The organism is Shinella sp. (genome assembly GCF_035998705.1).
Lineage (GTDB): Bacteria > Pseudomonadota > Alphaproteobacteria > Rhizobiales > Rhizobiaceae > Shinella.
In genome coordinates, this window is record NZ_DASYHH010000027.1 from 686,804 (window position 1) to 743,070 (window position 56,267).

General features: G+C 63.3%; 56 protein-coding genes and 4 pseudogenes (2 of these 60 running past the window's edge). 32 read left to right on the forward strand and 28 right to left on the reverse strand.

Annotation, left to right across the window (positions count from 1 at the left end):
* The 7 genes from VGN93_RS26360 to VGN93_RS26390 form a co-directional block, all read left to right on the forward strand.
* Positions 1-489 carry the 3' portion of a transporter substrate-binding domain-containing protein gene (locus VGN93_RS26360; protein WP_327509926.1) on the forward strand. It extends 336 nt beyond the left edge of the window, so the window shows 489 of its 825 coding nt (coding positions 337-825); its start codon lies off the left edge, out of view; the stop codon is at positions 487-489.
* 45 nt (positions 490-534) lie between these two features.
* Complete coding sequence (locus tag VGN93_RS26365) at positions 535-1,269, forward strand: amino acid ABC transporter ATP-binding protein (RefSeq protein ID WP_327510038.1); 735 nt, start codon at positions 535-537, stop codon at positions 1,267-1,269.
* A 23-nt stretch (positions 1,270-1,292) separates the two neighbouring features.
* The gene (locus VGN93_RS26370; protein ID WP_327509927.1) at positions 1,293-2,147 is read left to right on the forward strand and encodes a shikimate dehydrogenase; all 855 of its coding nucleotides are present in this window, start codon (positions 1,293-1,295) and stop codon (positions 2,145-2,147) included.
* Positions 2,148-2,160: 13 nt separating this feature from the next.
* Positions 2,161-2,529, forward strand: a complete 369-nt coding sequence (locus VGN93_RS26375; RefSeq protein ID WP_327509928.1) for a 5-carboxymethyl-2-hydroxymuconate isomerase — start codon at positions 2,161-2,163, stop codon at positions 2,527-2,529.
* Positions 2,530-2,560: 31 nt separating this feature from the next.
* Positions 2,561-3,010 carry a type II 3-dehydroquinate dehydratase gene (gene aroQ / locus VGN93_RS26380; protein ID WP_327509929.1) on the forward strand — a complete coding sequence of 150 codons (450 nt, stop codon included), beginning with the start codon at positions 2,561-2,563 and terminating at the stop codon, positions 3,008-3,010.
* Between the two features lie 7 nt (positions 3,011-3,017).
* Positions 3,018-4,055 carry a Gfo/Idh/MocA family oxidoreductase gene (locus VGN93_RS26385; RefSeq protein WP_327509930.1) on the forward strand — a complete coding sequence of 346 codons (1,038 nt, stop codon included), beginning with the start codon at positions 3,018-3,020 and terminating at the stop codon, positions 4,053-4,055.
* A gap of 633 nt (positions 4,056-4,688) precedes the next feature.
* Entirely contained in the window at positions 4,689-5,087 is a 399-nt protein-coding gene (locus VGN93_RS26390) for a hypothetical protein (RefSeq protein WP_327509931.1), read from the forward strand.
* A 218-nt stretch (positions 5,088-5,305) separates the two neighbouring features.
* Here the strand turns inward: VGN93_RS26390 and VGN93_RS26395 are convergent, their stop codons facing one another.
* From VGN93_RS26395 to napE, 6 genes are read right to left on the reverse strand one after another with little or no spacing between them, the layout of a single operon-like run.
* On the reverse strand, positions 5,306-6,010 hold the full coding sequence (locus VGN93_RS26395; protein WP_327510039.1) for a cytochrome c3 family protein: 705 nt from the start codon (positions 6,008-6,010) through the stop codon (positions 5,306-5,308).
* 2 nt (positions 6,011-6,012) lie between these two features.
* Complete coding sequence (locus tag VGN93_RS26400) at positions 6,013-6,504, reverse strand: nitrate reductase cytochrome c-type subunit (protein WP_327509932.1); 492 nt, start codon at positions 6,502-6,504, stop codon at positions 6,013-6,015.
* A complete protein-coding gene (gene napA / locus VGN93_RS26405) occupies positions 6,474-8,978 on the reverse strand; it encodes a periplasmic nitrate reductase subunit alpha (RefSeq protein ID WP_327509933.1) in 2,505 nt (834 codons plus the stop codon). Before napA ends, VGN93_RS26400 begins: the two co-directional genes overlap by 31 nt.
* Positions 8,953-9,237 carry a chaperone NapD gene (locus VGN93_RS26410; protein WP_327509934.1) on the reverse strand — a complete coding sequence of 95 codons (285 nt, stop codon included), beginning with the start codon at positions 9,235-9,237 and terminating at the stop codon, positions 8,953-8,955. Before VGN93_RS26410 ends, napA begins: the two co-directional genes overlap by 26 nt.
* Positions 9,230-9,730, reverse strand: a complete 501-nt coding sequence (locus VGN93_RS26415; RefSeq protein ID WP_327509935.1) for a ferredoxin-type protein NapF — start codon at positions 9,728-9,730, stop codon at positions 9,230-9,232. The genes VGN93_RS26410 and VGN93_RS26415 overlap by 8 nt, the downstream gene beginning before the upstream one ends.
* 10 nt (positions 9,731-9,740) lie before the next feature.
* Positions 9,741-9,908: a periplasmic nitrate reductase, NapE protein gene (gene napE / locus VGN93_RS26420; RefSeq protein ID WP_414714182.1), complete on the reverse strand. Its 168-nt coding sequence runs from the start codon at positions 9,906-9,908 to the stop codon at positions 9,741-9,743.
* Positions 9,909-10,168: 260 nt separating this feature from the next.
* On the opposite strand from napE, the pseudogene VGN93_RS26425 reads away from it, so the two are divergent.
* Positions 10,169-10,496, forward strand: a pseudogene (locus VGN93_RS26425) (integrase); the annotation flags it as partial.
* 161 nt (positions 10,497-10,657) lie between these two features.
* Here VGN93_RS26425 and VGN93_RS26430 read toward each other — a convergent pair.
* The 7 genes from VGN93_RS26430 to VGN93_RS26460 all read right to left on the reverse strand — a co-directional run bounded on the left by VGN93_RS26430 (position 10,658) and on the right by VGN93_RS26460 (position 18,349).
* Positions 10,658-11,773: a TRAP transporter substrate-binding protein gene (locus VGN93_RS26430; RefSeq protein ID WP_327509937.1), complete on the reverse strand. Its 1,116-nt coding sequence runs from the start codon at positions 11,771-11,773 to the stop codon at positions 10,658-10,660.
* A 67-nt stretch (positions 11,774-11,840) separates the two neighbouring features.
* On the reverse strand, positions 11,841-13,412 hold the full coding sequence (locus tag VGN93_RS26435; protein WP_327509939.1) for a TRAP transporter large permease subunit: 1,572 nt from the start codon (positions 13,410-13,412) through the stop codon (positions 11,841-11,843).
* 18 nt (positions 13,413-13,430) lie between these two features.
* Positions 13,431-13,979 carry a TRAP transporter small permease subunit gene (locus tag VGN93_RS26440; RefSeq protein WP_327509940.1) on the reverse strand — a complete coding sequence of 183 codons (549 nt, stop codon included), beginning with the start codon at positions 13,977-13,979 and terminating at the stop codon, positions 13,431-13,433.
* A 130-nt stretch (positions 13,980-14,109) separates the two neighbouring features.
* A complete protein-coding gene (locus VGN93_RS26445) occupies positions 14,110-14,754 on the reverse strand; it encodes a response regulator transcription factor (RefSeq protein ID WP_327509941.1) in 645 nt (214 codons plus the stop codon).
* Positions 14,751-16,142: a cache domain-containing protein gene (locus VGN93_RS26450; RefSeq protein WP_327509942.1), complete on the reverse strand. Its 1,392-nt coding sequence runs from the start codon at positions 16,140-16,142 to the stop codon at positions 14,751-14,753. The genes VGN93_RS26445 and VGN93_RS26450 overlap by 4 nt, the downstream gene beginning before the upstream one ends.
* Positions 16,143-16,250: 108 nt before the next feature.
* Positions 16,251-17,117, reverse strand: a complete 867-nt coding sequence (locus tag VGN93_RS26455) for a PIG-L family deacetylase (protein ID WP_327509943.1) — start codon at positions 17,115-17,117, stop codon at positions 16,251-16,253.
* A gap of 50 nt (positions 17,118-17,167) precedes the next feature.
* Entirely contained in the window at positions 17,168-18,349 is a 1,182-nt protein-coding gene (locus tag VGN93_RS26460; RefSeq protein ID WP_327509944.1) for an ROK family transcriptional regulator, read from the reverse strand.
* Positions 18,350-18,691: 342 nt separating this feature from the next.
* Here VGN93_RS26460 and VGN93_RS26465 point away from each other — a divergent pair, with 342 nt between their 5' ends.
* From VGN93_RS26465 to VGN93_RS26500, 8 genes are all read left to right on the forward strand, one after another.
* A complete protein-coding gene (locus VGN93_RS26465) occupies positions 18,692-20,269 on the forward strand; it encodes an ABC transporter substrate-binding protein (protein ID WP_414714177.1) in 1,578 nt (525 codons plus the stop codon).
* Between the two features lie 73 nt (positions 20,270-20,342).
* Positions 20,343-21,332, forward strand: coding sequence for an ABC transporter permease (locus tag VGN93_RS26470; protein WP_319313566.1), 990 nt, complete (start codon positions 20,343-20,345; stop codon positions 21,330-21,332).
* Complete coding sequence (locus VGN93_RS26475; RefSeq protein ID WP_319313564.1) at positions 21,322-22,269, forward strand: ABC transporter permease; 948 nt, start codon at positions 21,322-21,324, stop codon at positions 22,267-22,269. Before VGN93_RS26470 ends, VGN93_RS26475 begins: the two co-directional genes overlap by 11 nt.
* Before the next feature lie 7 nt (positions 22,270-22,276).
* On the forward strand, positions 22,277-23,467 hold the full coding sequence (locus VGN93_RS26480) for an amidohydrolase family protein (protein ID WP_327509945.1): 1,191 nt from the start codon (positions 22,277-22,279) through the stop codon (positions 23,465-23,467).
* 35 nt (positions 23,468-23,502) lie between these two features.
* Positions 23,503-24,507, forward strand: a complete 1,005-nt coding sequence (locus VGN93_RS26485) for an ABC transporter ATP-binding protein (RefSeq protein ID WP_327509946.1) — start codon at positions 23,503-23,505, stop codon at positions 24,505-24,507.
* Entirely contained in the window at positions 24,500-25,471 is a 972-nt protein-coding gene (locus VGN93_RS26490) for an oligopeptide/dipeptide ABC transporter ATP-binding protein (protein ID WP_327509947.1), read from the forward strand. Before VGN93_RS26485 ends, VGN93_RS26490 begins: the two co-directional genes overlap by 8 nt.
* A gap of 21 nt (positions 25,472-25,492) precedes the next feature.
* On the forward strand, positions 25,493-27,016 hold the full coding sequence (locus tag VGN93_RS26495) for an amidohydrolase family protein (protein ID WP_327509948.1): 1,524 nt from the start codon (positions 25,493-25,495) through the stop codon (positions 27,014-27,016).
* Positions 27,003-27,281 (forward strand): FCD domain-containing protein, encoded by a 279-nt coding sequence (locus tag VGN93_RS26500; RefSeq protein ID WP_327509949.1) that lies wholly within the window; start codon positions 27,003-27,005, stop codon positions 27,279-27,281. Before VGN93_RS26495 ends, VGN93_RS26500 begins: the two co-directional genes overlap by 14 nt.
* A gap of 24 nt (positions 27,282-27,305) precedes the next feature.
* On the opposite strand, the gene VGN93_RS26505 is transcribed toward VGN93_RS26500, so the two are convergent.
* Positions 27,306-28,205 (reverse strand): LysR family transcriptional regulator, encoded by a 900-nt coding sequence (locus VGN93_RS26505; RefSeq protein WP_327509950.1) that lies wholly within the window; start codon positions 28,203-28,205, stop codon positions 27,306-27,308.
* Between the two features lie 145 nt (positions 28,206-28,350).
* On the opposite strand from VGN93_RS26505, the gene VGN93_RS26510 reads away from it, so the two are divergent.
* Positions 28,351-29,124, forward strand: coding sequence for an SDR family oxidoreductase (locus tag VGN93_RS26510; protein WP_327509951.1), 774 nt, complete (start codon positions 28,351-28,353; stop codon positions 29,122-29,124).
* A gap of 79 nt (positions 29,125-29,203) precedes the next feature.
* On the opposite strand, the gene VGN93_RS26515 is transcribed toward VGN93_RS26510, so the two are convergent.
* The gene (locus VGN93_RS26515) at positions 29,204-29,455 is read right to left on the reverse strand and encodes a glycine zipper domain-containing protein (RefSeq protein ID WP_319313550.1); all 252 of its coding nucleotides are present in this window, start codon (positions 29,453-29,455) and stop codon (positions 29,204-29,206) included.
* A gap of 174 nt (positions 29,456-29,629) precedes the next feature.
* Here VGN93_RS26515 and VGN93_RS26520 point away from each other — a divergent pair, with 174 nt between their 5' ends.
* From VGN93_RS26520 to VGN93_RS26530, 3 genes are all read left to right on the forward strand, one after another.
* Positions 29,630-30,085, forward strand: coding sequence for a transposase (locus VGN93_RS26520; RefSeq protein ID WP_327509952.1), 456 nt, complete (start codon positions 29,630-29,632; stop codon positions 30,083-30,085).
* A gap of 104 nt (positions 30,086-30,189) precedes the next feature.
* Entirely contained in the window at positions 30,190-30,708 is a 519-nt protein-coding gene (locus VGN93_RS26525) for a hypothetical protein (protein WP_327509953.1), read from the forward strand.
* A 114-nt stretch (positions 30,709-30,822) separates the two neighbouring features.
* Positions 30,823-31,779 carry a sugar-binding transcriptional regulator gene (locus VGN93_RS26530; protein ID WP_256119198.1) on the forward strand — a complete coding sequence of 319 codons (957 nt, stop codon included), beginning with the start codon at positions 30,823-30,825 and terminating at the stop codon, positions 31,777-31,779.
* A 67-nt stretch (positions 31,780-31,846) separates the two neighbouring features.
* On the opposite strand, the gene dhaL is transcribed toward VGN93_RS26530, so the two are convergent.
* From dhaL to VGN93_RS26550, 4 genes are all read right to left on the reverse strand, one after another.
* Positions 31,847-33,613 (reverse strand): dihydroxyacetone kinase subunit DhaL, encoded by a 1,767-nt coding sequence (gene dhaL, locus VGN93_RS26535; RefSeq protein ID WP_327509954.1) that lies wholly within the window; start codon positions 33,611-33,613, stop codon positions 31,847-31,849.
* A gap of 37 nt (positions 33,614-33,650) precedes the next feature.
* The gene (locus tag VGN93_RS26540; protein WP_327509955.1) at positions 33,651-34,628 is read right to left on the reverse strand and encodes an ABC transporter permease; all 978 of its coding nucleotides are present in this window, start codon (positions 34,626-34,628) and stop codon (positions 33,651-33,653) included.
* A complete protein-coding gene (locus VGN93_RS26545; RefSeq protein WP_327509956.1) occupies positions 34,618-36,117 on the reverse strand; it encodes a sugar ABC transporter ATP-binding protein in 1,500 nt (499 codons plus the stop codon). The genes VGN93_RS26540 and VGN93_RS26545 overlap by 11 nt, the downstream gene beginning before the upstream one ends.
* A gap of 79 nt (positions 36,118-36,196) precedes the next feature.
* Complete coding sequence (locus VGN93_RS26550; RefSeq protein ID WP_327509957.1) at positions 36,197-37,144, reverse strand: substrate-binding domain-containing protein; 948 nt, start codon at positions 37,142-37,144, stop codon at positions 36,197-36,199.
* 270 nt (positions 37,145-37,414) lie between these two features.
* On the opposite strand from VGN93_RS26550, the gene VGN93_RS26555 reads away from it, so the two are divergent.
* Complete coding sequence (locus VGN93_RS26555; RefSeq protein WP_327509958.1) at positions 37,415-38,287, forward strand: lipid kinase; 873 nt, start codon at positions 37,415-37,417, stop codon at positions 38,285-38,287.
* Between the two features lie 73 nt (positions 38,288-38,360).
* Here VGN93_RS26555 and VGN93_RS26560 read toward each other — a convergent pair.
* Both VGN93_RS26560 and VGN93_RS26565 read right to left on the reverse strand, forming a co-directional pair.
* A pseudogene (locus tag VGN93_RS26560) lies at positions 38,361-38,639 on the reverse strand (ABC transporter permease); the annotation flags it as partial.
* Positions 38,640-39,246: 607 nt separating this feature from the next.
* Positions 39,247-39,417 (reverse strand): annotated as a pseudogene (locus tag VGN93_RS26565) (ATP-binding cassette domain-containing protein); the annotation flags it as partial.
* Between the two features lie 137 nt (positions 39,418-39,554).
* Here VGN93_RS26565 and VGN93_RS31355 point away from each other — a divergent pair.
* The 11 genes and pseudogenes from VGN93_RS31355 to VGN93_RS26620 form a co-directional block, all read left to right on the forward strand.
* Positions 39,555-39,745: pseudogene (locus tag VGN93_RS31355) on the forward strand (SfnB family sulfur acquisition oxidoreductase); the annotation flags it as partial.
* A gap of 181 nt (positions 39,746-39,926) precedes the next feature.
* Positions 39,927-40,364, forward strand: a complete 438-nt coding sequence (locus VGN93_RS26575) for a PPC domain-containing DNA-binding protein (RefSeq protein ID WP_327509961.1) — start codon at positions 39,927-39,929, stop codon at positions 40,362-40,364.
* Between the two features lie 70 nt (positions 40,365-40,434).
* The gene (locus VGN93_RS26580) at positions 40,435-41,031 is read left to right on the forward strand and encodes a hypothetical protein (protein WP_327509962.1); all 597 of its coding nucleotides are present in this window, start codon (positions 40,435-40,437) and stop codon (positions 41,029-41,031) included.
* On the forward strand, positions 41,031-41,795 hold the full coding sequence (locus VGN93_RS26585; protein ID WP_327509963.1) for an energy-coupling factor transporter transmembrane component T: 765 nt from the start codon (positions 41,031-41,033) through the stop codon (positions 41,793-41,795). Before VGN93_RS26580 ends, VGN93_RS26585 begins: the two co-directional genes overlap by 1 nt.
* Positions 41,792-42,607, forward strand: a complete 816-nt coding sequence (locus tag VGN93_RS26590; protein WP_327509964.1) for an ABC transporter ATP-binding protein — start codon at positions 41,792-41,794, stop codon at positions 42,605-42,607. The genes VGN93_RS26585 and VGN93_RS26590 overlap by 4 nt, the downstream gene beginning before the upstream one ends.
* Complete coding sequence (locus tag VGN93_RS26595; protein WP_327509965.1) at positions 42,601-43,362, forward strand: ABC transporter ATP-binding protein; 762 nt, start codon at positions 42,601-42,603, stop codon at positions 43,360-43,362. Before VGN93_RS26590 ends, VGN93_RS26595 begins: the two co-directional genes overlap by 7 nt.
* A 140-nt stretch (positions 43,363-43,502) precedes the next feature.
* A complete protein-coding gene (locus VGN93_RS26600; protein WP_327509966.1) occupies positions 43,503-44,852 on the forward strand; it encodes an LLM class flavin-dependent oxidoreductase in 1,350 nt (449 codons plus the stop codon).
* A 35-nt stretch (positions 44,853-44,887) separates the two neighbouring features.
* Entirely contained in the window at positions 44,888-45,856 is a 969-nt protein-coding gene (locus VGN93_RS26605; RefSeq protein WP_327509967.1) for a glycine betaine ABC transporter substrate-binding protein, read from the forward strand.
* 3 nt (positions 45,857-45,859) lie between these two features.
* Positions 45,860-46,708, forward strand: a complete 849-nt coding sequence (locus VGN93_RS26610) for an ATP-binding cassette domain-containing protein (RefSeq protein ID WP_327509968.1) — start codon at positions 45,860-45,862, stop codon at positions 46,706-46,708.
* On the forward strand, positions 46,705-48,198 hold the full coding sequence (locus VGN93_RS26615) for an ABC transporter permease (protein WP_327509969.1): 1,494 nt from the start codon (positions 46,705-46,707) through the stop codon (positions 48,196-48,198). The genes VGN93_RS26610 and VGN93_RS26615 overlap by 4 nt, the downstream gene beginning before the upstream one ends.
* Complete coding sequence (locus VGN93_RS26620) at positions 48,195-49,439, forward strand: MFS transporter (RefSeq protein ID WP_327509970.1); 1,245 nt, start codon at positions 48,195-48,197, stop codon at positions 49,437-49,439. Before VGN93_RS26615 ends, VGN93_RS26620 begins: the two co-directional genes overlap by 4 nt.
* Before the next feature lie 15 nt (positions 49,440-49,454).
* Here the strand turns inward: VGN93_RS26620 and VGN93_RS26625 are convergent, their stop codons facing one another.
* From VGN93_RS26625 to VGN93_RS26655, 7 genes are all read right to left on the reverse strand, one after another.
* Positions 49,455-50,210: an ABC transporter ATP-binding protein gene (locus VGN93_RS26625; RefSeq protein WP_327509971.1), complete on the reverse strand. Its 756-nt coding sequence runs from the start codon at positions 50,208-50,210 to the stop codon at positions 49,455-49,457.
* Entirely contained in the window at positions 50,207-51,043 is an 837-nt protein-coding gene (gene ssuC / locus VGN93_RS26630; protein ID WP_319313510.1) for an aliphatic sulfonate ABC transporter permease SsuC, read from the reverse strand. Before ssuC ends, VGN93_RS26625 begins: the two co-directional genes overlap by 4 nt.
* Positions 51,043-51,996, reverse strand: a complete 954-nt coding sequence (locus tag VGN93_RS26635) for a sulfonate ABC transporter substrate-binding protein (RefSeq protein ID WP_327509972.1) — start codon at positions 51,994-51,996, stop codon at positions 51,043-51,045. The genes ssuC and VGN93_RS26635 overlap by 1 nt, the downstream gene beginning before the upstream one ends.
* Before the next feature lie 198 nt (positions 51,997-52,194).
* Positions 52,195-53,118 carry a homocysteine S-methyltransferase family protein gene (locus tag VGN93_RS26640; protein WP_327509973.1) on the reverse strand — a complete coding sequence of 308 codons (924 nt, stop codon included), beginning with the start codon at positions 53,116-53,118 and terminating at the stop codon, positions 52,195-52,197.
* The gene (locus tag VGN93_RS26645; protein ID WP_327509974.1) at positions 53,118-53,912 is read right to left on the reverse strand and encodes an amino acid ABC transporter permease; all 795 of its coding nucleotides are present in this window, start codon (positions 53,910-53,912) and stop codon (positions 53,118-53,120) included. The genes VGN93_RS26640 and VGN93_RS26645 overlap by 1 nt, the downstream gene beginning before the upstream one ends.
* Before the next feature lie 52 nt (positions 53,913-53,964).
* A complete protein-coding gene (locus VGN93_RS26650; protein WP_327509975.1) occupies positions 53,965-54,792 on the reverse strand; it encodes a transporter substrate-binding domain-containing protein in 828 nt (275 codons plus the stop codon).
* A 387-nt stretch (positions 54,793-55,179) separates the two neighbouring features.
* Positions 55,180-56,267: the 3' portion of an LLM class flavin-dependent oxidoreductase gene (locus VGN93_RS26655; RefSeq protein WP_327509976.1), read on the reverse strand. It continues 238 nt past the right edge of the window; the window shows 1,088 of its 1,326 coding nt (coding positions 239-1,326); its start codon lies beyond the right edge, outside the window; its stop codon occupies positions 55,180-55,182.

Below are 56,267 nucleotides of genomic sequence, written 5' to 3' on the forward strand. Positions count from 1 at the left end.
AAGTCGATCCAGTACAGCAAGCCGTATGCCGCCAATACGATCGCCCTCTATGCCGCCAAGGCGGACAAGGTTGCGACCGTCGAAGACGTGGCAGGCTGGGAAATCGGCGTGCCGAAGTCGAGCTCGCAGGACAAGGCCGTCACCGATGCCGTCGGCTCAACGGCCACGGTCCGCCGCTTCGACGATGACGCGGCCACGATCCAGGCGCTGATTTCGGGCCAGGTGAAGGCTGTCGGCGGCAACCAGTTCTACGGTCAGCGGCTCGAAGCCGCGGCTGCCGGCACTTACGAACGCAAGATCGATTTCCTGACGACCTATAACGGTGTCGGGACGCGACTGGGCGAAAAGGACTGGAACGACGCCGTCAACGCCTTTGTCGACAAGATCAAGGCAAACGGCGAACTGGCCGCCATTACCCAGAAATGGATGGGGATCGAACTTCCGCAATTCCCGGACTCCATTCCCAACATCCCCTTCACCGTGAACTGACATATCAAGGAGGGCGTCGTGATAGCTTCCGACAACACTCAATCGATGCTGATTTCCCTTGAGAAAGTGGAGAAGTGGTACGGCGCCTTTCATGCTTTGAAGGACATCAATCTGACGGTCCGCAAAGGCGAGAAGATCGTTCTTTGCGGGCCGTCCGGTTCCGGTAAATCGACGTTGATCCGCTGCATCAATGTGCTGGAGACTATCGAAAGTGGGCAGATAACCGTCGCAGGCCGCGTGCTCGACGGCAGCAGCAAGGCCGTGGATGCCATCCGCCGGGAAGTCGGCATGGTTTTCCAGAACTTCAATCTCTTCCCGCACATGACCGTCCTGCAAAATTGCTCCCTGGCGCCCATGCGCGTCCGGGGCGTGGGTCGCACCGAGGCCGAGATGCTGGCGCGAAAATATCTCGAACGCGTCCGCATCCTCGATCAGGCGGACAAATATCCGGCGCAGCTTTCCGGTGGCCAGCAGCAGCGCGTCGCTATTGCGCGTGCGCTTTGCCTTGAGCCGAAAATCATGCTGTTCGACGAGCCGACATCGGCGCTCGACCCTGAAATGGTCAAGGAAGTCCTCGACACGATGATTTCACTGGCGCGTGACGGCATGACGATGATCTGCGTCACCCACGAGATGGGTTTTGCACGCCAGGTTGCCGACCGCGTCATCTTCATGGCTTCCGGCGAGATTATCGAGGAAGCCGAACCGGACGTCTTTTTCACGTCGCCGAAACACGAGCGCACCAAGACCTTCCTCGGCGAAATTCTCGCCCATCACTGAACACACAGACAAGGACTTGAAGCATGAGCGACAGGCGTTACCTGGTCGGCCTCATCGGCGCGGATATTCAGATGTCGAAGTCGCCGGCCCTTCACGAAGCCGAAAGCCGCCATCACGGTCTGGACTATCGCTACGAGCTGCTCGACCTGACGGAGCGCGGCCTGCCCGTATCTGCCCTTCCCGGTCTTCTCGATGAGGAGGAGCAAAGGGGCTTTGCCGGCAGCAACATAACCCATCCCTGCAAGCAGACGGTGATCCCTCATCTCACGCGGCTGTCGGAAGATGCCGAAATGCTCGGTGCCGTGAATACGGTCGTGTTCCAGAACGGCGAGCGGGTCGGTCACAACACCGACTGGTATGGATTTTACAAGAATTTCGAGCGGGGTCTGCCGGACGTCGCCAAATCCCGTGCGGTGCTGCTCGGCGCAGGCGGGGCTGGCGTGGCGGTGGCGCATGCGGCGATCAAGCTGGGAATAGAGCGCCTGTCGATCTTCGACCAGGACAGCGACCGCGCCGAACGTCTGGCGTCGCAGTTGAAGGACCGGTTTGGCTGGTCGTGCGCGGGTACGACGACCGATGTCGGCACGGCGCTGGGGTCCGCCGACGGATTGATCCACGCCACGCCAACCGGAATGAAGAGCCATCCCGGCCTCCCGATCGAGCCGCAATGGCTTGAGCAGCGTCATTGGGTGGCGGACATTGTCTATATGCCGCTGGAAACCGAGCTGCTCGCTCTAGCGAAGAGCAAGGGCTGCCGTACCCTGCCGGGCAGCGGCATGACCGTCTTTCAGGCTGCGGCCGCATTCCAGCTCTTCACGGGCATCTCGCCCGATACGGACCGCATGTCCCGCCATTTCGATGATTTAAGCACGCGCTGAAAGGCCGAAATCGATGCCTCACGTCATTATCGAATACAGCCGAGGTGCCGGTGAACGCGTGGCAATCGAAGCCTTGACCACGGCGGTCCATCGCTGCATCCGCGATGGCGGCCTCGTGAAGCCCAAAGCTGTGCGCACGTTTGCCCGCGAGGCGACATTTTCCTGTGTGGCGGATGAACATCCGCAGAACCACTTCATCCAGATCATCATACGCATGGCGCCTGGCCGAACGCTGGAAACCAGGCAGCAGCTCCTGCGGGCAACGTTGCAAGCTGCCCGTGCCGCCGCAGCGCCCGCTCTCGACGAGGGCCGTCTCGGCCTTCGCGTCGACCTCTATGAATCCGACCCCGCACTCGCGGTTCAGGAAAGTACGCTTGACTGAACCGCAGCCTTTAGAATGAGAGGAGAACCTCGTGAGCCTGATCTATGTCCTGAACGGTCCAAACCTCAACCTGCTCGGCAAACGCCAGCCCCACATCTACGGTCATGAGACGCTCGCCGACGTCGAGGCGGACTGCCGCAAGCTGGCAGCAGAACTCGGCCACGATATCCGTTTCCATCAAAGCAACAGGGAATACGAGATCATCGACTGGATTCATGAAGCGCGCGAGAACGGCACCGGCATCGTCATCAATCCGGCAGCGTTCACCCATACGTCGCTCGCCATTCTTGATGCCTTGAACACGTTCGAAGGCCCGGTCATCGAAATTCACATCTCCAATGTCCACAAACGCGAGAGCTTCCGGCATCACTCCTTCGTGTCGCATCGGGCCGATGGCGTGATCTGCGGGCTCGGCACCGAAGGCTATCAACTCGGTATCCGCCGGGTTGCAACGTTGATCAAGTCCGCAGAGAAGAAGTGAGTTCGCAATGACGGCCCCTCTGAAACTGGCCGTGCTCGGAGCCGGCCTCATCGGCAAACGACACATCGAGCACGTCGCGCGCGAACCGGATGCGGTGCTCAGTGCTGTGGTGGACCCCACGCCCGCCGGTGAGGCGATAGCCAAGAATGCCGGCGTGCAATGGTTCGCCAGCTTTGCCGACATGATCGCCGTCGATCGGCCTGACGGCATCATCGTGGCGACCCCCAACCAGGTCCATGTGAAGAACGGCCTCGAAGCCATCGAGGCTCGCATTCCTGCCCTGATCGAAAAACCGATTGCCGACGACATCGCTTTCGGCGAGCGGCTGATCGCGGCGGCCGAAGCGAAGGGGGTGCCTCTGCTGACCGGCCACCATCGCCGGCACAATCCGATGATGCGGAAAGCCAAGGAAATCATTGACAGCGGCCGGCTTGGACAGGTGCTGGTCGTCAATGCGATGTTCTGGCTTTTCAAGCCGGACGACTATTTCGATATCGACTGGCGCCGTCAGGCGGGGGCGGGACCGGTCTTCCTGAACCTCATTCATGATATCGACAATCTTCGGTATCTGTTCGGCAATATCGCTGCCGTGCAGGCGCGGGAATCCAATGCAGTTCGTGGAAACGCGGTCGAGGAGACGGCCGTGATCCTGATCGAATTCGAGAACGGTGTTCTTGCAACCGCATCCGTCTCCGATGCCGTCGTGGCACCCTGGAGCTGGGAGATGACGACCGGGGAAAACCCGGTTTATCCGAAAGCGGACGAAGCCTGCTATGTCATTGGTGGCACGCACGGTTCCCTTGCCATCCCGTCGCTTGAAATCTGGCGCAATCCCGCGAAGCGCAGTTGGTGGGAGCCATTTGAGAAAGAGCAGGCCGATTACGTGCCGCAGGATCCCCTTGCCCTGCAGATCACACAGTTCTGCAGGGTCATCAGGGGTGAGGAACAGCCGCTTGTCAGTGGCTTCGAGGGCCTGCAAACGCTTAAGGTCATCGATGCTGTAAAAAGATCGGCGAGGTCTGGAGAGCGCATCCTATTGAACTGAAGCCAAATCAACCGAAATAGCCGACGGAACGGCTCTCGTTGCAACCAAAGTGTTGATGGCAGATTGTCTATGAACGAGGGAAGGCATGATGGAATGACAAGGGAGTATTGCGTTGCAAGGGAGTTGCCCCTGATGTCCATCATGTTGGCGGAGTTCTCGTAGTAGTCCGCGGCAGGGAAAGCCTGCCACATGGCGAAGGGGAACAGCTCATGTCAGCGGCGAGGAAAGTCCCCCCAACCAAGGCGCACCCGAGCGCTACCGGTCCCCGCATGCCGCCGGAAGCCTGGGAAAACGCAGGAAATTCGGCCAGAAAGCCTATCTGCCCACAGGTCTCCTGGAGTAGGTCTGGTTCAGACTGAACCAGACCTACTCCAGTGTCTTTTGTTTTGTTTGTCTTTCGGGAAAACCGGTTCCCACTTTTCCCTGACAAACTCCAGCCCGTGAAGTTGCGCTGGCGCAAAGAAGTAGGGACCAAAGTGTGACATTCCCTTAAACATGGTCATCTTGCATCCTTCGCCGAAACTCTCGATCTTAAGGCGGACGCCTGCGCTGAGAATGATAGCGTTGCCTGAAGAGGCCAAAACGCGTTGGCTTCAGTGCCGAGAGCCCTGCAATGGTTTAGGAAACAAAAAAATGAAAATCCCACATAACATCATTCTCGCCCTCATGCTTTTGGCAGCCACACCGGGCTTTGCCAACGATATCCGCCGCGAGGCCGTTCACTTCAATGCCGGCTCCTCGGGATCAACTATCAATTCCCACCTGAAGGGCTATCAGAGCGTCCAATATACACTCGCCCTGACGGCCGGTCAGAAACTGAGTGCGCAACTCGACTCCCGCAATTCCAGCCTATACTTCAACATCACCGCTCCTGGCGCTGACGCCGCTCTGTACAACAGCTCCATTGACGGCAATGGTACGAGTATAACAATTCCTTCAAGCGGAAAATACACGATCAGCGTGTATCTAATGCGGAATGCCGCTCGACGTGGAGATACTGCGGAATATACTTTGACACTCTACGCTGAATAGTGTGTCGCTTCTTAAAAATCTCGACCACGATGGATTTCGTTTATTAAATAGTCGGTCGCTTCCATCATCTGCGACCGGCTAGAGTATGTCTGGTTCAGACTGAACCAGACATACTCTAGTTTCTTTTGTTTTCGTTTGTCTTTTCGGGAAAACCGGTTCCCACTTTTCCCTGACAAACTCTAGTTGTTGCATAGGCTTCCCACCCCTTCAAGGAGATTTCAAAACGTCGTCACGCCATGGGCGCTGGCGACAGCCCTTTGCAGGTCGCCGATCGCATCGTTCGAGGCCGCGGGAAGCTCCTTGCCCTCCAGCTCGCGTGGCATCTTCCAACCGGGCTCGACGCCTTCCATGCTCGGCAGCTCATGCGCAATGCCCTTGTGGCAGTCGATACAGGTTGCCTTGCCGGGCAAGAGGTACTTCGAATGGATGTCGGCGGCGCGCTGGGTTTGTTTGGTGAAGTCCATCGCGACGGCGGAATGGCAGTTGCGGCATTCCAGGCTGTCGTTTGCCTTCAGGCGCGCCCATTCATGCTTCGCAAGCTCCAGCCGGTGGTTCAGGAATTTTTCACGCGTGTTGATCGTGCCGAAGATTTTCCCCCAGACCTCCTTGGAAGCCTGCATCTTGCGGGCGATCTTGTCGGTCCATTCGTGCGGCACATGACAATCCGGGCAGGAGGCACGCACGCCGGAGCGGTTGGTGAAATGCACCGTTCTCGTCAGCTCCTGGTAGACGTTGTCCTTCATCTCGTGACAGGAGGTGCAGAACTTCTCCGTATTGGTCAGTTCCAGCGCCGTGTTGAAGGCACCCCAGAACATCACGCCGCCGACGAAGCCGCCGAGCGTCAGGAAGGCGAGGCTGAGCGTCGCCGCTGGCGTCGTCAGAAGGGTCCAGATCCAGAGGAGGATTGCCTTGATGCGCGCCATCATCACTCACTTCCCGCACCGGTAACGCCCAGTTCGCTCATGTCCTTGAACGTATTGCCGACGAGCGGCTTCTTGTCTGCCTGCGGCACATGGCAGGCGGTGCAGAAATAGCGCCGCGGCGAGACGTCGGCGAGCATCTGCCCCTTGCGTGTCATGTAGTGGGTGACGCTGATCATCGGCGCGCCGGCATCCTGCGAGAACTCGCGTTTATGACAGGACAGGCACCGGTTGGCATTGACCGACAGCTGGTAACCGTCGATGGAATGCGGAATGATTGGCGGCTGCTCGGGATAGGCGCGCATGCGCCTGATGTCGTCGACGATCCACTTCGGCAGCGGATCGGCCGGCACTTCCTGCATCTTGTCTCCATCAGGGCCGGAGAGCTGCGGCACCATCTGCGCCATGGCGCTGGTGGCGATCACGGCGACGCTGAGCGCAGCCAGCACCCATCCTCTGGGGAGGGTTATGCGACGGGTACGATCTTGACTGCGCATTTCTTGTAATCCGTCTGTTTCGAGATGGGATCGGTGGCGTCGAGCGTGACCTTGTTGATGAGCTGGCTGGCATCGAACCACGGCACGAAGATCACGCCTGAAGGCATGCGGTTTCGGCCGCGCGTCTCGACGCGCGAACGGATTTCGCCGCGCCGCGAGATGATACGGATTTCCGAGCCCTGGTTGAGGCCGCGCTTACGCGCATCGTCGGCATTCATGAAGCAGCGCGCGCCGGGAAATGCCTTGAAAAGTTCGGGCACACGCATCGTCATCGAACCGGAATGCCAGTGCTCGAGCACGCGCCCGGTGACGAGCCAGGTATCGAACTCGGCGTCCGGCGATTCCGCTGGCGGCTCGTAGGGCACGGCGATGATCGCCGCCCTGCCGTCCGCGTTGCCGTAGAATTTCACCCCTTCGCCGGACTTCACATAGGGATCGTAGCCCTCGCGGTAGCGCCATAGCGTTTCCTTGCCGTCGACGACCGGCCAGCGCAGGCCGCGCACCTCGTGATAGGTGTCGTAGGGCGCAAGGTCATGGCCATGGCCGCGGCCGAAGGCGGCATATTCCTCGAACAGGCCCTTCTGGATGTAGAAGCCGAAATGCTGGGCCTCGTTGTTGGCGTGCTCGGGCTTGACCTCGCTGATCGGAAACTTCGCGACGTCGCTGTCGGCATAGAGTACCTGATAGAGCGTCTTTCCCTTGTAGTCGGGGTTCGCAGCCAGGATTTCCGCCGGCCAGACCTCGTCAGTCGTGAAGCGCTTGGAGAATTCCACCAGCTGCCAGAGGTCGGAGCGCGCCTCGCCCGGCGCCTGCACCAGCTGATGCCAGACATGGGTGCGCCGTTCCGCATTGCCGTAAGCACCCTCCTTCTCCACCCACATGGCGGCGGGCAGGACGAGATCGGCGCTCATCGCCGTGATCGTCGGATAGGCATCCGAGACGACGATGAAATTTTCCGGATTGCGATAGCCCTGATAGGTCTCGTTCGAGGTGTTCGGGCCGGCCTGGACGTTGTTGTTGACCTGCACCCAGTAGAAATTCAGCTTGCCGTCCTTGAGCATGCGGTCCTGCTGGACGGCATGATAGCCGGGTTTTTCCGGGATGATACCGTGCGGGATCCGCCAGATCTCTTCCGCATGTTTGCGGTGCTCAGGATTGGTCACCGTCATATCGGCCGGCAGGCGGTGAGCAAAAGTGCCAACCTCGCGCGCCGTGCCGCAGGCTGACGGCTGGCCGGTCAGCGAGAACGGGCTGTTGCCCGGTTCGGAGATTTTGCCGGTCAGAAGGTGCAGGTTGTAGACCATCTGGTTGGCCCAGACGCCGCGCACATGCTGGTTGAAGCCCATAGTCCAGAGCGACATGACCTTGCGGTTCGGATCGGCATAGAGCTCGGCGAGTTGCTTGAGGAAGCCGGCCTCGACGCCGGTCATCTCGACCGTCTTTTCCAGCGTGTATTCGGCGACGAAAGCCTTGAACGCCTCGTAGTCGATCGCCTCGGTCTTGGCCGGATCGGCGGCGTTGGCGGCATTGACCTCGACCGGATTGTCGGGCCGCAGCCCATAGCCGATATCCGTGACGCCGCGCACGAAGTTCGTGTGGTTCTTCACGAAATCCTCGTTCACCCGGCCGGTCTGGATGATGTGGTTGGCGATGTAGTTGAGGATGACGAGGTCGGTGCCCGGCTTGAACACCATCGGGATGTCGGCAAGGTCCATGCTGCGATGGGTGAAGGTGGAGAGCACCGCGACCCGCACATGGTCGTGGCCGAGTCGCCGGTCGGCGATGCGGGTCCACAGGATCGGGTGCATCTCCGCCATGTTGGAGCCCCACAGCACGAAGGCGTCGGCGTGCTCGAAATCGTCGTAGCAGCCCATCGGCTCGTCCATGCCGAAAGTTCGCATGAAGGCGTAAGCCGCGGAGGCCATGCAGTGGCGGGCGTTCGGATCGAGATTGTTGGAGCGGAAACCGGCGCGCATCAGCTTGGTCGCGGCATAGCCTTCGAAGATCGTCCATTGGCCGGAACCGAACATGCCGACGGCCGTCGGCCCCTTCTCCTTCAGCACTTTCTTGCACTGCTCGGCCATCACGTCGAAGGCCTCTTCCCAGGTGACGGGCTCGAAATCGCCATCCTTGGCGTAGACACCGTTTCGCTTGCGCAGCAGCGGCGCCGTCAGGCGGTCCGCGCCATACATGATCTTCGACAGGAAGTAGCCCTTGATGCAGTTGAGGCCGCGATTGACCTCGGCCTGCATGTCGCCATGCGTGGCGACGACCTTGCCCTCCTTGACGCCCACCATCACGCCGCAGCCGGTGCCGCAGAACCGGCAGGGCGCCTTGTCCCATTTGATCTCCAGCGCGCTCACCCCGCCCGGAACCGGCTGGGCGGCAGCAGGCAGCGCGATGCCCGCCGCCGCCGCCGCAACGCCCGCCGCCTGGGCCTTCAGGATGTCACGCCGCGTCAGTTCGCTGCCCATGCACCTCGTCCTCTTCCAATTCGACATGTTCGAAAACCATGTTCGCCGCGATCACGCCGTCGAGAACTGAGATGCGCATCAGCGTATCCCCGAGCACACCGGTGTTCGGCCCCTCGATGACGACGACGATCTTGCCCTTGTCGCAAGCGTGCACCTCGACATTGGCAAGGCCGGCAAGGACGTCGAGCACACCCTCGGCGTAGCCGGGCCTGACGGCGATCACGGCGCTTGAAATGTGATAGCGGCGCGCATCAAGCATAAGTCGCCTCCACGTTGCGTGGTGCAGTGGCAACCGCGCCGACCGGACAGACGGATATGCAGGCGCCGCAGCCGGTACAGGCCTCGGCCATGAGTTCCGGCACAAAGGGACCGCCACGCACCGGGCGAAAGCGGATCGCCTCCGCCGGACAGGCATCACGGCAGGCCTGGCAGTCGACACCCCGGAACGGCAGGCAGGACGACGCTATGGCGACGACATGATCGAAGCGGCCGGCGGCGCCATCGGCGAACACCGGCTCGGGACAGTTTTGCGCACAGGCGCCGCAGAAGGTGCACTCCGCCGCGGCAAAATCGAGCGCGGGCAGGCCATCGACAAGACCGATGACACCGGTCGGACAGTGCTCCGCACATTGCCCGCATCCCGTGCAGGCGGCAAGACCGACGCCCCCGATACCGGGCGGGCGAATACGATCGACCGCGCTGCACCTGCCGCCGCTCAGGAAACTCCGTCTGGAAAGTGCCTGCTGCGTCATGGCTTTACCCTCAATGTCCGGGCGGGCCCGGCGGGCCATAGAGGATCTGGAACATCCAGACGAGGAAACCATAGCCGCCGACGACGCTGACGGCGACGATCGGCCAGATGCCAAAAGCAAGAACGAAGAACGTGATAAGCTCCCGCCGCCGGTTCGATCCGGTCGTTTGCGGTGTCAGTTGTTCCGGGGAGACCTCAGACAAGGGATGCGTCCTCCGATACCATTCACTGCCGTGATAGTAGCACCACACCTTCGAAAATAAAGCAGAAAGACAAGATCCAAAAGAGGCCTCATGACCGAGTAACTTGCCTTATCGGACGTTTTTGCCACTATACAGACATGGCTCAAATCATCGAGCAGAACAGCGAGAATCACGTCAAGTAGATCTCAGCGCCGTCTCTCGGCACGACGACCAAGGGTGATGTTTCCACGCCGGAGATGTCGGACGAAAGCCCCCTCCCTCTCGCGTTGGCGTCGACCAGACACCACTCATCTCGCCAGCCTTGCCGATCGCTTCCGCGGTTGTGTCGAAGCGGCCAGCTCCGCAACACCTGCAAAGCCTACGCCGCAGACCGTCGGGCTTTACATGGCGGCCTGCGCTTCCGGCACTGCTGAAAGGGGCGCCAAGGCCAACTCCGTCTCAACCATCGAGCGGTGCCTCTCCTCGCTACCCTGAAATTATGCCCAGCGCGGCCTCACGCTTGATCCCAAAGACAGGCACATAGCCACAGTGATGGCCGGCACCCGCAACAGCCATGCCAGGCCACTGAGCATCACCGCCATCACCACCCGCATTCCGGAAGAGCGGGCCGCTGTGCTCCTCGACCACCCGCGCCAACGGTCAGGCCGATCGCGGATCTCATTTCAGAGCAGGGATACGTCTAGTTTGGTCGGCCGGGCGGTGAAGCCCGGCCGTCATTGTCTGGCTTACTTGCCGGCGGCCTGCGCGGCGTACATGTAGCTGTCGTAGCTGTATTCGGCGACGCGGAACCATTCGAAGGATTCGTCGCGGAACTTCTTCCAGCTCGGGTAGATCTTCGCCCAGGCCGGGTGCTTCTCGCTATATTCGGCGTAGAGCTCGAAGGTCGCCTTGTAGGCGGCGTCCATCACGTCGCGCGGCATCGGGCGCAGGTTGACGCCCTTGCCGACCAGCGAACGGATCGCCGTCGTGTTCTTCACGTCGTAGAGCGCCTGCATGTTGATGTTGGCGGCCTTGCAGGCGGTGTCGAGCGCGACCTTGTAGGCTTCCGGCAGGGCTTCGTACTGGGCCTTGTTGATGAAGAAGTGGATCGTCAGCCCGCCTTCCCAATAGGCCGGGTAATAGTAGTAGGGCGCGATCTGGTAGAAGCCGAGGCGTTCGTCGTCATAGGGGCCGACCCATTCGGCGGCATCGATGGTGCCACGTTCGAGTGCGGGATAGATGTCGCCGCCCGGAAGCTGCTGCGGCACGACGCCAAGGCGCGACATGACTTCGCCGGCAACGCCGGCAATGCGCATCTTGGTGCCCTTGAGGTCGTCGAGCGACTTGATCTCATTGCGGAACCAGCCGCCCATCTGCGCGCCGGTGCCGCCGCCGGGCTTGCCGACGATGCCGTATTCCGACAGGAACTCGTCATAAAGCTCGTTGCCGCCGCCGTGATACAGCCAGGCATTCTGCTGGCGGGCGTTGAGGCCGAAAGGGATGGTCGAGCCGATCGCGAAGGTCGGGTTCTTGCCGGTAAAGTAGTAGCCGCAGGTATGGGCGATTTCCACCGTGTTGCTCTGCACCGCATCGATCGCCTGCGGGCCGGGCACCAGTTCGCCGGCCTGGAAGACCTGGATCTGGAACTTGCCCTCGGTGATCTTCGACAGCGCTTCGGCCATGACGACGGCGCCGCCATAGATCGTGTCAAGGTTGTTCGGGAAGCCGGATGTCAGGCGCCATTTCAGGGTCGGCAGTTCCTGGGCGATTGCGGGTGCCGCAAGCGATGCGCCGGCAACCGCTGCGGCGCCGCCGAGCGCGCCCTTGGTCAGAAAGTTGCGGCGGTTTAAGGTATCAGTCATCGTTTCCTCCTCAGGTGGCTGCATGGTCCGGCCGGCACGCATGTCCGACCGGGACCGTTGGTTGGTGTCAGTTGGACTGGGCGGGCTGGCCGAAGCTTGGCTGCGGCGAACCGAAGTCGGGCGTCTCCGTTCCGAAGGACGGCGTCGAATTGTCATCGGACGATTCCGGCGCGCCGAAGGGCTGCGTCGGCGTTCCGAACGGGTTTTCACCCTCGGCACCCGGCATCGGCACGTTCAGCTGGATGCTCGCCGGATCGACTGCGGCCGCGCCGGACTTGTAATGGGTGACGAGACCAGGGAACGCCACGACGACGGCCACCATGAACAGCTGGATCCCGAGGAACGGCAGGGCGCCCATGTAGATCTGGCCCGAGGTCACCGGCTGGATCGTCGCGCCGGTCACCCTGTCCTTGTAGGCCCGGTTGGGTGCGACGGAGCGCAGGTAGAACAGCGAGAAGCCGAAGGGCGGGTGCATGAACGAGGTCTGCATGTTGATCGCCAGCATCACGCCGAACCAGATGAGATCGATGCCGAGCGCATCGGCGACCGGCGCCAGAAGCGGGATGATGATGAAGGCCAGCTCGAAATAATCGAGGAAGAAGGCCAGGAAGAACACCAGCAGGTTGGCGACGATGAGGAAGCCGATTTCCCCGCCGGGGATCGAGGTCATCAGGTGCTCGACCCAGATATGGCCGTCGACACCGTAGAACGTCAGCGAGAAGACGCGCGCGCCGAGCAGGATGAAGATCACGAAGGACGACAGTTTTGCCGTCGCATAGAGCGCCGACTTCATCATGGAGAGGTCGAGGCGGCGGTTGCCTGCGGCCAGAGCCAGCGCGCCGACCGCCCCCATGGCGCCGCCTTCGGTGGGTGTCGCAAGGCCGATGAAGATCGTGCCGAGCACCAGGAAGATCAGCACGAGCGGCGGCACCAGCGAGGTGACGACCTTGCGGCCAAGCTTCCAGCCGCGCAGCGTGCGCGCTTCCGGCGGCAGCGCCGGTACGCTTGCGGGCTGCAGGTAGGACATCAGGATGATGTAGGCGGCATAGATGGCGACGAGCATCAGGCCGGGCACCAGCGCGCCCTTGTACATGTCGCCGACCGAACGGCCGAGCTGGTCGGCGAGGATGATCAGCACGAGCGACGGCGGGATGATCTGGGCGAGCGTTCCCGACGCTGCGATCGTGCCGGCCGCCACGCGCCGGTCGTAGCCGTAGCGCAGCATGATCGGCAGCGAGATCAGGCCCATCGAGATGACCGAGGCCGCGACGACGCCGGTGGTGGCCGCAAGGATGGCACCGACGAAGATGACCGCGAAGGCGAGACCGCCGCGGATCGGGCCGAACAGCTGGCCGATCGTGTCGAGCAGATCCTCCGCCATGCCACTTCGTTCGAGAATCAATCCCATGAAGGTGAAGAAGGGAATGGCGAGCAGGGTTTCGTTCGACATCTGCCCGAAGATTCGGTCGGGCACGGCGCCGAAGAGGTTGATCGGCAACAGGCCCATTTCAATGCCGATGAAGCCGAAGACGAAGCCGACGAAGGCCAGTGCGAAGGCGACGGGATAGCCCATCAGCAGCACGACGATCAGCGACAGGAACATGATGGGCGCGAGATTTTCCGCGAAGAAAGCAAACATGGGATCGTGTTCCTGAAATCAGAGCGTCTGGGCTTCGGCATCGGCCAAGGCGACCGCATCGGGCAGGGCGCCCGTGAGGATCGCGATGCGCTTGATCAATTCGGAGACGCCTTGCAGCGTCAGCAGGCCGAAGCCGATGGGGATCAGCGCCCAGACGGGCCACAGAAGCAGGCCGCCGGTGTTGTTGGACACCTCGCCGCTCAGGAACTTCGAAACCACGATCGGCCAGGACAGGTAGATGGTGATCAGGCAGAAGGGGAACAGGAAGAACAGCGTGCCGATGATCTCGACCCAGAGCTGCGCCCTGCGCGGCATGTGGCCATAGACCAGATCGACCTTCACATGCTCGCTGCTCAAAAGCGTGTAGGCGGCCGCGATCAGGAAGACGGCGGAAAACAAGTACCACTGCGCTTCCAGCCAGGCGTTGGAACTCAGGTTGAAGAGTTTTCGCGTGACCGCGTTGACGGCACTGATCAGCACCGCGGCGAGCAGCAGCCACGACACCGATTTTCCAATAAACGTGTTGAGCGCGTCGATGGCGCGCGACAGCGACAAAAGGCCGGACATGATGAATTCCTCCCCAGCCGGCACCTCTCTGCCGACCGTCGCGGAAGTCGTATGGCGTCCTTGTTGGGGGAACAAGACGGCGGAGATCGCCAAATAAAACCGCCTACCCAGTAGTGGGTAGGCGCCGGTCTCAGCCGTCCGCGAGACTAAAACCGTTGTCGATCGCATAGCGGATAAGGCCCGCGGTCGTGGAAATCCCGAGCTTCTTCTTGATGTTCTTGCGATGTGTTTCGACCGTCGCCTCGGAAAGGGAAAGCGACTGAGCGATGTCGCGGTTGCTCTTGCCGGAGGCCAGCAGCATCAGCACGTCGTGCTCGCGGCTGGTCAGCGGATTGGCGGGCTCGCTCGGCCGTCGATCGAGAAGAACGTCGGAAACGCCGGATGAGAAATAGGTCTTTCCCGCCGCAACCGTCTCGATCGCCGTGACGATCTCGTCGGTCGAGACGTCCTTGAGAACATAGCCCGACGCACCGTGCAGGACGGAGGCCGAGATATATTCGCGGCTGTCGTGCATGGAGAGCATCACGATACGACAATCCGGCAGCCTCGCCTTGAACAGCTCGATGGCCTCGATGCCGCTGAGTTTCGGCATGTTGATATCGATCAGCACCACGGCCGGGTTGGTCTTCATCGCGACCTCCAGCCCGCTCAGCGCCAGTCCCGCGGTGCCGACCACCTCGATATGCGGAAAGGTTTCGAGCACGGCACGCAGACCGTCGAGAACCAGCGGATGGTTGTCGATGAGAACAACCTTGATCGGCTTGGCCTCGCTCATGCGGCTTCCGCCCGCTTCTCAGTGTCCGCATTGGCCGAGAGCGGCAGCATCGCGGTCAATACCGTGCCCTCCGACGTGCTCTTGACCAGCAGCACGCCGCCGAAATGCGCCATGCGCTCCTGCATGTTGCGCAGGCCGAGGCCGTTCAGATGCCCGTCCCTGGTCCCGCCCACGCCGTCCTCAAAACCGTTGCCGTTGTCGGTGACCGTCATACGTGCTCGCCCGCGGGCGTTCCAGAGCCTGATCTGCACATCTCGGGCGCCGGAATGACGCTCGATATTGTTGAGCGCTTCCTGCGCCACCCGGTAGAGCGCGGTGCTCGCTTCGGGCTTCAGCCTGTCCTTGCCGGGATCGGCTTCCAGCACGGTCCGAATGCCGGTTCGTTCAGAAAAATGGCTGCTGAGCGCCGTCAGCGCAGCGGTCAGGCCAAGGTCGTCCAGCGCCGGCGGTCTCAGGTCGTGCGACAGCCGACGGACCTCCTTGATCGCGCCGTTGAGGGCGTCCACGCCCTTTTCGATGGCGCTGGAGGCGTCTTCGGTGTGGTTGCGGACCTTCCGGCTTGCGAGGTCGATGGCATAACGCACGCCGACGAGGTTCTGCGATATGCCGTCGTGCAGTTCGCGGGCGAGGCGCGCGCGTTCCTCCTCCTGGGTGTTGATGATCCGCTGGGTCAGGGCCTTCAGCTTGCCGTCCGCCATGCGCCGCTCGCGCAGCGTCACGAGCATGCAGGTGGCGAAGACAACCATCACGGCGGGCACGGCAATGAGCGCGACGACGAGGAAGGTGTGGCCGATCTTCTCCCGCAGGTCCGCCTTCGCCGCCGCCGTCTGGGCGAAGACGTCATCGAGATAGACACCGGTTCCCAGCATCCACTGCCACTTGTCGAGCCCCACGGCGAAGGAGAGCTTGTCGGCCATGGTTGCGGATGACGGCTTTTCCCACTTGTACTGGTACAGGCCGCCACCCTCCTTGGCCTTCCGGATCAGGTTGGCGATCACCTGGTTCCCGTCGGGGTCGGTCAGGTCCATCCAGTTGTGCCCCGGCCGGAAGGCCTGGCGCGGATGCACGACATTGTTGCCATCGTAGTCATAGACGAAGAAATAGCCGTCCTTCCCGTAATCGAGCGACGTCAGGATGCTGCGCACGCGATCCTTGGCCGTCTCGTCGTTCGCATCCGCCGCGGCATAGACCTCCTCGATCGCCGAGCGGGCGAGGTTGGTGAGGTTGAGCAACTCGCTCTCCTTCGCCTTCAGCATGTTGCGCTCGAACGTGTCGATGCTGCTCTGGGCGAGGCTCGTCGCCTGCCAGGTGATGAAGGCGGTGATGGTGAGGATCGCAATGACGAGCGGGACGAGCGCAAGCGCGACGATCTGATGGCGAAGGTTCACTGTAGTCCCCGAAATAGTAGACGCACGGTCCTGGCGACCTGCGAGACCGTCGACGCTACCCCGAGCCGGCGCCGTGCACCAGATGCTCTTTTTCGGTCGGTCTTTCCGCTACGCGTCGATTGGCCTGCCGGTGCAAAGGAGATCATAGACCTCCACGGCCGTCGTCTCGCGTCCATAATCGGCCAATTGGAAGCTCTCTGCGAACCTCGTCGTTTCGGGCTCGCGCGCGTTCAGAGCAGTCAGCGCCGCGAGCATGTCCGGGCTGGCATACATGAATTCCGCCCAGTTTTTCAGGATGAACGCGCGACGCTCTTCCCAGCTCAATGTCGCGATCGTGTCGTTGCGCATACCCCGCTCATAGAGGGCGAACTCGTAGAACTGGCTGGCATGTTCATCGCAGGCTTTGACTTTCTGCTCGATGAACGGGTCCACGCCGACAACGACATCGTGGCGATGCGTACCGATGGCCCAGTGGTCGGTGATCTTGAGGCAGATGGGCGACCTTGCAAGCGCGGGCGTGCCGGGCGCGACATTGGCATTGGCAAAGAACCCGGCAGCCTCGCGCACCGCACGCCCGGCCATGCGGTTGTCGGTATGGCCGGGGCAATCGTCATGGAACGTGATGACGATATCGGCCTGCCAGCGCCGCACCGATGCGATCAGCGCTTTGCGCAGGGCTGCGTCTGGCATCAGTCCGCCGTCGTGAATGTTCAGGATTTCGTAGTCCAGCACGCCCAGATGGCGCGCCGCGGCATAGGCCTCATTCGCCCTCCGGCGGCGCAGGGGCTTGCGTGACACCTGGTGATGCCCCGCATCGCCATTGGTCAGCGACAGATATTTTACCGCTGCACCTGCGCCGGCCAGCCGTGCCGTCGTGCCGCCGGTGTAAAGCTCCGCCTCATCCGGATGCGCGACGACGACGATGACCTTGAGAGGATAAGACATTCCGAAACTCCTGGAAAATGAATGGCGCAAAGGACCGTTCCCGGTTCGCTCGGGTGATCGCTTGATTGATGAGGGGATGTTTATGGTTGCCCGCGTGCGGCGCTGCCCCCGGCAAAAAGACGCTCACGCGCATGGCGCAGCGCCAGCGCGACCGCGCCGTCGCGCGCGCCACTCTCCTTGACGGCGGAAGGGACGATCACCGGCAGGGAAACGATCAGCGGGCGGAGATTTTCGATGACATGCTCGACCAAAGGCGCCCCGGCCGCCCTGCCCATGACGCCGCCCAGCACCACCATCTGTGGATCGAGAATTCCGATCGCACCGGCAAGGCCCGCCGTTACCCGCTGCGCCAGTTCGGAAAAAAAGCCGGACTGTTCATTGGCCTTGGCAGCCCTGCGGATGGCGTCCACGCAATCGGTGCCCGACAAGCCGTATTCGGTGGCCAGCGCCTCGATCGCGGACTGGCTAAGAAGATTCTCAAGCGGCGCGACGCCCCCACGATCGGGCTGCGACCGCGCGACGACGATGCCGCCCAACTCGCCTGCGGCTCCGGTCGTACCGCGCAGCAGCTTGCCATCGATCACCACCCCCGCCCCGACCCCGTCGCCCATCCAGAACAGGATGAAGGACTGAATGCCGCGTGCCACGCCCGAGGACATTTCCTCCAGCGCAGCCAGATTGACGTCATTCTCGATCAGCACATGGCCATGGCCGATCCATTCGCTGATGGCATCGGCGATATGGAAGCCTTCCCAGTTCTGGAGTTGCTGTCCCTTGCGCAGATTGCCGTGTTCGATGTCGACGATTCCCGGCAGGCCCACGACGAACTGGTCGACCGCCCCCGGTTGAACGGAGGCCTGCTCCGTCAGTTCCTCGACAACCTTGAACAGCCTGTCGCGCGCATCGTAGCGCTCATCCGGCTCGCAGGCCCGGTAGGCCGTGGCAATGGTTTTGCCGGTCAAATCTGCCAGTGCGGCATCGATGCCGTGGCGCGTGACATCGATCCCGACGACGTAGCTCGATGTCGGCTCGATCGACCAGAGACCGGCCTTCGGGCCGGACGTGCCGGCCTTTTCACCATCGCGGTAGATCAACCCGGCCGCCTCGAGACGCCTTAGCATTTCGAACATTGCCGGCTTGGAAAGACCGGTGAAGGCTTCGAGTTCCGTGCGCGTGAGAGGGCCTGCCGAGAGAAGCCTTTCCAGAACGGCTTTTTCATTGAGCGTTCGCAACACGCGGGGGCTGCCAGCAAGAACATCCATTTTCACACAAACCGTCTGGTAACTTTCCTAACAGTCTGATACGACTCCCCTGGCGAGCTTGTCAAGGCACCTTCCGGCCTTCGGCGAAACGCCCGACTGAAACCGAAATGCAAGAAATGACTCCGCTTACGGATGTATAGCGGAGGTTTACTCGCGCCTTTGGTTGCAGTAATTGCATACAAAAAAATTATACAAAGTAGCGTTGACATTTCATACATTCCTCATGACACTAAATTGTGAACCGGCGCTGCATCCATAACCGAAGCCAGTTCACCCCGCCCTGCGGGCGAATACAAAAACCGGGAACGTCAAGACAGACAAACTGTCAAACAGGAGGTGAGAATGTTGACTATAAAATCAGCAGCGATAGCGCTTGCGCTCACGACAGCGATGGCGGCCCCCGCAATCGCCGCCACGATGCGCTGGGCGCCTCAGCGCGACATCGTATCCATGGATCCGTATTCGTACGGGGATACGTTCACGCTTTCCGTTCTGAACCACGTCTATGAAGGCCTCGTGCGTTACGACGCGACGCTCCAGATCGAGCCGGCCCTGGCCGAGAAATGGGAGGTCGTCAGCCCGACGGTCTGGCGTTTTCATCTGCGCAAGGGCGTCAAGTTCCATGATGGCGCGGACTTCACCGCCGACGACGTGCTTGCCTCGCTGAAGCGGGTGAGCGACCAGACGTCGCCCCTTCGCGGCAATCTGCCGGCCTATGTGAGTTCGGAAAAGATCGACGACCATACCGTCGATATCCATGTCACGGAAAACTACCCGCTGCTGCTGAACGACCTCACGAACATCCATATCTTCGACCAGGGCTGGCTGGTGACAAACAAGGCCGAGGCGCCCACCGACGTGGCGAAGGGCGTGGAAGGTTACGCGACCAGCCATGCAAACGGCACGGGCCCGTTCAAGTTCGTTTCCCGCAAGCCGGACGTGGAGACCGTTTTCGACGTCAACCCGGAATGGTGGGACAAGCGGCAGCACAATATCGACCGGATCGTCATGACCCCGATCACCTCGCCGGCAACGCGGGTGGCCGCCTTGATCTCCGGCGAGATCGACTTCACGAACCAGGCGCCGCTACAGGACATTCCCCGTCTCAAGGCATCGTCGAACGTCAAGGTGCTCTCGAACAACGAACTGCGCACGATCTTCCTGGTGATGAACCAGTCTCCCAAGGCCTTCGAATCCGATGTCACGGACAAGAACCCGTTGCAGGACATCAAGGTGCGCCAGGCGCTGTATCACGCGATCGATGCCGACGCGATCCAGAAGGTCGTCATGAGCGGCCTGTCGCGCACGACCGGCTCGTTGGTCTCTCCGGCCATTCCCGGCTACGTGCCTGACCTCGACAAACGCCTGAGCTACGATCCCGACAAGGCCAAGGCGCTGCTTGCGGAGGCCGGCTATCCGAACGGCTTCTCGTTCTCCTTCCTGTGCAGGAACACCGAGTTCGTGAACGAGGAGCAGATCTGCCAGGCCGTCACCGCCATGTGGGCGCGCGTCGGCCTTCGGCCCAATCTCAATGTCGGGCCGACGACCATTCAGGACGCCAAGTTCGACACGATGCAGTTCGACGTCGGCACGTTGGGCTGGGCCAACGAGCCGATGCTCGACAGCTATTCCATCCTCGTCCAGGTCGTTCATTCGAAGACCGGCAATGCCGGCGTCTTCAACTGGGGCGCATGGAAGGACACCGAGATCGACGGGCTGATCGACGAGGCCGGCCGCACCATCGACCGCACCGCCCGGCTCGAACTTCAGTCCAAGGCGTTGCAGCGCGCGAATGATCTTTCGATGTTCATTCCCGTTCACCAGCAGCCCATGGCCTGGGCGGTCGGCTCCAACGTCAAGGATGTTCTCCAGCTGTCCGACAACAAGGCGCGCCATTGGCTGACGCACATGGCCGAATAGCACCCTGATCACGCCGCCGCGTGCATGAACGCGGCGGCGTGACCATCATGCAAATCCTATCGGGAAATCACGGATGTTGCTTCTCGTCCTCAAGCGACTGGCCAATGCCGTCGTCGTCCTTCTTTTCGTGGCCCTGCTCGCCTTCACGATCTTCAAGTTCCTTGGCGATCCGGTACAGTTGATGCTCAACCCGCAGGCAACGCAGGAAGAGCGCGATGCCCTCACGCTGCGTCTCGGCCTGAACGATCCGGTACCGGTGCAGTTCGTGAAATTCGTCGCCAACGCCGTCCAGGGCGACTTCGGCATGAGCTACCGCAACCAGCTGCCCGTGATGGGCGTGATTGCGGAGCGGTTTCCCGCGACCTTCGAGCTCGTGATGGTTTCCTCTATCGCCGCCCTGCTCATCGGGCTGCCACTCGGGGTTTTCGCGGCGATCAATGGCGGCTCGGTCATGGTTCGTGTGGCGCATATCATCTCCATGATCGGCGTATCGGTGCCCGCCTTCGTGATCGGCATCCTGCTGATCCTGGCCTTCTCCATCGAACTTCAGGTCCTGCCCGCCTTCGGGCGCGGAGAGGTGGTCGATCTCGGTTTCTGGACGACGGGGCTGCTGACGAGCAGCGGGCGCTACGCCCTGATCATGCCGGCAATCTCGCTGGCGCTGTTCCAGATATCCTTCATCATGCGGCTGGTGACCTCAGAAATGCTTGAAGTCCTACGAACGGATTTCATCCGGTTCGCCCGGGCGCGCGGATTGCGGGCACGCGCCATCTATTTCCGACATGGTCTGCGCAACTGTCTGATGCCCGTGGTGACCATCACGGGCATGCTGATCGGCGACCTCATCGCTTTCGCGCTGGTAACCGAGATCGTCTTCCAGTGGCCGGGAATGGGTTTCCTCTTCGTGCAGTCGGTCCAGTACGTCGATATCCCGGTCATGGCGGCCTATCTCATGATCGTCTGCTGCATCTTCATCCTGATCAATCTCATCACCGACCTGATCTACGTGGTTGTCGATCCGCGCATGGGTTCGACCGCGATGGGAGGCAGCAATGTCCGTTGAACCCGAGGTCGAGCGCGAGACCATGCGCGTTTATTTCGCGCGACTGTGGGATTCCGATCTCGCCTGGAATTTCCGCAACAGCCCGTTGGCCGTGCTGTCGGCAACGGTTCTTTTCGTCATCGCCTTCACGTCGATCTTCGCCGGATGGCTGATGCCGCAGAACCCGTTCGACATCATGCAGCTCTTCCTGGACAAGGCGAACCTCCCGCCCGTCTGGTCGGAAGGTGGGGAGATGCCCTATCTGCTCGGCACCGACATGCAGGGCCGTGACGTTCTTTCGGCCATCGTCTACGGATCCCGCATCTCGCTTGTCATCGGTCTCGCCAGCGTCGCCGTGTCGATGACGATCGGCGTGCTCATCGGACTTCTGGCCGGCTATATCGGCGGCGCGCTGGACAATCTGCTCATGCGGCTTGCCGATGCCGTCATGTCGATCCCCACGCTGCTTGTCGCCATTCTCGTCAGCGCGATCTTCCGCGGGCTCCTGCCGGTGGAATACCGCGACACCTTCGCACCGGCGATCCTCGTACTGGCCCTCTCGCTCACCAGCTGGGTGGTCTACGCGCGCATGGTGCGCGCGGTGACGATGGTCGAGGCGCGCAAGGAATATGTCATGGCCGCCCGCATCATCAACGTGCCGCGGCGACGCATCATCCTCAAGCACATCCTGCCGAACGTCATGACGCCGGCTCTGGTCACCGGCACGCTCAATCTCGGGCTGGCGATCCTGGCGGAGGCGACGCTGTCGTTTCTCGGCGTCGGCATGCCCAGCGCACAGCCGTCGCTTGGAACGCTGATCCGGCTGGGAAACGAGTACTTCTTCTCAGGCACCTGGTGGATCGTGCTGTTCCCCGCCCTTCAACTGACGCTGATCATTCTCGCCGTCAACCTGCTCGGCGACTGGCTGCGCGACGCCCTCAATCCGAAATTGAAATAGGCTGAACATGTTCGATCTCGTACTTTCTAACGTCCGCGTGGACAAGACGATCACCGACGTCGGCATCAGTAACGGCCGCATTGCGGCCATCGCGCCGGGGCTGGACCGGACCGGCGCCGCCGTCGAGGAATGCGATAGCGCGCTCCTGCTGCCCGGCCTCGTCGAGGCGCATACCCATCTCGACAAGACGCTTCTCGGCATGGACTGGGTGGAAAACAAACTCGGCCCGGAAATCCGCGAAAAGATCGACAACGAGCGGCAGATGAAGCGGGTCATAGGTCTCGATGCCGCACGGCAGTCCGCCCGGCAGGTGGTCATGTCCATCGCCAAGGGATCGACGGCAATCCGCAGCCATGTCGATATCGACACCGAGAACGGGCTTGCAGACTTCGAAGGCGTGAGCGCCACGCGCAACCGATACAGCGATGTCATCGACATCGATATCGTCGCCTTCCCGCAATCGGGCCTCGTGAGCCGCAAGGGCACGGCCGAACTGATGGAGGAAGCCCTCCGGCAGGGTGCGGACGTGGTGGGAGGGCTCGATCCGTGCTCGATCGATCACGACCCGAAAGGGCATCTCGATCTGGTGTTCGACCTGGCGGTCAAACACGCAAAGCCCATCGACATCCATCTGCATGAACCGGGCGAACTCGGCATGTTCTCGTTCCGGATGATCCTGGAGCGCACGCGGGCGCACGGTCTTTCCGGCAAGGTCACCGTCAGCCACGCTTTTGCGCTCGGTGCAAACGACTATCTCGGCATTTCCCGCCTGCTCGACGAGATCGCCGCGGCCGGCGTCGCGCTGATGTCGACCGGCCCCTCCATGGTTCCCGTGCCGCCGCTCATCCGGGCGCTGGACGCCGGCATCACGGTGTGTTCGGGCACGGATGGCATGCGCGATCTCTGGGCGCCCTTCGGCAATGCCGATATGCTGGAACGTGCGCAAATTCTTAGCCAGCGCAACAATCTGAGCCAGGATATCGAGATCGAGCGGGCCTTCGACGTGTGCACCCACGGCGGTGCGAAGGTCATGGGGTTGGTCGATTACGGCCTGGCCGTCGGCGCCTTCGCGGACCTCGTGGTCGTCGCTGGCCGCAACGTCACGGAAGCCGTCGTTACCCTTCCGCCGCGAAAGCTGGTGCTGAAACGCGGTCGCGTGGTGGCGCGCGACGGCAGGGCCCTGGTGGAGGCGCCTTGATGCTTGTCGATCTCGAAAGGCCAGGCAGCAATCCCATGACCAACGCATTGACGGACCGACCCGATCCCTCCCCCCTTCTCAGCGTGCGCGATCTCAGCATCGACTTCGTCACGCGACGCGGCAGCGTGCGCGCACTGGATCGCGTCAGTTTCGACATGGTACCGGGCGAAATACTCGGTTTGGTCGGAGAATCGGGCGCCGGCAAATCCTTGTCGGGCAATGCCATCATTGGCCTGATCGACCCACCCGGACGGATCGCCGAGGGCCAGATCTCGCTCGACGGCCGGCGCATCGACACGCTCGCGCCGCGCGACATGCGCAAGCTGCGGGGCCGCTCGATCGCGGCCATCTTCCAGGATCCGCTGACCTCGCTCGATCCGCTCATGCGCATCGGCGACCAGATCACCGAAACCATCCTCACACATCTGCCGGTGAGCCGCCGTCAGGCGCGGCAGCGCGCGCTCGACCTTATGCGTGCGGTGGGCATTCCGGCACCGGACGTCCGCATCGATCACTATCCGCACCAGTTCTCGGGCGGCATGCGCCAGCGCGTCGTGATCGCCCTGGCACTTTGCGCCGATCCCAAGCTGATCATCGCGGACGAGCCGACGACCGCGCTGGATGTATCGATCCAGGCCCAGATCCTGTCGTTGCTGAAGACCATGTGCCGCGAGCACCAGACGGCGATCCTGCTGGTCACGCACGACATGGGCGTCATCGCGGAAGCCGCGGACCGCGTCGCGGTCATGTATGCCGGGCGTCTGGTGGAAATCGGCCCGGTCGAAGAGGTGCTGAGGGCACCCAAGCATGTCTACACCGCCGGATTGATCGGCTCGATCCCCAGCCTCAATCGTCGGCGCGAGCGGCTGGTGCAGATCGATGGCGCCATGCCGCGGCCGGGTTCGGTCCCGTCCGGCTGTCCCTTCGCACCCCGCTGCCCGAAACGCATCGACAAATGCGCCGAGCGCCCGGAACTCTTGCCCATCGGCAACAGCCATGCGGCCTGCTGGCGCGCAGGAGAAGGACATTCCTATGCATGACGACATCGCCCTGCAGGCCTCGGACCTGGCCCTCTGGTTCGATGCGTCGGAACCGTGGCTGGTCCGCACGCTGAAGCGAAAGCCGAAGCGCACCCTGAAGGCGGTCGACGGCGTCAGTTTTGCAGTTCCGCGCGGCAGCACATTCGCGATCGTCGGGGAAAGCGGCTGCGGCAAGTCCACCATCGCGCGCCTTGCGGTCGGGCTGTACACGCCGACCAACGGCAACCTGACCTATTCCGGCGGCGCAGGCTCGGGCGGCCGCATGCGCGTCCAGATGATCTTCCAGGATCCCTATGCGAGCCTCAACCCGCGCTGGCGAGTCAAGGACATCATCGCCGAGCCCATCCGCGAGCTCGGCCTCAGAAAGGGCGCCGCGATCGGAAAACGCGTCGACGAGCTGCTCGGTCTTGTGGGATTGATGCGCGGCGACGGAGAAAAATATCCGCACGCGTTTTCGGGCGGCCAGCGGCAGCGCATTTCCATTGCAAGAGCGCTCGCGACGGAGCCGGAATTCCTGGTCTGCGACGAGCCCACCTCGGCGCTCGATGTCTCCGTCCAGGCGCAGATCCTGAACCTGATGAAGGAAATCCAGAGCCAGTTTCACCTCACCTATATGCTGATCAGCCACAATCTCGCCGTGGTGCGGCATGCCTCCGACCATATCGCCGTGATGTATCTGGGCGGCATTGTGGAGCAGGCGCCGACCGAGCAGTTGTTCCGCAATCCGCGCCATCCCTATACCCGGCTGCTGATCGACACGATCCCCGATCTTGAGGCGCCGAACCGGCAACGCAAACAGCTCGCCGGCGAGGTCCCAAGCCCCCTCGCCCCTCCCTCGGGATGCCGTTTCCACCCCCGCTGCCCGCAGGCCCAGGACATCTGCAAGCGGATCGCGCCCGCGCTGGAAGAGCAGAACGGCCGCCGGGTGGCCTGCCATTTCCCGCTACAGCCGGCAACGCCCTGACCTCATCGAAGGAGCATGAACATGAATGAGCAGACCGGTCGCACCATGCTTTCGGCACGCTGGATCGTCGGACACGCCGAGGGTCGCCACACGCTCGTGCACCGCGGCGAGATTGTCTTCGAGCGCGGCCAGGTGATCTTCGTGGGTCATGGTTTTCCCGGTGTGGTGGCGCGCCGCATCGACTATGGCGAGGCGCTGATCGCGCCGGGCATGATCGACCTCGATGCCCTGTCGGACCTGGACACCACGGTTTTTTCCTATGACAACCACCCGGAATGGAAAAAGGGCCGGACCTGGCCGCAAAGCTACATGGACCGCGGTCCCTATGAAATGTATTCGCAGGACGAGCTCGCATTCCAGAAGCGCTATGCCTTTGCGCGACTGATCCGCAACGGCATCACCACCGCATTGCCGATCGCCTCCCTTTACTACAGGGAATGGGGCGAGACCTATGCCGAGTTTGCCGCCGCGGCTGCTGCTGCCGAAGACCTCGGAATGCGCGTTTATCTCGGACCCGCCTATCGAACCGGCAATCCTGTCGTGGCCGACAATGGCGCCGTCTCCCTGTTCTTCGACGAGGAGCGGGGTCTTCAGGGTCTCGCCGACGCGGTGCGGTTCTGCAAGGATTTCGAGGGCAAGGCCTTCGGTCGTGTTCGAACCATGCTTGCCCCGGATCGCATAGAGACCTGCACCGAAACGCTGCTCTCGCAAACGGCTCTCGCGGGTTCGGAGCTTGCGGTTCCGGTCCGGCTTCATTGCAACCAGGGTCGCTTCGAGCGGGATACGGTTCGGCACCTGCACGGCAAGACCTCCGTCGAATGGCTGGACAGTCTCGGCTTCCTGAACCACCGCACGCTTCTGCCGCATGGCACCTATGTCAGCCCGTCCCGCAACATGGACGAGGCCGGCCATGATCTCGATATCATCCGGGACCGCGGATCGGTCATCGTGCACTGCCCGCTCGTGGCGGCCCGTCACGGAGACGCACTTGCGACATTTTCCAGCTTCCGCGGAAAGGACATCAGGCTGGCGCTCGGCACCGATACCGCGCCGCCGGATATGGTTTTGAACATGCAGGTCGGCATGCTGGTCAACCGCGTGCTCGACCGCAGCGTGACGACGGTGCGGTCGGAAGACTATTTCGACGCCGCAACGGTGGGCGGCGCCGATGCGCTCGGCCGGCCCGACCTAGGGCGGCTGCAACCCGGCGCCCGGGCGGATATCGTCGTATTCGATCTGTCGACCCCCGATGTCGGCCCGGTGATCGACCCGATCCAGACGCTGATGCTCACCGGCAGCGGCCGCGACGTCAGAAGCGTCTTCATCGATGGAAGACCGGTCATGGAGGACCGCGTCATCCCGGGCGTCGATTTCGACGCCTATGGACGCCAGGCTCAAAGGCAGTTCGATGCCATGACGGCCAAATATCCCGACCGCACCGTGCATCACCCGCCCATATCGGAGATTTTCTCGTCGGCCTATCCTCTTGTTGAATCGCACTCACCCGTTAGCGGATATGCGAAAATTCGCCATGATACGTGTTGACGCCAACGACCACGACTTCCATCTCGCGCTGATCGCCAATTGCGGCTCGTCGTGGCTCGTGCAGTTCTGCGAAGTGCTGATGGACCACGCGCAACGCTGCGTCTTCATATCGGCAAGTGCCGCCTATCCCCGCCGCAGCGGCCAGGATGAACACAAGCGCATCGCCGATGCCGCCCTCAACGGACATGTCGGCGAAGCCAAACAATTGCTCGTCGCGCACTATATGCGGACACTCGAATACATCGAATCCGAAAGGGCCAGCTGACCTTTGAACGACATCGCGGCGGGATTACAGAAGCGCGCGCTTCAGCAAGGCCTCCAGCCAGTCCGCGAAAATCTGAAGCCGGCGGGAGAGATGCTGGCGATGCGGGTAGAGCAAGGTCATCGGCATCGCCGCCGCCCGGTGATCCGGCATCACCTCGACGAGTTCGCCCGCATCGAGGTGGCTCCTCACGTCATAGGCCGGGATCTGGATGAGCCCGAGGCCGGCAAGGCAGCAGGCGATATAGGCTTCGGCGCTGTTGACCGTAGCGCGGGCGCGCGTCGGCACCGTCCGCACCGCACCGTCCTCGATCCACTCCCAATCCTCGACGCGCCCGGTCGAGGGCGAGGCGTAATTGACGGCAAGATGAGCAGCGAGATCGGCAGGCGAACCGGGCGTGCCATAGGCGGCGAGATAGGCGGGGCTCGCGACATTGATCAGCGCGAGGTCGCCGATCTTGCGGGCGACAAGGCCTGAATCGCTCAGCAGCCCGACACGCAGGACGCAATCGACACTCTCCTCGACCAGGTTGACCGCACGATCGGTGACACGCAGTTCGATGTCGAGTTGCGGGTAGCGCGCCAGAAATTCAGGGAGCGCGGGCGCGATGATGAGGCGGCCGATCCGGCCGGGCACGTCGATGCGGAGTTTTCCGGAAAGTCCGACTGCCGTCTGGCGGAACAGGCCTTCCGTCTCCTCGACATCGGCGATCAGCCGCAGGCAACGCTCGTAGAACGCGGCCCCGTCCTGGGTCGGCGAGACCTTTCGGGTGGTGCGATGAAGCAGCCGGGCACCGACGCGGCTTTCGAGGTCGATGACCGCAGCCGATACCGACGAACGCGGAAGCCCGAGCGTATCTGCGGCGCGGGTAAAGCTCGCGCATTCGACGACGCGGCAGAAGGTGCGGAAGAGATCGATACGGTCCAAGCGCCAGCGCTCTCCTGATTGTGCGGAATTCCTGACAAGTGATGTCAGAACGGCAAGCTTTATAGGCTCAGCTTAGACGATATGGTGCTTCTCAGGAAGTGGCCGTGATCGCGGTCGCTCCGTAGTGCCAAGGAGACCAACGACAATGACCGATCACAGCATCAAAGGAAAAACCGTTCTCATCGCGGGCGGCGCGAAAAATCTTGGCGGCCTGATTGCGCGCGACCTCGCGCAGCAGGGCGCGAAGGCCGTCGCCGTCCATTACAATACCAGCGCAACGAAGCCGGCCGCCGATGAGACTGTCGCCGCGATCAAGGCGGCGGGCGCCGACGCCTTCGCCTTCCAGGGCGACCTCACCGCCGCCGGCGCCGTCGAGACGTTGTTTGCCGACGCAAAGGCCGCGATGAGCAGCATCGACATTGCCATCAACACGGTTGGCAAGGTGCTGAAGAAGCCGATCGTCGAGATTTCGGAAGCCGAATATGACGAGATGACGGGGGTGAACTCGAAGAGCGCCTTCTTCTTCCTCAAGGAGGCCGGCAAACAGGTCAGCGACAACGGCAAGGTCTGCACGCTGGTGACCTCGCTACTCGGCGCCTTCACGCCTTTCTACGCCGCCTATGCCGGCACCAAGGCGCCGGTGGAACATTTCACCCGGGCGGCATCGAAGGAATTCGGCGAGCGCGGCATTTCGGTGACGGCGATCGGCCCGGGTCCGATGGACACGTCCTTCTTCTATCCGGCCGAGGGCGCCGATGCGGTCGCCTATCACAAGACGGCGGCAGCCCTTTCCGGCTTCTCCAAGACCGGGCTGACCGACATCGAAGACATCGTGCCCTTCATCCGCTTCCTCGTCTCGGACGGCTGGTGGATGACCGGCCAGACCATTCTTGTCAACGGCGGCTATACGACGAAGTAAGCATCCAAGCGGCCGGGGCAATCCCCCGGCCGCAGCCTTCTCGTCTCCATCAAACGCGCTGTCTTAGACCGCCTTACGTTTAGCAGCGATCGATATAGCGACGGCCATACTGGTCGCGGTAATAGCACCTTCCGGGCTGGCCCGCGACATTGCCGATCAGAGCGCCAGCGACACCACCGACCGCCGCGCCAACCGCGGCACCGCGCACATTGCCCGTCGCAACGCCGCCTATGACCGCGCCCGTGGCGGCACCCACGCCTGCGCCCTGCTCGGTCGCCGTGCACGCGGCCAACGACAGCGCGATGCAGCTAAGGATGATGATTTTCTTCATTTTGACCTCCCGGTTTCGACGGGGGTCTAACCCTTTTGTCGTGGGAAAGTTCCACTGGGCGATACCATTCGGGCTGCGTAGCCGCTCGACAGAAGGCGGGTTTGTTATGGCGGCCCAGACTTGACTCTTGTTGCAGCGCGAATGACAAATGCCGTCCGCAAGCTGGAGCACACAATGGCAGACGAACCGAACCTCGACGCAAGCACCCCAACGGTTGAGGCGACCCCGACCGAAACCAGGAAGCGTCGGTCTCCGGCAAAGCGCAAGGATGCGGCAGAAGCGGTCGCGAAAAAGGCCGCAGGCGAGACGTCCGCTGTCTCGTCACCAAAGTCGCGCCGGCACACCGAAAGCGAGAAAGCGGAAAAGGTTGCCGAAATCGAGCGCCGCCTTCGTGAGGGATCGACGTTGAAGGCTGCTGCCAAGGACGCCGGAATTTCGGACCAGACCTTCTATCAATGGAAACGCGCGACGCCGTCTTCGGGCGTGCAGGCCGCCGTGTCCGCGCCCGAAAAGGACGGCCTGGCGGATCTGGTGGAGCTCGAAGCGGAAAACGTCCGCCTGCGGGGCCTGCTTGCCGAAAAGCTGCGCACTGAGAATACCGCGCTGCGCAAGAAGCTCGGATTGGCTTGAACCGCTCCTCGTCGGATAGATTGTATAATAGACGCGACTGATGTATGCGGCACCAAGCCTTGCGACGTGCGGGGCAACGATTCGAGCCAAAGGTCTACCCGCGCATGAAATCCCAGCGCAGCTTTGTCGTGGAGAGAAAATCCAGCCGTCGGCGGCCGAAGGCCGAGGCGTCGTCCATTTGGGGCGACACGGACTTCAAGGCGCTTGCCCGCGCGGCCGAGGCCGAAGCGCCCAATATTTTCAAGGCGCAGCCCGAGCAGCCGGCAGCCGTGGTTGAAGCGATCGTCGAAGCCCCTGCACCTGCCGCCGACGATGCGCCGGCGCCTGAGGTGGTTGCGACGGAGACGCCCGCCGAGGCAGTTCCATCGATCCCGGCGGTAAAAGTGCCGCGCGCCGCACGCAAGCGCGTCGCAGCGAAGCGACCGGTGCAGTCAAGCCGGAAGACAGCAGCGCGGGCCCCGCAGGTGGCTGTGGAAAACGCTGTCATGACCTATGATGCGTTGCTGGAACTCGAAGACGCAAATCGGAAGCTCATCGCCCAATTGCGCGCGCGGTTCGAAGCGGAGCATGCACAGCTTGTGCAGATGCTCGAGCGGCTGGACGTCCGTAACAGCGCCAGCTGATCCGCTCTCGCGACTTGACCCGACACCACCGTCGCACGCCGCCGGCACTGTCGGTGGTTGCCCATGGCCCACCAGTTGGCGTATCGAAAGAAGCAAGCTGGGAGAGTGCGCCGCGTGGGTGAAGACTGGGGACATTTCGATGAGGAACTGGAGCGGGCGCGTGTCGCGTGGCTCTATTTCATCGGCGGGCAGACCCAGCAGGAAATCGCCCAGCGCATGAACATCACGCGGCTGAAGGTCAACAAGATCATCGGCCAGGTGCGGGAATCCGGCAGCGTGCAGGTCAATGTCAGCCTGCCTCTGACCGACTGTATCGAACTCGCTGAAAAGGTCTCCGCCCGCTACGGCCTGGTCGATGCGCTGGTGGTGCCGGATCTCGACGATTATCTCGAACAGAAGCGCGTCATCGGCGAGGCGGCCGGTTCGCTGGCGAGCGAACTGATCGAGGGGCGCGACATGGGGGTCGGCATCGGCTCCGGGCGGACGCTGAGCTTTGCCGTGCGCAGCCTGCGCGCCCGGCCGAAATCCGAAAGCTGGGTCGTGGGGCTCACCGGCGGCGTCACCAGCGGCTCGGCCACCAACACGTTCGAGGTCGCGACGGCCTTTGCCCGCGCGCTCGGCGTCGAATGTCACTACCTGACGGCGCCGATCTACTGCGCCAATCCCGAAAGCCGCAATGCGCTGCTGCTCAACGACGAGCTGACCGACGTGCTGGCGCGCACCGAGATCGCCGATATCGGCATCGTCTCCTGCGGGGCCTTGGCGCAGGACACGTCGCTGACCCAGATCCGCGTCGTGAAGGACAATCTCGATACGGTGCTGAAGCGCGGCGCCGTCGGCGAATTCATGGGCTGGTTCCTCGATGCGCGCGGCCAGGCGATCGATCATTTCCTCAACGACTCGATCATCGCGCTGCCGCCGGACAAGCTGAAGCTCAAGCCGATTTCCGTGCTGGTGTCCGGGGGTATCCGCAAGATCCCGATCATCCGGGCGATCCTGCGCGCCGGTTATGTCAACCGGCTCGTCACCAACGAGGGTGTCGCGCGGGCCTTGCTGCAAGGCCCGCGCTGAAAGCTATTCCAGCAAAAGTGCGCAGCGGTTTTGCGCCCGGAAAAGCGTCAGCTTTTCGAGTCTCAAATCAGGCGAGCGCCTTGCGAAGCGCCTCCGCCATGGCGCGCAGCGTCACATAGGTCGAGGCGGCACCGGGGTCGATATGGCCGACGGAGCGTTCGCCGAGTTTCGCCGAGCGGCCGCGCCGGGATTCGAGCGCTGCCGTCGCCTTCATGCCGGCCTCGCCGCCGTCGCGCGCGGCAACCAGCACGTCCAGCGTAGAACCGCCATCCTTGGCAACACGAAAGCCAGCCTCGACCGCCGGCACCCAGGCGTCGATCATCGTCTTGTCGCCCTGTTCGGCGCGGCCGCGGTCGCGAATGCCCTGGCAAGCAGCACTCAGCCATTCGGCCATGCCCGCGCCGTCGAGGTTGAGGCGGTAGCTGACGGCCGTGCCGGCGCGCAGGAACGCGGTGGCGTATAGCGGGCCGGAGGAGGCGCCGACGGCATCGAGGAAGGCCTTAGCCATACGCTTGCAGATGCCTTCGATCGTCTCGTCGTCCTGGGTGTCTTCCAGCGCGCGCTGCACGGCCTTCCAGCCGATTTCCATCGTCACGCCGTGATCGCCGTCGCCGATCACGCCGTCGAGTTCGGAAAGCCAGTTCTTCTCCGCGATGATCTCGTCGCCCACGGCATGCATCATCGTCTTGAAGATCGCCGGCGTGACGTCGCCCTCGGTCAGCAGTTCACGGGGCTTTTCCTGCACCGCGGCGCCACTTTCGGCAAGCTTGACCGCCTTGCGGCTGCGGATCGCGATATCATCGGTCTTCTCGAAGGCGCCGACGACAAGAGCCGGCGTGCGGCAGGGATGGTCGAGCAGGCCCTGCAAGGTATCGTCCAGCTTCATCAGCGTCACCGAGGCGCCGGCCATCTCCAGCGAGGTGGCATATTCACCGACCCACGAGGCGTGGATCTCGATGCCAAGAGCATCGAGCCGCTGCTTGACGCGGCGGAAGATGAGGTAGAGCTCGATCTGCGACGTGGCACCGAGGCCGTTGACGAGAACGGCGACGCGCTCGCCCGCCTTGAGGTCCAGCTCCTTCAGAACCGCCTCCACCAGCTCGTCGCTCACCTCGTCCACCGGCGCGAGCTTCTGGCGACGGATGCCGGGCTCGCCGTGCAGGCCCATGCCGATTTCCATCTCGTCGTCGCCGATGGTGAAGTTCGGCTTGCCGGTCTGCGGCAGCGAGCAGGGGCTGAGCGCCACACCCATCGAGCGGGTCGCGTCATTGGCGGCCTGCGCCAGCGCCTCGACGCGCGCCAGCGGCTCGCCGAGATCGGCGGCGGCACCGGCGATCTTGAAGACGAAGAAGTCGCCGGCAATGCCACGGCGCTCGGATTTGCGCTCGATGGGGGCGGAAGCGACGTCGTCGGCGACCGCGACATGGCGCACGGCGATGCCGGCCTGTTCCAGCTCCTCGGCCGCCATGGTGAAGTTCAGCACGTCGCCCGTATAATTGCCGTAGAGCATGACGACGCCGACGCCGCCATCGACGGCGCGCGCCGCCTCGACGATGTGCGACGGCGAGGGAGACGCGAAGATATTGCCGACGGCGGCGGCATCGGCAAGGCCGCGCCCGACATAGCCGGCGAAGGCCGGCTCATGGCCCGAGCCACCGCCCACGACGATGCCCACCTTGCCATCGCGCGGGCCATCGACGGCGACGACCGCCCGTCCCGTCGCACCCTCGACGCGCAACATGTCCGGATGCGCGCCGACCATGCCTTCGATCATCTCGGCGATGATGTTTTCCGGCGCGTTGATCAGCTTCTTCGTTTTGACTTCCTGGTTCATTCTGCTTTCTTTCGTCAGATCGATGCGGCCGTCGGCTTCAAGCGTCACGGCGGAGATAGCGGCGGGAAATGGCGTCGAAGGAAATGGCGAGCACGACGATCGCACCCGAGACGATGCCCTGCCAATAGGGCGACACGCCGAAGAGCACGATGATGTTCTCGATGATGGCGATGATGCCGGCACCGAAGATCGCCCCGATCGGGCTGCCGATGCCGCCGGTGGTGGCGACGCCGCCGATGACGGAGGCCGCGATCGGCGCCAGGACCCAGGTCTCGCCGATCGACGGCTGGGCGGTGCCGAGGCGCGCGACCATAAGCACGCCGGCAAGGGCGGCAATGGCGCCGGCGGCGGTGAAGACGAGAAGGCGCACCTTGTCGACCTTGATGCCGAGCATGCGGGCGCCCGCCTGGTTGTTGCCGATCGCATACATGTAGCGGCCGAAGGGCGTCTTCAGCATGACGAAGGTCGCGACAGCCAAAGCCACGAGCATGATGATGAAGGGCACGGGAATGCCTAGAAGGTCGCCGCGGCCGAGATAGTGCACGTCCTTCGGAATGCCGGTGATCGCGACGCCGCGCGTCAAAACCAGGTTGGCGCCGCCGAAGATGCCGGCCGTGCCGATGGTGAGCACCAGCGAATGCAACCGCAGCACCGTCACCAGCAGGCCGTTGATGAGGCCGAGGCAGGCGCCGAGCAGGATCGCCATGAGCATGGCCGAATAGGGCTCGAAGCCGAGCCGCACCATGAGGATGCCGGAGATGACGCCGCAGAGCCCGCCGATCACGCCGAGCGACAGGTCGAGTTCGCCCAGCACCATCAGCATGGATTGCGCAATGGTGATCAGGCCGACGAAGGCGAGCCCGCGCGCGATGACCGACAGGTTGTAGGGCGTGAGGAAATAGGGCGAGATCAGCGCGGAGAGCGTGAAGATCACGGCGAGCGCGACGAAGACGCCGGCAAGCGGGCTGCGCGACAGGATCGCCCAGGGCCTGGTTTGCGTGGAACTAGTTTGCATGGGCTTTCGCCTCCGTGCCGAAGATGGCGCCTACGAGGGTTTCGTTGCTGGTGTTGGTGGTGTCGAACTCGCCGGTGATGCGGCCGTGATGCATGGTCACGATGCGGCTTGCGCATTTCTTGAGTTCGTCGAGTTCGGATGAGACGAGGATGACGCCGACGCCCTCCTCCGCCAGACCCTTCATGATCCTGTAGATCTCGGTCTTGGTGCGGATGTCGATGCCCTTGGTGGGCTCGTCGAAGATCAGCACGCGCGGCCGCGTCGCCATCGCGCGGCCGATGATGGCCTTCTGCTGGTTGCCGCCGGAAAGCTGCGAGATGCGCTTGCCCATGCCGGATGTGCGGATGCCGTAGTCGTCGATGATCTTCTGCACCGCCTCGCGCTCGCGTCCGCCGCTGATGCCGAAGGCACCTTTCGTCAGCGAGAGGATGGAGATGCCGATGTTTTCGCGCAGCGACAGAAGCGGAAAGATGCCGTGGTGCTTTCGCTCTTCCGAGAGGTAGAGCATGCCGCCGTCGACCGAGGCGGAGGTGTCGTTGAGCGTCCACGGCTTGCCGTCGACCGTCACGCTGCCGGCCTTGGCCTTCAGGAAGCCGAAGATCGTCTGCATGACTTCCGAGCGGCCGGCGCCGACAAGCCCGGCAAAGCCGAGGATCTCGCCGCGCCGCAATTCGAAATCAACATCGTGGAAGCGTGCGCCGGAAAGACCGCGCACCTGCATGATCGTGTCGGTGACCGGCCCCTTCGGGCGGAAATGTTCGTCGAAGGAGAGGTCCCGGCCGGACATGGCGCGGATCAGGTCCGCCTCGGCAATGTCGGCGATCCGGCCGTTTTCGATCTTCTCGCCGTTGCGCAGCACCGTGTAGTCGTCGCCGATGGCGAAGACCTCGTCCATCTTGTGGCTGATGAAGACGATGGCGTGGTCGCGGTCGAGCAGGCCGCGGATGACCTTGAAGACGCGGTCCACCTCGACGCGCGTCAGCGACGACGTCGGTTCGTCGAGGATGAGCACCTTCATGTCGGCATTGGTGCAGGCGCGGGCGATCTGCAAGAGCTGCTGGTCGGAGACGGAAATGTTGGCGACCAGGTCGCGCGGATCGGCCTCGATGCCGAAACGTTCGAGATAGGTCCTGGCTTCCTCGACGAGCGCATTGCGATTGACGAGAAGACCGCCATGCCCCGTCCTGTCGAAGGGCATGAAGAGGTTTTCCGCAACGCTCATCTGCGGGAAGAGATTGAGCTCCTGCGGCACATAGGCGACGTTCTTGTAGAGGCTCGCATCCTCTACCGGATCGCGGCCGTCGATCAGCACCTGGCCGCGGGACGGCCGGTCGGTGCCGGTGAGAATCTTCACGAGGGTGGATTTGCCCGCACCGTTCTCGCCGGCGAGAATGTGCGTGCGGCCGAGTTCGATCGTCAGATCGACCCCGTCGAGGGCGGTCACGCCGGGAAAGTCCCGGCCAAGGCCGCGGGTTTCGAGATAAGCCATGGGGCACCTGCGTACAGGAATGAGATGGAAAAGGCGCGGGGGAGCACCCCGCGCCTCGCGTCAGTCCGGTCCTGCCGGATCAGCCGCCCACATTTTCCTTGGTGAGGAAGGCGTTGCCGGTGTCGAGGTAACCCGGCACCTTGGCGCCCGTCGCCTGCGCCCAGAGCAGCATGACCGACCAGTAGCCCTGGAGCTCCGGCTGCGAGGCGGACGAGCTGTCGGCCACGCCGTCGCGGATCATGTCGAGCATTTCCGGCAGGTTGTCGAGGCCGACGAGGGTGACCTGACCCTGCTTGCCGGCTTCGACGATCGCCTGGCCGATGCCGATCGGGCCGGCGGCGTCGGATGCGACCCAGCCCTTGAGGTTCGGGTTCGCCTGCATGATGGCGGCCGCCTGCTGCTGCGCCGTCTCGATGCTGTCATTGTCGATGCCTTCGGCAACGACCTTGATGCCCGGATGTTCGGCGAAGACCTGGCGGTGGCATTCGGCGCGGATCGAGTGGTTCGGCGCGGTCGGCACGCCCTGCATGATGGCGACTTCGCCTTCGCCGCCGAGAACCTCGACGAGGCGGCGGGCCGCGATCTTGGCCTGCTCGCAGAAATCGGAGCCGATATAGGGGATGGCCATGCCTTCCGGCGGGATGGAATCGAAGATCACCAGCGGGATCTTCTGGTTCTGCGCTTCTTCGAGCGAGGCGCGGTTGCCAGACGGATCGAGCAGGTCGAGCGCCAGGCCATCGGGCTGGGTCGCAAGTGCGCTGTCGATGATCTGGTTCTGCTGCACGACGTCGGCGGACTGCGGCGCCGAGTAGATGACCTCGACATTGGAGCCGGTCTGCGCCTTGATCGCGGCCGCGGCCGCCTGTGCGCCCTCGTTCACCTTGTCGAACCACGGATGCACGACCTTCGGCACGACGACGAAGCGGTAGCTGTCCTTCTTCGTCGTTCCGGCGGCGTCCTGGGCCGAAACGGAAAGCGGCAGGGCAAATGCGGCGGCACACGCCAGCAGCACGGCAAGTTTCTTCATGATGACCTCCCTTGGAGCAGGCGAAAATCCCTCCCGCCTGAATGATGGAACAGGGGCTTTGCATGGGGGCTCTCTCCCAAAACCCAAAGCCCACGGTCAGTTTGATACAGATGTATTTTTATTTTTACAACAGTAAAATGAGGGGTACGGCAAAGCCCGGGCGCGCTGCTCGTCAAATCGGGGGATGCAAATACCGGCGACGCATCGTTGAATGCGGATACCGCACTGCACATATCTGAGCGGGCGCAGCCATCGAAAGACAACGACCGCATGACACCGAAGACCGCATTGCTCTTGGTCAATCCGAATTCGCGCCGTGGCAGAGAAAGCCTCCCTCAAGTCCGTGACCTGCTGACCCGTGCGCAGATCGACTATGTCGAACTGCCCCCGGCGGCGGATGTCTCGGCGGCGGATGCCATTCGCGAGCACGCCTCGCGCGTCGATATGGCGATCGTCGGGGGCGGTGATGGCAGCCTCAACGGCGCGGCACCGGGATTGCTCGATACCGGGCTGCCGCTCGGCGTGCTGCCGCTCGGCACGGCCAATGATTTTGCGAAGACGGTGGGCATACCGCTCGACCTGCCGTCTGCCGTCGGCGTGATCGCGAAGGGAAACACCACGAAGGTGGATCTCGGCCAGGCCAACCAGCACCCGTTCTTCAACGTCGCCAGCATCGGCTTCAGCGCCGATCTCGCCATGTCGCTGACCGAGAAGGCGAAGAAGCGCTGGGGCAAACTCGGCTACGGCCTGGTGGCCGCGCGCCTGCTGGCGAGCTCCCGACTGTTCACCGCGACGCTCGAACATGACGGCCAGTTCGAGGAGCTAAAAACCCTGCAGGTCTCCGTCGGCAACGGGCGCTTCTACGGCGGCGGCATGACCGTGCACGCCGATGCGACGGCCACCGACGGCATGCTCGATTTCTATAGCCTGGAGGTCGACCACTGGTGGCGCCTGCTGCGGCTGCTGCCGAGCCTCAGGAAAGGCACCCAGGGCGAATGGGACGATGTGCGCGCCTTCTCGACGAAGGCGCTCACCATCCGCACCAGCAAGCCGCGGGCCGTGAACCTGGACGGGGAGTTGAAAACCACGACCCCCGTCACCTTCGCGATCCTCGAAAAAGCCGTCTCCGTCTTCGTACCTTGATCCGCCTCGGATCGAACGTGTTCGGCCTCAAGATGAGGCCGGTTCGATCCAGCAGCCGACGCCCGCGGGGATGGCCTGCGGATGATTGAAGGGGCGTATCGAGCGGCATCACCGACAGGATGGCCCTTACCGCCCGGGCGGCCATGTCCATGGAGTGCAGCGCGTTCAACTGCGCGAGCGCCCACTGGCCTTCCTCGCCGGTGATCGGCCCGTTGCTGAATTTCGCCTGCGCCTGACGGACGATCTCGACCGAGATCAGCGCATTGACGAGCCCGGAATTGTAATAGACGCCGCCAAAGGCCTTGGGGTCGCGCAGATCCGACTTGCCGGTGTCGATGATGTGCTGCTTCAAGCGTTTGTGGATCTCGAAGTCGGCGCCGGCGGGATATGGCGTGAGAGCCAGATAGCCCTTGGCGGCGGCGCCGGCCGGACTGACGTCCTCCTCGGAGGAAGCCCGGACATCGCCGATGATACGATCCGCCGGGAAGCCGAAGCGCTGCGCCGTCTTGATCGCGACCGGCGTCGAAACGCCTCAGGTTCTGAGGAAGACCCAATCCGGCCTCTGTTCGCGCACCGGGCGCCACTGCGAGGACTGCTCGCTGCCGGGATCGGCAACCGGGATATGGATTGTTCTCGAAGCCGTATTTCTCGGCAAGCAGCGCCAGCGGATCGAGCGTTTCGCGGCCATAGGCGCTGTCGTGATAGACGGTCTCGATCTTCTCGCCCTTGAGCTTGTCGAAACCGCGTTCCTTTTCCGCGATATAATTCACCACGGCAGAGGCTTCGCTGTAGAAGGTCACCATGACGGGGAAGATATAGGGGAAAACGCGACCGTCGGTCGCTTCCGTGCGCCCATAGGCACCGACCATCATGAATGCGCCCGCACCAAGCGAAAGCTGTCCCGCATAGCCGGTCAGGAGATTGAGGCCGAGGCCTGCAAGCGACAGGATCAGGAACGGCACGCCGTTCAAAATGTTCAGGAGCGAGCTTTTTCCGGCGCCATTCGGGCCGATCAATGCGCAGATTTCTTCACGCTCGACCTGAAACGTAAGGTCGGAAATCGCCTTCACGCCCTTGAAGGACAGCGAGACATTTCGGACTTCCAAGGCTGCCACTGGGGATGCGTTCATCGGCTCATGCTCCGTCATTTCTCGTGCGGCAGACACGACCCGGCCTTCGCCAAATGGAAGGATCCGGCGCCCGGTCTTTATAGGAGAACAGTTTTCCGTGAGGGCGCCGTTCGTTTGGCCGTGCAATTCACGACCTTACCATTGCCGGTCCGCTCTCGCGGATCATCCAGGCCACCATCGACGCCGGCATCGCGCGCGGTGCGATAGAGGACGCGATCACCTTCATCAAGACGCAGAGCCGACCGTGGATCGACAACGGCCAGGACACGGCGAAGACCCCTTCACGATCGCCGCCATCGGCGACCTGAAGATCCAACTGCATGCGGCCGGAACGCGCGCCACGCTCGCAAAGGTCGTCGCCAAGGCGTGAAACCACGAAACCCGGCCAGTTGCAGAACGCTCTTCCCCGCCCGGCGCATTTAATAGTACATATTTTCTATCTATTTACTTTAATGTTGCGATGCTGCTGTGACGACCCGTGAAACAGCACTTTTGAGTACGGAACCAGAATGAGTGACTACCGCAATGCCCTTTCGAGCACCGCCCGCTTCTACGCGCTCCGCCTGAAACCAGGCCAGGACGTGGTCGAAGAGCTGCGCAAGTTCGTCGACGCGAACAATCTCAAGGCGGTATCGATCGTCTCGGTCGTCGGCAGCCTGACCAAGGCCCTGCTGCGCCATGCCAATACGGGCGTGTGGAGCGAAATCAGCGGCCATTTCGAAATCGTCTCCCTCGTCGGCACGATCGACGAAAAGGGCGAGCACCTGCACATCTCGCTCTCCGACCGGACCGGCAAGACGACCGGCGCGCATTTCGGGCTGGGCTCGTCCGTCTACACCACCGCCGAAATCACGCTTGCGGAATTCCCCGATCTCTCCTTCCGGCGGGAACTCTGCGCCCAGTCGGGCTGGGAAGAGCTGGTCGTCGAAGGCCGGGCAGCGGGCTGAGCGCATAAATTCAACTGCGCATCCGGAAGGGGACGACCGCTGCGGCTGCGCCATCATCGGGGGATAAACGATGACCACTGAAGCAAAAAGCAGATTTCTCGATACGAAGGTCCTGGCGCTGATCGCCGTGGCGATCGTCATCAACATCGTCGGCGGGCAGGTGAACGACCTGCTGCGCCTGCCGATCTTCCTGGATTCGATCGGCACGATCCTCGTGGCGGTTCTCGCCGGACCTGTCGCCGGAGGGGTGGCCGGCGTCCTCACCAACCTGGTGATCGGCCTTCTCTTCGCCCCGGTCGCGGCGGCCTTTGCGCCGGTGGCGCTCGTCATCGGCGTCGTTGCGGGCCTCCTTGCACGCGCCGGCTGGTTCAAGGCCGTCTGGCAGGCAGCCCTCTCCGGCGTGGTCATCGCGGCGGCACTGACCGTCGTCGCCGTGCCGATCCGCATCTACCTGTTCGGTGGCGTGACCGGATCGGGCGCCGATTTCTTCGTCGCCTATCTCTCCAATGTCGGCCAGACGCTGTTCAGTTCGGTGGCGCTTACGGTGTTCGGATCGAACGTCGCGGACAAGGTGCTGTCGGCACTGCTGGTCTGGGGCCTGGTGCGCCAGCTTCCCGAACGCCTGACGGCCGGCTACGACTACCTGCACTACAGCCGCGCCGCCTGATGCGGGCCTTTTCACTGCATAGCCCGGGGAAGAGCCATCTTCACCGGGCCAATCCCATGACGAAGCTGCTGCTCGTCGCTTTCTGCGTCGTCACATCCTTCATCATATCGTGGCCGTCGCTGTGGCTCCTGACCCTCGCCATCCTGGCCGCCGGCGCCATTTCGGGCATCGGCCGCACGATCATCATGCGATACCTCGTCCTGTCCCTGCCGTTCACCTTTGCCGTCTTCGCCTTCCACGGGCTGGTCATGCCGCGCCCGGATTTTCGCCTCGTCTTCGGCTGGCTGCCCTATAGTGCCGCCGGGCTCGAATACGCAGCGCTCGTCGGCGGGCGGATTTCGGTGATGCTTGCGGCCTCGCTTCTCTTCGTGGCGACCACCCATCCGGCCGCGCTGTTGCGGACCTTCGACGCCGCGCGCTGGCCGCCCGCCCTCTCCTTCCTTCTTGCAAGCCCCCTTCTCCTCCTCGACCAGTTTTCGGCGCGGGCAAGCGCGATCCGGGATGCGCAGCAGACGCGCGGGCTCGCGATCGGCGGTTCGCTCGCCGCGCGCATCCAGGCGCTCCGCATCCTCTTCGTTCCCCTGCTCACACTGGCGCTCAGCGACGCGCAGGAACGGGCGCATGTCCTCACGGCGCGGGGATTCCGGGCGCTGCCTTACCGCACCGTCATCGATCCCCCCGCCGACGGCGCGCGCGAAAGAGCATTCCGCATAGCACTTGCAGGCGTGATGATGCTCGAAATCGCCTATGTGATCCTGCGATGATCGACGTCCGCAGCCTGCATTTTTCCCACGGCGCGCGATCCGTACTCAACGACCTTTCGCTCAGCATCGGCACCGGCGAGCGCACCGCCATTCTCGGCGCGAACGGATCCGGCAAGTCCACGCTGGGCCAGTTGCTCGCCGGTTGGCTGACCCCGAAGGACGGATCGGTGCTCTGGCATGGCCGGACCTGGCATGAACATTCGATCCTCGAACGCGCGAGCGCCGTCCAGCTTGTCGGCCAGATACCGAGCCAGCATCTTTCCGGCCGGGCCTTCACCGTCAGCGAGGAAATCACCTTCGGACCGGAAAATCTTGGCCTGCCGCCGGCGGAGATCATCGTGCGGCGGGACCGCGCGCTCGCCGCCTGCCGGCTCGAAACGCTGGCGGACCGCGATCCCTTCACGCTTTCGGGCGGTGAACAGCAGCGGCTCGTCATCGCCGCATGCCTCGCCCTGAACCCGGCGCTGCTGGTCCTCGACGAGCCCTTCACGAATCTCGACCCGGAGGCACGCACGCATCTGGTCGAGGTCCTGGCCGATCTGGAGGAGACGGTGACGCTCGTCCTGCTCGACACGAATCCGGACAACGCCCTGGCAATTGCGGAGAGGGTCCTTCTGCTGCGTGACGGGCGGATCGTGCTCGATGGCAACACACGCACCACCCTGCTCGCGCCGGCCTGCGTAGACGTGCTGGGTCTCCCGGCAATCGCCCATGCCTTCCAGCAAAGGACGGCGGGCAGATACGATCCGGCGGACCTGCCGCTGACGCTGGCGGAAGCAGCGGCTCTGTTGGAAGTGGGCGACCCATGCTGACGCTGAACGGCCTCTCCTTTGCCTATTCCGCGCAGGGCCCGCTCTTTACCGGGTTGAATGCCCGCGTCGAGGCCGGCCAGGTGCTCGCGATCATCGGGCGGAACGGTGCGGGAAAGAGCACGCTGCTTCGTCTCCTGAACGGGCTACTTCGTCCGGATACGGGCGAGGTGACGGTGCACGGCCGATCGACGGCCGGTCTCAAGGTGCACGAGATCGCCCGCGACGTCGGCACGTTGTTCCAGACGCCGGAGCAGCAGCTTTTCGCAGCCCGCGTTTATGAGGAAGTGGCTTTCGAGCCCAAACAGCGGCGGCTTGCGGACGCGGAGGTAAAAGGCCGCGTCGATGACGCCCTGCAACGGACGTTCCTCAGCGATCAGGCACAACGGCATCCCCTCGACCTGTCGATGGCCGAGCGGCGCTTCACAGCGCTTGCATCCATATTGGCCATGCACCCGGCCGTCCTGCTGCTCGACGAGCCGCAACGCGGCCTCGATCGTCTCTGGACCGAGCGCCTCGAAGCGATCATCGCCAGCGAAAGGGCGGCCGGCAAGGCGATCGTGCTGATCTGCCACGACATGGACTTCGTCGACCGCAACGCGCAGATCGTGCTTGCACTGGGCACCGGCGACACGCCTGTCGTGCGCCACGTTGACGATGTCTTTCGCGACCCGCATCTCCTTCGCCAGGCGTCAGTCGATACGCCAAGCCGGATCCGGCTGGCGTCCCTGGATACCCGGAGGGCGGCGATGCCGTGATCCGTTTCTTCGTGTCGCGCGGCAACCATCTCCGGGATTATCTTTTCCTATGCATTATATAAATTAAATAGACATTTCTGTCCCGGCTTCCGAATGCGCGTATTTTCGAGAGCGAAATTTCTCTCTTCGAAGCTGGTGACATGTCTCCGCGCAAAATCATTCTCGGCACCATCCTTTACCCCAGCGGCCATCACGTCGCCGCCTGGCGGCATCCCTCGACGCAGGTCGATGCCAATATAGACGTCAACCATTATGTCCGCGCAGCCCGCGATGCCGAAGCGGCAGGCTTCGAGATCGCCTTCATCTCGGACCGTCTCGGCGTGCCGAGAAGTCGCGAGGAGGCGCTGCGCCGGATCGACGAATGGTCGCACGGCTTCGAGGCGCTGACACTCGCCGCCGCTGTCGCGATGGCGACCCGGACGATCGGCGTGGTCGCAACGGCATCCACGACCTTCAACGAGCCCTACAATCTCGCCCGCCAGTTCGCGTCGCTCGACCTCATCAGCAACGGTCGCATCGGCTGGAACATCGTCACCTCGTCGCTCGAACAGGAGAGCGACAACTTCAATCCGGGCCCGGATTTCGATCACGCGGCCCGCTACGCCCGCGCCGACGAGTTCGTCGACGCCGTCAAATCGCTCTGGCAGAGCTGGAACCCGGACGGTTTCGTCCGCGACAAGGAGAGCGGCGTCTTCTTCGGTCCGGATGCCGTGAAAAGCGTCGACCACGATGGGCCGTATTTCCGCAGCAAAGGCCCCCTCAACGTCATCCCCTCGCGGCAGGGCCGGCCGCTGCTGGTACAGGCAGGCTCGTCGGATGCCGGCAAGGCTCTAGCCGCCAAGACCGCCGACGTCGTGTTCACCGCGCAGACCGATATCGTCTCCGCCCGGGGCTTCTATCAGGACATCAAGAGGCGGAGCAGCGCCGCCGGCAAGAACGCCGACGACGTCCTCATCCTGCCCGGCATCTTCCCCGTCATCGGCGAGACCAGATCCCAGGCCGAAGACAAATATGCCGAGCTGCAGAACCTCATCCAGCCGGACGTGGCACTGTCGCTGCTCGAAACCTATCTGGGCGATGTCGATCTTTCCGGCGTGGACATCGACGGTCCGCTCCCCGACCTGCCGGTGTCGAACTCCATTCGCAGCCGCCAGGCACTTTTGACGGAGTTCGCCCGCAAGGAAGGCCTGTCCGTCGGCGCGCTGGCCCGCCACATCGCGGGCGCGCGTGGACACTGGCAGGTCATCGGCACGCCGGATGAGGTGGCGGACCAGATCGAAGACTGGACCGCCAGCGGCGCTGCCGATGGTTTCATGCTGCTTCCACCGACATTTCCCGAGGGCCAGGACGATTTCATCCGGACCGTCGTGCCTCTCCTCAAGAAGCGCGATCTCCTCAATCCCGGCCCGCAGACCGGCTCGCTGCGCGAGCGGCTGGGCCTGCCCAGCCTAGCCCGCAACCGGACCGACGCAGTCCGCAACCGCGCCTGACACCAGACGAACACCCAACCCGAACGGACCCTATGATGCACAAGATCCTCAAAACCCTCCTCGCAACCTCGGCAGTCCTTGCCGCCCTCTTCCCGGCGCTCGCGCAAGCGGCACCCATCACCGTCGCCGATCCGGGCTATGCCACCGCGCAGGGCACGGCCTATGTCGTCAAGGTGCTGCTCGAAGAACAGCTCGGCAAGGAAGTCGAGGCCGTGAAGGCCGGCTCCGTGCCGGTCATCTGGGAAGCGCTCAACCGCAATGGCGGCGAAATCGACATCTGGACCGACGTCTGGCTGCCGAACCAGCAGGCGCTGGTCGACCAATATGCCGGCGACGGCGGCAAGGTGAAGCTCGCCGCCAATTCCTATGCCGGCACGCAGGGCTACTGCACCACCAAGGCGACCGCCGAGAAGCACGGCATCCACTCCGTCTTCGATCTCTCCGACCCGGCGAAGGCCGCGGTCTTCTCGGCTGACGGAAAGGGCAAGGGCAAGATCTGGATCGGCGCTGCCGGCTGGCTCTCCACCAATATTGAAACGGTGCGCGCGCGCGACTACGGCTTTGCCGATTTCTTCGACCTTCAGACGACGGACGAAGCGGTCGCGACCGCCGATCTCGACGCCGCCGTGAAGGCCGGCACCGGCTGGATCGGCTATTGCTACGGCCCGCACCAGAATTTCGCCCGCTACGAGCTCGAAGTGCTGGAAGAGCCGGCGCATGACGATGCGACCTGGACCTTCGTCGAGCCGTCCGATCCGAACTGGCTGGACAAGTCGACAATCAAATCCGCCTACAAGGACGCGGCCATCCACGTTGCCTATTCCAAGTCGCTCGCAGAAAGTTCGCCGGACGTCGCGGCGATCCTCGAAAAGGTGACCTTCACGACCGAGGCCGTCAACAAGCTCGCCTTCGCCATCGCCGTCGAAGGCAAGTCGCCGGACGACGCCGCACGCGACTGGATCGCCGCCAATCCGGATGTCGTTGCCGGCTGGACCGGAAACTGATCCATGATCGAGCTTGAGGACGTCTGGAAAGTTTTCGGCACGGACGAGCGTGCGGTCCTCGACGAGGCCCGCCGCACCGCGCCGGACGATGCCGTCCTCAAGCGCCTTCGCGCCGTCGTCGGGGTCGGCGGCGCGAGCCTGTCGGTCGGCAAGGGCGAACTGGTCTGCCTCATGGGCCTTTCGGGCAGCGGCAAGTCGACGCTCGTGCGCCTGATCAACCGCCTGCTCGAACCAAGCGCCGGCAAGGTGCGGATCGACGGCGCCGATATCCTGTCGCTTGGCCCGAAAGCGCTGCGTGAACTGCGTTCCCGGCGGATCGGCATGGTCTTCCAGTCGCATGCCCTGCTTGCACATCTCTCCGTTCGCGACAATGTCGCCCTGCCGCTGGAAATACGTGGTGTGGCGCGCACGAAACGCGAGGACCGGGCGGACGAACTGCTCATCCGCGTCGGTCTTTCGGGTCTCGGCGACCGGCGTGTCGGCGCGCTTTCCGGTGGCATGCAGCAGCGCGTCGGCCTTGCCCGGGCGCTCGCCGCCGATCCCGATGTCCTGCTGATGGACGAGCCGTTCAGCGCGCTGGATCCGCTGATCCGCGACGATCTCCAGACCCAGTTCATGGCGCTGTCGCGCGAACTCGGAAAGACGACGGTCTTCGTGACGCATGATGTCGACGAGGCGTTCCGCATCGGCGATCGTGTCGTGCTCATGCGGGCCGGCGGCATCGTGCAGACGGGAACACCGGAAGCCCTCATCGACCAGCCCGCAGACGATTACGTGCGCCGCTTCGTCCGGAACGCCCGCCTGCCTGCGCGCGCACAAAACCCCATCGTGAAAGCAAGAGCCATCGCATGAGCGCGCCCATCCCACGCGACGAGGCCATCGAGCGCTTCGCCGGCCGCAACAGCGCCTATTACCGTGAGGCGTTCCGGCGCATCGGCGAGCGACGCGGCTACGTCCCGTCCTTCAATATCTCCGCCGCGCTGCTCGGCCCCGTCTGGCTCGGCGGGCGCCGCCTCTGGTCGGCGTTCTGGCCGTTTCTCATCGCCGACCTGCTCGCCGTCGTGCTCGTCGCCTTCGCCGTTTCCGGGGGCGCAAGCACCGAACAGGGTGCCCGCGCCGACCGACTCGAGACGCTCGCTGCCACACGCGCCTTGGAGGCAAAAGTCGCAAACGACAAGGATGCCAGTTCCTCCATGGCCCGGTCGCTGACACGCTCCGCGAGTGCACTCGACCAGGCGGCAAAGGACGCACGGCAGGCGGCAGAAGCGGCGCAGAGCGGCGCATCTCTGATCGTGGCGCTGGGAGGCGGCCTGTTCGTTGCCGCACGCATCTCGGCGGGCGGGTTGGCGAACCATCTGGCGGAACGGCGGTTCCGCGTGTGGCGGCTCGGCGGCGATACGGGCACGGGCGGCTTCAGTCTGCCCCATGCGCTTGGCGCCGCGGCCTTGCTTATGGTTTTCGTGCCGATCATCTTTCTCCATTTTGCCGACCGTACGCTTTTCAAGGCCTTTCCGAGCGATCCGGCCTGGAATTCCGATACGGCCGCCTGGCTGGACACAGCCATCGGCTCGCTCAGCAGCACGGTTGCGCCCGCGGCCGGCGCGCTGACGCGCGCGATCAACGGCATGCTCGGGCTGATGGAAGGCATCCTGACGCAAACGCCCTGGCCCGTTGTGATGGCGGTCATCCTGGCACTCGCCTGGCAACTTGCCGGCTTCCGGGTCTTCCTCCTGACCTTCGTCGCGGTCAGCTATCTGGCGATCCTCGGTTATTGGGAAAAGAGCATGCAGACCGTCGCCCTGCTCGGCACCGCAGCGCTCATCTCGATTGCCATCGGTATCCCGCTCGGCGTGCTCTGCGGCTATAACAAGCGCGTCGCCGCGATCGTGCGGCCCTTGCTCGATTTCATGCAGACCATGCCGGCTTTCGTCTACCTCATCCCCGTGATCGCGCTGTTCGGCATCGGCAAGCCGTCGGGCATCATCGCGACGATCATCTTCGGCATCCCGCCGGTCGTGCGGCTGACGGCGCTCGGCATCGCCTCCGTGCCGGCCTCCGTGCGCGAGGCCGCGGTCGCCTTCGGCGCGTCGAGCACCTTCATCCTGTTCAAGGTCGACCTGCCGACCGCGGCCCCCTCGATCATGGCCGGTATCAGCCAGACCATCCTCATGTGCCTGTCCATGGTGGTGATCGCGGCGCTCATCGGTGCCAAAGGGCTCGGCGAGGACGTGCTGCATGCCCTGCAATATGCCGCGCAAGGCCAGGGTCTGCTTGCGGGCCTTGCCATCCTGCTCTGCGCCATCGTTCTCGACCGCGTCGTGCAGGGCCGCCAGTCCTCATGACGACTGCGCCCGAAGACGGTGTCCTTCCGCTGAAACCCGCACCACGCAGCAGAAACTTCATCGTCTTCGCCGTGGCGCAATGTTTGAACTTCTCGGGTTCATGGGCGCAGAAGACGGCCATCGGCTGGCTGGCCTGGGAACTCACGCACTCTCCGGCCTGGGTCGGCGCGATCGCGCTCAGCGATCTCATCGCAGCCCTCTGGGTGGCGCCGCTCGCCGGCGCCGTCACGGACCGCAGCAATCCATTCCGCCTGATCCTGCTCACGCAGTCACTCGCGATCCTCAACTGCATCGCCATATGGCTGCTCGTCGCGACCGGGTTTGTTTCGCCTTGGCTGCTCCTGCTCTGGGCCATCGTCGAGGCCACGCTCCAGGGCTTCAACCAGCCGACGCGCATGCTGGTGACCGGCACGCTCGCCCCGGAGGGACGCGTGTCCCAGGCCATCGCCACAAATTCGATTGCCGTCAACGTCGCGCGGACGGGCGGCCCGGCGATTGCCGGGCTTCTGATCGTGAATGTCGGCATCGAAAGCGTCTTTCTCTTCAACGCCCTGTCCTTCGCGCTCATCTTCGCCGTCCTGCTGTGCGTCCGGCGCTGGATCGATCACCCGCCCCTCACATCGCGCTCCGCGCCTCTTGCGGGCGATGTGCTTGCCGGCTTCCGCTACATCCGCCGCGAGCCGCCGATCGCCATGCTCTTCGTTCTCACGATCTCGTTCTCGCTGCTTGCCCGCCCGTTTACGGAGCTCTTTCCGGCGCTGGCCGGCGGATCCTTCGACGGCGGCCCACAAATGCTCGCCATGCTGATGAGCGCACAGGGGCTCGGCGCCTTCGTGGGCGCGAGCTGGATGCTGCGGCGCCAGGGCGCCCATGCCCTCGTGCGCACGAGCTATGGTGCAGCGTTCGGCATATCCGCCGCGCTCGTCATCTTCGCCTTCATGGAGTCCGCGCTCTTCGCCCTGCCGACCATTGCGCTCGCCGGCCTGTTCCATGTCGTCTGCAACATCGCGATGCAGTCCATGGCGCAGACACTGAGCCTTGCGGCCCTGCGCGGGCGTGTGCTGGCGCTTTATACGCTCGCCTTTCGCGCCGCACCGGCGCTCGGCGCCTTCGTCATCGGCTCGCTGGCGGAATGGTTCGACTTGCAGACGATGATCGGGATCGCGGCAGCCCTCTTGGCCATGATCCTATGTGCAGTCCTGCCTTTTGCCTGCCGCATCTATTTCGGCAAGACCGGGTAGCGCTCTCGCTCGCCATCAGACGGCGTCCAGAATCCGCCGCTGGAGATCGACAGCCCGCGGGTCGGCGAGCTCCTGCCTGGGACGGTCGAGATCGATGGCGATATCGAGCGCGATGGCGCCTTCCCGGAGCACGATGACGCGATCGGCTAGCGCCACCGCTTCGGCGACGTCATGGGTGATCAGCACGGTGGTGAAACCACGGTTGCTCCAGATGCGCTCGAGAAGACGATGCATCTCGATGCGGGTCAGCGCGTCGAGCGCCCCGAAGGGCTCGTCGAGCAGCAGGATCTGCGGCTCGCTGACGAGCGCGCGGGCCAGCGCCACGCGCTGCCGCTGCCCGCCGGAGAGCACACTCGGCCAGTCGTTCTCGCGGCCTTCAAGCCCGACATCGACGAGCGTCCGGCGTGCCGTCTCCTGCCAGTTCGGGCCGCGGGCAATGCCGACATTCTCGATGACGCGCTGCCAGGGCACGAGCCGCGCTTCCTGGAAGAGCAATCGCACGGACGGATGAAGGCGGTCGACCTTGCGGCCTTCGATGGTGACGCGCCCGCTGCTTGGCGCATCGAGCCCGGCGACAAGGCGCATCAGCGTCGACTTGCCGCCACCGGACCGCCCGACGACGGCGAGAAACTGGCCGGCCGGAATGTCGAGATTGAAGTTGCCGAGCACAGTGAGCTTGCCGAAGGACTTTTCGACGCGCGACAGCGAGATCGGCAGCCCGCCGCCGGTTTGAAGGTCTTCGCGGGGCACGGTGTTTGCAAGCGCACTCATCGCTGATCCCCTTCCTTCACCTGGTAGGCGGGATGCCAGACGAGCACGCGCTTCTCGATTGCCCGGGTCGCCACGTCGGCGGCCTTGCCGAGCAGGGCGTAGACGATGATGCCGAGCAGCACCACGTCGGTCTGCAGGAATTCACGGGCGTTCATCGTCATGTAGCCGATGCCGTTGGTGGCCGAGATCGTCTCGGCGACAATGAGCGTCAGCCACATCAAGCCGAGGGCAAAGCGCAACCCGACGAGGATCGACGGAAGTGCGCCCGGCAGGATGATGCGCGTGATGAGCGCCCGCCGGTCGAGACCGTAGACTGAGGCCATCTCGACGAGCTGCGGATCGATCGTGCGCACGCCATGAAAGGTGTTGATGTAGATCGGGAAAAACACGCCGATCGAGACGAGGAAGATCTTCGCCGTCTCATCGATGCCGAACCAGAGGATCACCAGTGGGATCAGCGCCAGGTGGGGCACATTGCGCACCATCTGGAGCGTGCTGTCGAGCAGCGTTTCCGCCGGCTTCCAGAGACCGTTGAGGACGCCGGCGACGAAGCCCAGGCCGCCGCCGATCAGGAGGCCTATCAGGGCGCGCTGCGTGGAGGCGAGCGTGTGGAAGAACAGGGAACCATCGAGCAGCGAGCGCCAGAAGGCGGCGGCGACCGTCGTCGGCGCCGGCATCAGGCGCGCCGTGACGAGACCGGTGCGCGCAGCGATTTCCCAGACGACCAGAATGACGATCGGAAGCGCCCAGGGCGCAAGTGCGCGCCCAAGGCCCTTCAGGTCGGGTTTACGGGTTTCGCCGGCAGCAAAACCGGCCACCGACGTCTCGGCCATCAGGCACCGCCCTTGCGCACGACATCCGCAATCGAAATCTTCTTCGGGATGAGGCCGAGATCGAAGAACGTATCGGCGATCGCCTGCTGCTGTTTGACGACACTCTCGTCGATTGCCTTGACACCATAGGACTGGCGTTCCAGCGCGACGGCGAGCACGTCTTCCGGAATGCCGACGGACGGCGAAAGCTCGGCAGCCGCGGCAGCGGTGTTCGTCTTCGCCCATTCGTCGATTTCGGCCACGGCTTCGATGACGATATCGACGGCCTGCGAATGATTGTCCACGAAGGTCTTGGCGCCGAGATAGAACTGATGGTTCGGCACGATGCCCTCGCCATTGCGCAGCTCGCGAGCCTCGGTCGCCACTTCCGCGGCGGCCTGGAAGGGATCCCAGATCACCCAGGCATCGACGGCGCCCTGCTCGAAGGCAGCGCGGGCATCGGCCGGCGGCAGGAAGGACGTCTTGATGTCGGTGTATCGCAGGCCGGCCTCTTCCAGGGCCTTCACCAGCAGGAAGTGCACGTTCGAACCCTTGTTGAGCGCGACGTTCTTGCCCTTCAGGTCGGCGACCGTCTTGATCGGGCTGTCCTTCGGCACGAGGATCGCCTCGCCGCGCGGCGCCGGCGGTTCATGCGCGATGTAAACGAGCGGCGCACCTGCGGCCTGCGCGAAAATCGGCGGCGTCTCGCCCGTGGTGCCGAAATCGACGGCGCCGATATTGAGCGCCTCGAGCAATTGCGGGCCGGCCGGGAATTCCGTCCAGGTCACCGTATAGCCGATCGTTTCGAGCTTCTTCTCCAGCAGGCCCTTGCCCTTTAGCAGAACCAGCGTACCGTATTTCTGGTAGCCGATGCGCACCACCTTGTCGGCGGCAGCCGCGAGGTCGAGCTTCAGAAACGGCAGCGCGATGGACGCGGCCAAGGTCGTGGAAAACAGGCGTCGAGAAATCTTCATGGCGCTCCCCTGCGTCAAAATCTTATATTAGAATATATATTCTATAGATTTTAGCTTAGTTCTAGGGCGCACGTTCCAACCTTGCCTTTCGGCGTAGTTTTTTCTCCTATGGTTGAGGGCATAGGCGCACGGGCACACCACGCTGCCTGAAACGCTGCAGCGTGGCTCCTTGAACCCCTCCTGTTTCACGCTCGGGCGTCAGGCCGCTTCCCGGGCTTTTCGGAACGAGCGGATGGCATCGATATGCTCCGGCCCGATGCCGCAGCAACCGCCGACGACGGAGGCGCCGTCCGACAGCCAGCGCTCGATCCATTTCAGATAGTTTTCCGGGTCGAGGTCGGCGCGGATGTCCGAAATGCCGGCATAGGGCGTATCCGAAGGCGGCTCCGGGGCGAAGGCATTGGCATAGACGCCGATATAGGCGGACGTGCCCGCTTCGCTGGCGGTTTTGCGGGCGATCCGCACGGCCTCCCCCATCACTTCCGGCTGGCTGCAATTGAAGAAGATGCCGCTCGCCCCGGCTGCGAGCGTCTTGCGCACGGCTTCATCCACGGGTTCGCCGGAGCGCAGTTCCGCTGGCCCGGACCGGCCATTCTCGTCCTTCAGCGTATAGGAAACATAGACCGGCTTGCCGTCACCGGTCACGGCGGCCAGCGCCGTCAGCGCCTCGACGGTCGAGCTTTGCGTCTCGATCAGCCAGAGATCGACATGCGGCCACAGCCCGCTCACCAGACTTTCGAGGATGCGTGGCGCCTCGCCGGCCTGGAACCGCTCCGGGCGATAGCTTTCGAAGGGTGGCGGGAGCGAGCCTGCGACGAGCACGCGCCTGCCCGCCCCATCGGCGACCGCTCGGGCAAGGCGACCCGCGCGATCGGCGAGTGCCCGGCCATTTGCGCCAAAACGCTCTTCGCCCAGCATGTGCGGCACGAGCCCGTAGGAATTCGTCGTGATGATATCCGCGCCGCTGTCGACATAGGCCTGGTGGGCGCGCGTGACGTAATCCGGTGCCTCGATCAGCGAGAGCGCCGACCATTCCGGCAGCCGGAACGGCGCGCCGAGCCGCTCCAGCAGGCGCCCCATGCCGCCGTCGAGGATCGTGAAGGATGGGTGTTCAAGTGCCATTATGCTCCTCCTTGCCGGCCAGCGGTGAAGCCGCGGCCGAAACGCTTTTCAAGACGGTTCTGCACGAGTTCGAGGCCGATCGACAGAAACCAGTAGATTGCAGCTGCCGTCAGCAGCATTTCCATATAGTGATAGGTGGCGCGCCCGTAGGATTGCGCCAGGAAATTCAGTTCCCACAGCCCCATAATCGAGACGAGGGATGAATCCTTCAGCATCGAGATGAAATGTCCTCCCGCCGGCGGGATGATGATGCGCATCGCCTGCGGCGCGATGACCTTGAAAGCGATGACGATACGCCCGAGCCCAAGCGCCATGGCCGCCTCCCCCTGCCCGCGCGGTACGGAGAGGATGCCGGCCCGGATCGTTTCCGCGAGATAAGCACCGTAGTTGAGCGACAGCGCCAGGATGCCCGAGGCGAGGCCGGACAGCACGATGCCGAACTGCGGCAGCGCCAGATAGACGATCAGCACCTGCACGAGCAGCGGCGTTCCCCGAAAGAAGGACGCGTAGAACGTCGCGACGCCGAAGGCAAGCGCATTGGACGAGAGCCGCCCGAGCGCCGTCAGGATCGCCACGACGAGCGATATGGCCATCGACACGACCGTGATCAGGAGCGTGAGCGCCACGCCCTGGATGAAGCCATCCGGCGAGAGACGCAGGCCCAGCATGAAGGGCAGCTTCTGGCCGATCAGGCCGAAATCCAGCCCGAGATTGTAGAACAGGCTGAACAGCAGCGTCAGCAGTGCCAGCCAGGTGAGCTGGACGCGCAGACGAAAGCCGGCAGGCCCGGCCACGGAAAGTCGTGATCGGGCCTCGGGCGCTTGCGGGATGGCGGGTAGACCGACCTCAGAATGCATATTTGGTGATGTCGACCTTGAACCACTTCTCCGAAATCTTCGCGAGCGTGCCGTCGTCCTTGAGTTCCGTGATGACGCGCTTGACCTCGGCGTCCCATTCCGCATCGCCCTTGTCGGTGACGACGGCGTTCGGCTCGGCAAACAGCGGCTCGCCGGCGAGCTTCAACTTGCCGGTCGCGTCGATCTGGCCCTGCGCGGTGCCAAGCGAGGCGACGATGGCATCGAGGCGCACGCCTGCGCCCAGCGCCAGGTTCTGGAAATTGACCGTCTCGTCGTTCGGAACGGCCTGAACCTCGCCGAAGGGGAAGGTTACCGCCGGCTGGCCGGGGATCGAGAACTTGCGATAGATATAGGCCTCGTAGGACGAACCCGTGCCGACGCCGACCCGCTTGCCGGTGAGATCGGCCGCGGACTTGATCGCCTGCTCATCCTTGTTGACGACGAGCACGGCCGGGACGCTGTAATAGTTCACCGGGAAATTGACGACCTTCGCGCGCTCTTCCGTCGGCGTCGACGAGGTGATCGCGATATCCCACCGGCCGGCCCAGCGGCCGCTGATGATCGTCTCCCAGCCGGGCGTTTCCAGGCGAAGCTTGACGCCGAGCTTCTCCGCAAAGGCCTTGGCGACATCGACATCGAAACCGTCCAGCTCGTTCTTGTCGTTGATATAGGCGAAGGGCGGATAGTCGTTGACGAGGGCGTTGACGACTTCGCCCTTCGCCTTGACGCGATCGAGCACCTCGCCGGCAAGCGCGCTCGTGGCAAGGCTTGCCAGTGCCAGCGCCGTGGCGATGGCGGTGTTGAGTGGTTTCGACATGTGAGCCTCCAGCTGTGTCGGTATGCCTGATCCTAACGCGGCGGGGCGTCGCCAAATAGATTATTAATTCTATAATATTTATACATTTTTAGATTGCTATGCGAAATGTTCCGCTCATCCGGTCAAAGCCATTCTCCTGCCAAGACCCGGACGCCGGTCACCCCTCTTCGCCGACGCTGCGCGACCAGGCCCGCGAAGCGAAAACTTTCCCGTAGAGACAGGGACTTCGAGTGGCGCTGCCTTCGAACCGAAGGGAAAGTACATAAGACAACCAAGCAGGGGTTATTCATGGCGGCCGAAAGTGCGAAGATTGTCGATCTCCAGGCCTGCCGCGCTGCACGCAGCAAGCCTGAAAATCCTTCGTTATCTAAGACGCGGTTGGGGTGACTAGGCGAAAAACCGGTTCGGCGGGCGGGAGAGGCCGAGGTGCTCGCGCAGCGTCGTGCCGTCGTAATCGGTGCGGAACAGGCCGCGCCGCTGCAATTCCGGCACCAGCTTTTCGACCACGTCGTCGAGGCCCTGCGGCAGATAGGGGAAGACCACGTTGAAGCCGTCCGAGCCTTCTTCAAAGAGCCATGCGGCCATCTCGTCGGCAATGGTTTCGACCGTGCCGACAAAGGCAAGCCCGGCATAACCGCCGTAGCGCTGGGCGAGTTGGCGCACGGTCAGACCCTCTTCCTCGGCGAGCTTCAGGACCTGCGCGCGGCCGGTCTTGCTGGCATTGGTCTCCGGGATCGGCGGCAGCGGCGCATCGGGCTCGAAACCCGACGCATCATGACCGAGCGCAATGGAGAGGGACGCGATCGCGCTCTCGTAGTGCACGAGGCTGTCGAGCTTCAGGCGCTTTGCGCGCGCCTCCTCGACCGTATCGCCCACGATGACGAAAGCCGCGGGCAGGATTTTCAGGTCGCCCGGTTTGCGGCCGGCCGCCACAAGCCGCCCCTTGATGTCGGCGTAGAGCGCCTTGCCACCCGCAAGATCGCGCGGCGAACAGAAGACGACCTCCGCCGTCTCCGCGGCAAGCTGGCGCCCCGGCTCCGACTGGCCGGCCTGCACGATCACCGGCCAGCCCTGCGGCGGCCGTGCAATGTTGAGCGGACCGCGAACCTTCAGTTCCGGTCCCGCATGGTCGAGAACGTGCAGGCGCCCGGGATCGAAGAACAGACCGCTTTCCGCATCGTGAAGAAAGGCATCGTCGGCGAAACTGTCCCACAGGCCGGTGACGACATCGAAGAATTCGCGCGCGCGGGCATAACGCTCGCCGTGCTCGACATGGTCGTCGAGCCCGAAATTGCGCGCAGCATCCGGGTTGGAGGTGGTGACGATGTTCCACCCAGCCCGGCCCGCGCTGATATGGTCGAGCGAGGCGAAGCGGCGGGCGACGTGATAGGGCTGATCGAAGGTGGTGGACGCGGTCGCCACCAGGCCGATCCGCTCGGTCACCGCCGCAAGCGCCGACAGCAGCGTGAACGGCT

Coding starts and splice junctions, on each gene's coding strand:
- VGN93_RS26365 (WP_327510038.1), top strand. CDS start 535: ATGCTGATTTCCCTTGAGAAAGTGGAGAAGTGGTACGGCGCCTTTCAT.
- VGN93_RS26370 (WP_327509927.1), top strand. CDS start 1,293: ATGAGCGACAGGCGTTACCTGGTCGGCCTCATCGGCGCGGATATTCAG.
- VGN93_RS26375 (WP_327509928.1), top strand. CDS start 2,161: ATGCCTCACGTCATTATCGAATACAGCCGAGGTGCCGGTGAACGCGTG.
- VGN93_RS26385 (WP_327509930.1), top strand. CDS start 3,018: ATGACGGCCCCTCTGAAACTGGCCGTGCTCGGAGCCGGCCTCATCGGC.
- VGN93_RS26390 (WP_327509931.1), top strand. CDS start 4,689: ATGAAAATCCCACATAACATCATTCTCGCCCTCATGCTTTTGGCAGCC.
- VGN93_RS26395 (WP_327510039.1), bottom strand. CDS start 6,010: ATGGCGCGCATCAAGGCAATCCTCCTCTGGATCTGGACCCTTCTGACG.
- VGN93_RS26400 (WP_327509932.1), bottom strand. CDS start 6,504: ATGCGCAGTCAAGATCGTACCCGTCGCATAACCCTCCCCAGAGGATGG.
- napA (WP_327509933.1), bottom strand. CDS start 8,978: ATGGGCAGCGAACTGACGCGGCGTGACATCCTGAAGGCCCAGGCGGCG.
- VGN93_RS26410 (WP_327509934.1), bottom strand. CDS start 9,237: ATGCTTGATGCGCGCCGCTATCACATTTCAAGCGCCGTGATCGCCGTC.
- VGN93_RS26415 (WP_327509935.1), bottom strand. CDS start 9,730: ATGACGCAGCAGGCACTTTCCAGACGGAGTTTCCTGAGCGGCGGCAGG.
- VGN93_RS26430 (WP_327509937.1), bottom strand. CDS start 11,773: ATGACTGATACCTTAAACCGCCGCAACTTTCTGACCAAGGGCGCGCTC.
- VGN93_RS26435 (WP_327509939.1), bottom strand. CDS start 13,412: ATGTTTGCTTTCTTCGCGGAAAATCTCGCGCCCATCATGTTCCTGTCG.
- VGN93_RS26440 (WP_327509940.1), bottom strand. CDS start 13,979: ATGTCCGGCCTTTTGTCGCTGTCGCGCGCCATCGACGCGCTCAACACG.
- VGN93_RS26445 (WP_327509941.1), bottom strand. CDS start 14,754: ATGAGCGAGGCCAAGCCGATCAAGGTTGTTCTCATCGACAACCATCCG.
- VGN93_RS26460 (WP_327509944.1), bottom strand. CDS start 18,349: ATGGATGTTCTTGCTGGCAGCCCCCGCGTGTTGCGAACGCTCAATGAA.
- VGN93_RS26465 (WP_414714177.1), top strand. CDS start 18,692: ATGTTGACTATAAAATCAGCAGCGATAGCGCTTGCGCTCACGACAGCG.
- VGN93_RS26470 (WP_319313566.1), top strand. CDS start 20,343: ATGTTGCTTCTCGTCCTCAAGCGACTGGCCAATGCCGTCGTCGTCCTT.
- VGN93_RS26475 (WP_319313564.1), top strand. CDS start 21,322: ATGTCCGTTGAACCCGAGGTCGAGCGCGAGACCATGCGCGTTTATTTC.
- VGN93_RS26480 (WP_327509945.1), top strand. CDS start 22,277: ATGTTCGATCTCGTACTTTCTAACGTCCGCGTGGACAAGACGATCACC.
- VGN93_RS26485 (WP_327509946.1), top strand. CDS start 23,503: ATGACCAACGCATTGACGGACCGACCCGATCCCTCCCCCCTTCTCAGC.
- VGN93_RS26490 (WP_327509947.1), top strand. CDS start 24,500: ATGCATGACGACATCGCCCTGCAGGCCTCGGACCTGGCCCTCTGGTTC.
- VGN93_RS26495 (WP_327509948.1), top strand. CDS start 25,493: ATGAATGAGCAGACCGGTCGCACCATGCTTTCGGCACGCTGGATCGTC.
- VGN93_RS26500 (WP_327509949.1), top strand. CDS start 27,003: ATGATACGTGTTGACGCCAACGACCACGACTTCCATCTCGCGCTGATC.
- VGN93_RS26510 (WP_327509951.1), top strand. CDS start 28,351: ATGACCGATCACAGCATCAAAGGAAAAACCGTTCTCATCGCGGGCGGC.
- VGN93_RS26515 (WP_319313550.1), bottom strand. CDS start 29,455: ATGAAGAAAATCATCATCCTTAGCTGCATCGCGCTGTCGTTGGCCGCG.
- VGN93_RS26520 (WP_327509952.1), top strand. CDS start 29,630: ATGGCAGACGAACCGAACCTCGACGCAAGCACCCCAACGGTTGAGGCG.
- VGN93_RS26525 (WP_327509953.1), top strand. CDS start 30,190: ATGAAATCCCAGCGCAGCTTTGTCGTGGAGAGAAAATCCAGCCGTCGG.
- dhaL (WP_327509954.1), bottom strand. CDS start 33,613: ATGAACCAGGAAGTCAAAACGAAGAAGCTGATCAACGCGCCGGAAAAC.
- VGN93_RS26540 (WP_327509955.1), bottom strand. CDS start 34,628: ATGCAAACTAGTTCCACGCAAACCAGGCCCTGGGCGATCCTGTCGCGC.
- VGN93_RS26545 (WP_327509956.1), bottom strand. CDS start 36,117: ATGGCTTATCTCGAAACCCGCGGCCTTGGCCGGGACTTTCCCGGCGTG.
- VGN93_RS26550 (WP_327509957.1), bottom strand. CDS start 37,144: ATGAAGAAACTTGCCGTGCTGCTGGCGTGTGCCGCCGCATTTGCCCTG.
- VGN93_RS26555 (WP_327509958.1), top strand. CDS start 37,415: ATGACACCGAAGACCGCATTGCTCTTGGTCAATCCGAATTCGCGCCGT.
- VGN93_RS26575 (WP_327509961.1), top strand. CDS start 39,927: ATGAGTGACTACCGCAATGCCCTTTCGAGCACCGCCCGCTTCTACGCG.
- VGN93_RS26580 (WP_327509962.1), top strand. CDS start 40,435: ATGACCACTGAAGCAAAAAGCAGATTTCTCGATACGAAGGTCCTGGCG.
- VGN93_RS26585 (WP_327509963.1), top strand. CDS start 41,031: ATGCGGGCCTTTTCACTGCATAGCCCGGGGAAGAGCCATCTTCACCGG.
- VGN93_RS26590 (WP_327509964.1), top strand. CDS start 41,792: ATGATCGACGTCCGCAGCCTGCATTTTTCCCACGGCGCGCGATCCGTA.
- VGN93_RS26595 (WP_327509965.1), top strand. CDS start 42,601: ATGCTGACGCTGAACGGCCTCTCCTTTGCCTATTCCGCGCAGGGCCCG.
- VGN93_RS26600 (WP_327509966.1), top strand. CDS start 43,503: ATGTCTCCGCGCAAAATCATTCTCGGCACCATCCTTTACCCCAGCGGC.
- VGN93_RS26605 (WP_327509967.1), top strand. CDS start 44,888: ATGCACAAGATCCTCAAAACCCTCCTCGCAACCTCGGCAGTCCTTGCC.
- VGN93_RS26610 (WP_327509968.1), top strand. CDS start 45,860: ATGATCGAGCTTGAGGACGTCTGGAAAGTTTTCGGCACGGACGAGCGT.
- VGN93_RS26615 (WP_327509969.1), top strand. CDS start 46,705: ATGAGCGCGCCCATCCCACGCGACGAGGCCATCGAGCGCTTCGCCGGC.
- VGN93_RS26620 (WP_327509970.1), top strand. CDS start 48,195: ATGACGACTGCGCCCGAAGACGGTGTCCTTCCGCTGAAACCCGCACCA.
- VGN93_RS26625 (WP_327509971.1), bottom strand. CDS start 50,210: ATGAGTGCGCTTGCAAACACCGTGCCCCGCGAAGACCTTCAAACCGGC.
- ssuC (WP_319313510.1), bottom strand. CDS start 51,043: ATGGCCGAGACGTCGGTGGCCGGTTTTGCTGCCGGCGAAACCCGTAAA.
- VGN93_RS26635 (WP_327509972.1), bottom strand. CDS start 51,996: ATGAAGATTTCTCGACGCCTGTTTTCCACGACCTTGGCCGCGTCCATC.
- VGN93_RS26640 (WP_327509973.1), bottom strand. CDS start 53,118: ATGGCACTTGAACACCCATCCTTCACGATCCTCGACGGCGGCATGGGG.
- VGN93_RS26650 (WP_327509975.1), bottom strand. CDS start 54,792: ATGTCGAAACCACTCAACACCGCCATCGCCACGGCGCTGGCACTGGCA.